The organism is uncultured Gimesia sp., assembly GCF_963972345.1.
GTDB lineage: Bacteria > Planctomycetota > Planctomycetia > Planctomycetales > Planctomycetaceae > Gimesia.
Map to the genome: position 1 here is coordinate 1 of NZ_CAXAVM010000026.1, position 50,396 is coordinate 50,396.

Here is a 50,396-nt window from a genome sequence, read left to right on the forward strand (position 1 = left end):
GAATGATGCGAGGTGCGCTGACCGGAAAAGTCCCCAGTGGATCAGAAATCACCGGCATGGCAGCCAGTTATCTGACCCAGTTAACCGCGGATGCAGACTGTGTGATCTCAGCTGCCGCTGAGGCGGGTAAGGACGAATCACTTTCGCAGCATTGTCTGCAGATGTCATTACTGGGCATGGCGATTGGTACCGAACTGAATCTGGATGAGAGCAACGTTCGCAATATCGGTTTGTGTGGACTGGTGCATGACTGGGGGATGGTTCGCGTACAGAATAAAATCGGCAAAAGCCGTCGTCGCCTGAGTCCGCTGGAACGGATCGAAATGCAGAAACATCCGATTTTCTCGCTGGAAATGCTGGAAGATGTGGCTGGAATTCCCAGTGTCGTTCCGGTGGTCTGCTATCAGGTACATGAACAGCCTAATGGTCTGGGTTTTCCACGGCAGCGATCTCATAATATGATTCATCTGTTTGCCCGCATTCTGAATGTCGCGCATTCCTATGTCTCGCTCACGAGTTCACGAGAAGACCGCCCTGCCCTGATGCCTTATGCAGCGATGGAGTACCTGTTACGGCTTACAAACGATAAGACAATTGATGGGGCACCCATGCGGGCGCTGTTGAATCTGCTCTCCCTGTTTCCGATTGGCAGCTTTGTCATTCTGACCGATGGAAGTGCCGCGCGGGTGATCCGCCGGAATCAGGATCACTATACCAGCCCGATTGTCCAGGTGCTGCAAACAGCGAACGGTAAAAAAGTCGATCCAATGGATCCGGACAGTATCATTGATCTGCATGCGAGTGAACTGGAAATCGACCAGGCTCTGCCCACCCCGGGAAAAGAAGAGATTGATTTGACTTCGGAACTGTTTGATGGCCAGATCTAAGAAACTTTGATCGTTATAATACACAGATTCCGCACAGCTGGAACACATCACATTTAACTCTAGCGTCTCTCAAACTATTCTACTCGGTTCAAATAGTCCGGGAGTCGATACCGTAAAACGGGACTTAGTCGAAAACGTTGAATTTCGCTGTATTTGCAGCAGAACAGAACCGGAAACAGGAAAACTCATGAATCCTGAACTGGAACTGGTGGTTTTGCTTGAAACTTGGAGAGGAATGGCTTATATTTCCATCTCGCTTCCATTAAGCAATGATTGCATATGGGGTTAACGCCTTATATCACATGCGGAAACGAGGGCATGTAGCTCAGTTGGTAGAGCACAGGACTGAAAATCCTGGTGTCGGCGGTTCGATCCCGCCCGTGCCCACTTTTAACCTATAAAACCACTTCGGGCGGGAATGTCAGCAGATATTCCCGCCCGTTTGCGTTTTGGGGCTTTGATTCTCCCCGCCCTGTGCTTCCTGACAATGAATGCGTGAAGTCAGTTTTTTTTCAGGGGAGGTAGTCTTCGATCTCGTCGCCATAATCAGGATCATCGGGGATGACTTCAATAAAGTGGGTACGCCGCGAAAGTAACGCGGAATGGATTTCATGGCGACCAGGCCTGGGAATCAACTGGTAATCGACGATATTTCCCGTGTCGTCGGTACTCACTTCAGCATAGCCGTAGTGGTAACAGTGCCGTTTCCAGCGGTTTAATTCCTGGTTGGATAGTGTCGACTGGATCGCCTGAATGACAATCACAGCGATAAATGCAACTGTGGTGACTTTCATAAGAATTGGCCCCTATTGCGTGCCCGCTTTGGTTAAGCTAACAGGTTCAGAGCATGGGTTCCAGAGGAATTTCCTGAAAGTCTATCTTTTGCAGGGTTCACCCCTGCCGAGGACTGCGGGAAACCAGATTAATACGAGTTCTGAGACAGAATGGAGCAGGAATCAACGACAACAGAATCAGATGATTGACAGCCTCATCTCGTCTGGTAGGATCAAGGTTACTCAATATCCCTTCTGCTTAATGTACACGTGGAGCCCTGTTCTGCTGTGTGAATTCGATTTTCCCAGAAAGGTTTCTCATGATCAGCACCGCCGAAATCAGCATGTATCCGTTTCAGGAAAACTATAAGGAACTGATCAAAGCCTTCATTGCCAAGTTGAGTTATTACCCGGAAGTGCAGGTGACGCCGGGCCCGACTTCAACGGTGGTGATTGGCGAGTACGAGCAACTGATGACCTGCCTGACGGAAATGCTTCGCTGGAGTCATGAGGAACATGGCAAAGCGGTCTTCGTTGTCAAAATCATGCCTGGTTACGAGCCCTCCTGAATCGCGGAGAAACGTTAATGCGGGTCATTTCTGTGTTGGTGCCGGTGATGCTGGTTGGCTGCACATCTGAGGGGCCAGCTCTGAAGCCTTCGGGTGCCAGACTGCCGACAGAAGCAGCCAGGGCACTGCAGGGTGCTCCCGACTGGGAACTGTTCTCACTCGATCCCGGTGTGGAAAAGGATCCGGATGACGCCAGCAGTTTTCATGTGGCGAATCGCAGAAAATACGGAGTGAAGCAGAAATAATTCAGACGAATTCCGCTTACGGTTCCCGCAGCAGCAGCCAGAGAATCAGCGAGAACAGGCCGAGCAGTCCCAGTCCGATGTGCAGCGCCGGAACGCTGATCACACCAGCCAGTGTATTACCGGTAGCGAACGGCCAGAACGGATGCATGTCGTCATGCATCAGGCTGTCGAGAAAGACATGCGAGATTCCCCCGATCAAACCGGCGAGTAGCGACTGATTGAGCAGTCGCGTCTTGGGCGTCTGGTTCAGTCGTGTTTTCCAGCGTGAACCGGCGGGCATCCATCGGACGATGATCATCACGATACACCACATCAGCAGACCGGCGAGGAGCCCGGCTGCGCTGCCACCCAGGTAAGTATGCAGGTAACGGTGGAGCGGCGGTTCATCCCTGCTCAGATAATACAACACTTCCACGTCGATCAGAACGTTCGCGGCAATGAAGGAGGTCAGCCAGAACGAACGGGGCCCGAAGACTTTAGTCAGCAACCCGGGGCTGAAATGAAATGGTGTGAGTGGAATGTTTTATCCTCCGTGAACGAAACCGTGTGGCGTGGATCATAGTCTGACAGGGCAGAGAATGTCTATTTGAACCGGAGTCCACACTGTCGTTACCGATCTCAACAAAATCTTGATTTCCGGTAGCAGTGTCATATGATGTCAGGCAGACATCGGTTCCTTGAATCCTGTTGACAGTATATTGCTGTATGATACGATTGTGGGGTGAAGATTCTAAGTTTCCCGGCGATCCCCATCAATGTGCTGGTAGAAACAATTCAAATGAATGGACAGAGACTGAATTTATGAAAGCGGAAATCAACGAAAGCCGGGAGTGGCGGGAAAATGGCAATTCAGCTTCCCAGCTTCTGATCGGTATCGTTGTGATTCAGGGGACACTGACTATCCTCATTTCGTATTTCTTTCAGGCCAGCGTCGGTGATGGAATTCGCTATTCAGGCATCATAATAGGTTATCCTTTTTTTTGCTGGTTCCTGATTTCCTGGATCAGGTCACTCAGGAACCGTGGTTCGACATTGCTTGATTGCGGTCGATCACGAGTCGAGCCTGCTGCGGTTCTGCTGGCGATACTGTTGTTGCCAGCCGCTGTGCTGAGTTTCTTTACCATGTCCGAAAATGGCCAGGGCATACTCATGGGAGGGCTCTTGCTCTTTACACCCGTGATAATTCTCATCTGTTCCCTGTCAGGGTTGCAGATCGTTGAAAACGGAATCTGGCATCATGCCACTCTGTTAAGATGGGAGGAAATTACAGGTTACCGCTGGACGGGAGAATCGAATTCGCATCTGATTTTGCAGTCCGAAAAAATATTATTCAAAGGGGCGTTACCTCCCCTGCCCGTTCCACCGGAGCAGAAAGCAGCAGTTAACGAATTGCTGCAGAAATATCTGCCGGCTGGTAGCTGAATTCTTTTTTGAAGGATCACTGCAATGAAACGAAGACAAACTTTTAAGCTCCCTCTTCTGCTGTTGATTGGATTGAACCTTTCTTTTTCTTCCACGGCGGCACAGGCAGAGCAGAAAGCAGCCGGTAAAAAAAGTATCGGTGGCTCTGGTGAAATGATTCAACTGAATCTGTCCGCCGAGCAGCGTGAGCTAAGTGGGATTCGCATTCATGGCTCACGCTATGGCACGGCAGCACCGCCACAGGAACGTTTTCTGATCTATCTACTGAATCAGGATCTGACTGAAGTGATCGCGACAGAAATGGCGCCATATGCGCTGTTTGAACGGGGAGCCGAGCAATGGGTGGAGATCAAATTTCCGAAGCCGGTTACCGTACCCGCGGATGCCTGGATCGCTGTTGATTTCCGTGCGGGGCGGTCGAAAGGCGTCTATGTCAGCTATGATGACAGTACCGAACTCAGTCGTTCCCGTATCGGCCTGCCTGGAATCGAACCCAAACCAACCGGCTTTTCCGGTAACTGGATGATTGATCCCGTCCTCGCGCCCTAATATGATGACGGCTTCACAGTTGTCGTTATTTACCGGTCGAAGGATTCACCGCGCTCATGGAAGCTGTCCCGGATGTCGTGCGGCATCTGATTCATTATTCGTGTCACCTGCTGGTTCCCTTTCTGATTGCGCGGCTGTTCTGGAAGGAACACTGGCTGCAGGCAGGGCTGATCATGCTGGCGACGATGTTGATCGACGTCGATCATCTGCTGGCCGATCCGATCTTTGATCCGACTCGCTGCAGCCTGGGCTTTCATCCCCTGCACACCTGGTGGGCGGCGGCCGTCTATGCGGGACTGTTGTGTATTCCCTCCTGGCGCTGGCGGGCGGTCGCGGTGGGCTGTCTGTGGCATCTGGCAACGGACGGGATCGACTGTCTGCTGGGCGGGCATTGTCTGTTTTGTTGAGCCGGTTGTTATCTGGTTACTTATTACGGAGTTCGTACTATGTATGAGCAGATCGCGCGTGAGAGTTCTTCAACAGAAGCGGCTCTCGAGAAACTGCATCGCGCCGGTGCGGGGCCGATAGAGGCGATTAAGGCCCTGCGCGCCGGTCGGGGACTTACGCTGGCGGAATCCAAGCAGCGACTGCATCAGTCCCCTGCCTGGAGCACGGAGGCTCGGAATGCTGAGTTATTGCATGAGGCTTTGTGGGAAGCTCTGGATGAACAGGACCTCCAGGAGACAGAGGGAGATGAGGACTGACTCTGGTTCGATTTCTCAAGAACCTTAATCATGGTGTTGCTTCGTCTGGCGTCGGGCGGTAAACCATAAGGATTGTTTACTCCTGCTGAAAACTGATCCTGCAAAACTGGTCTGCTATCATGATATTTTCCTGCCTGCGTCAATGGACTTTTCTGGCGATCCTGACTCTGGTCGCCTTTTCCGGAACGAGTACTGCTGTAGCACAGCCTGAAACTGTGGAAGCGGATGTCTGCATTTACGGGGCGACTCCCTCAGGGATCCTGGCGGCGGTCGCGGTGCAGCGTGCCGGGCGGTCGGCAGTGATTGTGGAGCCGAGTCGCTGGGTGGGGGGCATTCTGGGGTCGGGACTCAAGCCGATGCAGGACTGTCCCAACTATGCGGCGACCGGGGGGATGACCCGGGGGTTGTTGAAAAGCCTGGGGCAGCCGAACTGGACCGAAGATCGAACTGAGAACCGCCGGGTGCTGGCGGAGATCAGCCCGAAGACGATCCGCGAAGATTTTCAGAAACTGCTCGCGAAGCATAAGATCAGGGTGATCTTCGATCATCGTATTGCCGGTTGTACGCCACAGGCAGGAGACAAAACCGCGATTCAGGCGGCTCTGTTCGATCGGGCTCCCTTTGACGAACTGGGGACGCCGGTCGTGGCGTCCGAAGCCCGCGAGGCGTTGCGCGTCGCGGCGAGGATCTATATTGATGCCAGTTACGAAGGGGATCTACTGGCGAAAGCGGGCGTTTCGTATCGCGTGGGACGGGAATCCACGGAAGAGTTTGGCGAGGAATTCGCCGGTGTGCAGCCCCCTGTGGGCTTGATTCCCGTAGATCCGTTTAAGACTCCCGGCGATCCAGAGAGTGGTTTGCTACGTGGCGTAGAAAAAGATCATTGCAAGCCGCTGGGGGCGGCGGACGATTACACGCAGGCGTACAACTTTCGGTATTACACGACCAGCGATCCCGCACATCGGGCCCCGTTTGGCGTGCCTGAGGATTACCGGGCGGAAGATTTCGAACTGGTGGGCCGGTATGTAGAGTATCTGAAGCAGCAGCATTCCCGGGAGAAGGATTTACGGCAGCGGTTGATCGGGATCTTTCCGGGTTGGAAGAACTCGGGCGAGTGGAACTACCAGCGGAATTCGCTGATTTCGATGTCGCCGGTGGGCATCAGCCGGTTTTATGACGACGGTGATGTGGCGACACACGTGAAGATCTGGCAGGCGCACCGAGACTATTTGAGCGGCCTGCAGCATTTCATGAGTACTGATGACCGCGTTCCTGAGTTTTATCGAAAGGAAGTAGCTGCGCTGGGACTCGACAGACGACCTCATCCCGAAACCGCTGGCTGGCCGCATCAACTTTATGTGCGCGTCTCGCGTCGACTGGCGGGGCGATACACCGTGACGGCACACGATGTCTATAACAAGACAGAGATCGAGGACCCGATCTGCCTGGCGCAGTACGGGATCGACGTGTATCCTGTACGGCGGATCTGGCTGAAGCAGGATAGACAGACTTTAGTGGGACTTGAGGGAAAAATGTTTGTCGGCGGTTCCCGGGGGCCGACGAATCAGCCCTATCCGATTGCCTATCGGGCGATCACACCGAAGCCGGAAGAATGCACAAACCTGCTGGTGCCAGTCTGTTTTTCAGCGACGCATCTGGGGTACGCCTCGGCACGGATGGAGCCGGTATTTATGATCTGCGGCGAATCGGCGGGTATCGCGGCCTGCCAGGCTCTCAAAGAAAAGTGCGCAGTGCAGGCGATCGACCAGAGTGCCTATCGACGGGCTCTGGAGCGGGCCGGGCAGAAACTGGTGTGGGATCCGGTGACAGATCGGCCTGATTCAGGGATGGGAAAATCAGCAGATCGCTATTCGATGGCGGAACTGCTTAAGGATTGTGATTCCAACGGCGACAACACAGTATCCCAGTCAGAATGGAATGAGGCGAAAGCTCCCTATGAATGGCTGTTCGAGATCATTGATATAAGCAAGGATGGCCAGATTGTCGCCAGCGAATACCAGGTCTTTCAGAAGTATAAAGCGAAGCATCCGGACTGGCAGAAACGGATTAAAATCACAGGCCTGAAGTGAACTCACTGGTTGCCTGCGGGTTCTGTTCCGTTTAGTTGCTATCTGACTTCAGCAGGGCGTCGATGTCGTCGAGTTTCACGCGGAAGACTTCGGTCTGCAGCTTGTTGCGCGAGAAGGCAATATAAAGGTAACCATCATACTCGATGACGTGCGGGTATTGCAGACTGGCGATGCCCGCACTGAATTTCTTTTTCAGCGATGCGACTGCTTTGGGGAGTTCTGCTGGTGAGGGAATCTCCAGCTTTGCCAGGCGGGTGAAAGTCTTGTTGTCCGGGCTGACTGCCAGGTAGAGTTCGCGTCGGTTGACTTGGGGATGCGCGTTGAGGACGAGCACACGGTAACCGTGGCTGGTGGCCAGGGAAAACAGTTTGCTGCGGGCATTCGGGAAGTTGGAGATGACCGGGGTGTCCCAGGTGCGGCCTTCATCTTTGGAAGTCGAGAAGAAGAGCCGCTGTGATTTGCCGTTATCGCGGAAGAGTGCGTAGAGGCTGTTGTCGGGCAGGACCCAGAAGATCGGTTCGTCGGGACGGAAGCCTGAGACCTGTTTAACGCCTACGACGGGAAAGGATTGCCAGTCGTCGAGGGCTTTGACTCCGCCAATCAGCACACTGACATTGAACCGCGAATCGCGGCGAGTGAGAATCCAATTGTCGGAGGGGAGCTTCTGCGGGGGGAAGTTGTTGATGGCGTTGTCGTAGAGTTTGCCGTCAAAAACCCACTTGTCCTGTTCTGGTTCCCAGCGGTAGGCGACCAGTTCCAGGTGCTTTTTGTCCGAGGGGCCGAAGGCGCCGTGTCCCTGATATTTCGCAGCTAATGCCAGCAATTGACCATCGCGGAGCCAGAGTCCGCGGGCGATGAAGGCGTGCGGTTTTTCGGGAGTGTCGGTGACTGATTTTACTTTGCTCCAGTGCAGGCCATCGACACTGGTGGCATATTTGATTTCCTGGGTCGGTTCGTCTTCGATGCGGGGGCCGTCACTCCAGATGCACCAGAACTTGCCAGCATGATAGATGAGGTAGTTGTGCAGGTTCAGTCGCAGGTCTCGTAGATCGATCATATCTGATTTTCGAGGATAAGGACCCAGGGCCGCAGGGTTGATGATGGCATGTTCGCCTTTCAGTACCGGGAGACTTTGATAATCGATCGCCGCGGCATCGGTGCCGGAACCGGGGAGGTTCAATACCGGGACCGGAGTGTCCCGTTTCTCCTCTGCGACGGAAGGATGAAGGGCAGCAGTAATCGAGGTCAGAAGGGTAAGTGTATGCAGTAGATGTTTCATGACGGGGGTTCTTTTGTTGTAGTAACTGGCAGGGTAAAGTATCTGACGTCATGGATATCCTAATGGTGACAACACCTGAGGGGAACAGGAAATTTATAAATTCAGTGGTCAGAATTAATCAGTGAAAATGATGGTTTCCGTGGCAGTATTTTATAAAAATGGAATGGGATAGCGAATCACAGGCTGGAAATCCTTTACTGGGTATATGGTTTTTCTTTATAAGGAAAGAGCAGACAGATCGAGCATGATTAAGAACATAAGAGAATGCATCATCGTATTGATATTTATTCTGCTCTTGCCGATTCTTGTGCCTTTTTCGCTCTTAAAGAATCAACTTGAGAAGCGAAAACGCGGACAACTGGCGAGTCGATTTGTCTGTCTGGAATGTGGAAACATGATTGGCGTTGAGGCAATCCGACTGGCGGATGAACGCTGGTCTGAGATCGTAAAAATAATCATGTCAAAGAGTGATCCAGGAATCAGACTGAGACTGGTCCGAACGGTCGATGCGATCTGCCCACACTGTTGTTGCCAGTATCGCTTTCGAGAAACGGAGCAGACGTTTGTCGTGCGAGAAGTGTCTCCTGAGTGGGAGCGGCTGGAACCGAAACAGGATTCTGAATAATGAGTATGTGTTCTTTCCGTTCAGAATGGTTGTGTTCGGTGCCCCCCTGCTCTGCAGAAACTGCTTGAAGTCTAAAGTCTGGAGTGTTATTTTGAAGATGGCACTAGTCTCGATCGATGCATGACAGTCTCGCAGTTGTCTTTACTGTGTGAGGGGGAGGCTCTGCCTGAGCCGTGACGATGGTTCGCATTTCTTCCGCTTCACTCTGCGGTAAATTCATGCCGTCCCTTCACAAGTTTATTGATTCAATCAACAGGAGTCGTGAAATGATCGTTCAGGATAAGGTACAAGTTCAACTCACTTCATTACGGAAAATAGGATTGGTTTGTCTGGGGCTGGTATTGTTCGCAGCTGGTGCGACAGCATTGCAGGCGGATGAGGAGAAGCAGGCTGCGGAGAACGAAACACAACCTGCGGAAAATGAAACGCGGACTTCGAAGAATGATCCGGAACTGAAAGAAGATCTCAAGAAGCTGCAGGGAACATGGGAACTGTATCACGGCAATGAACTGAAAGGAGCTCCCAATACACGGAGTGTGAAAACTATCGAAGGAAACATAGAAACGATGCAGCGTTATAACCTGCAGGGGAAATTGTCTCGTGAGTGGCAGGTTGAATTCATCCTGCAGAAAGATGGTGATTTAAAGATTTTCACATTTTATCCCGTCGGTGGAAAGCCCGGGCAGGGCGCTTCGTTTCTGTATCGCATCCAGGGGGATCGGTTTTTCGATGTGCCGGGGATGTTTACGGGAGAAAAGTATCGCAATTATCTGCAGGAACCGGCGTTCTGGATCTGGCATCGGGTCAAAGAAGAGGATGCAAACAAGGAGAAACAGGTGAAACTGACGCCTCCGCTGCTCAATATCATCACTGTGATGCCCGGAGATCACATCTTTGTCGGCCATCGTCACAATAACAAATATCGTGAGATGAATCTGGATGAATTGCAGGAACACCTGAAGAAATATAAACCGAAACAGGTCACGCTGGCCATAGATCAGAAAGCGGACGCGGAATTCACCAAAAAAGTGATCGAACTGTGTAAAGAAACTGGTGTGGAGAAGATCGATATGAGGGATAAGATTGATGATCCGGTGGCGAAGCCGGAGGAGTAAGCTGCGTAATTTCATTGAGGTGTTTTGAATGATCCGGCGACCGGTTGACTGTCCACTGTGTGAAGCGCCTGTGGCTCTCCATTTGAATGCTGTTACTGAGCCTGTCTGTTGCCCGACATGTGGTTGCCGGATCAAGGGGGCTGAGTTACTGCTGGAGTTCTGGGAACGTGAGCGGACTATGATCGAACATATCTTATCCAGTCCGTTAACCTTCGAGACCCGGTTACGCGAGCTTGAATCTGATTCACTGGTGTTAGTGGAATTTGTGATGCTGTTGGAGGAAGAGATAACTGTTGTGGGATCTGAAGTCGAATTAGAAGCATTAAGCCAGTCGGAAACAGTGAGAGCTCTGTTGCGTCAATTATCACATATTGTCGGGTCGCGGGGAGACTGAGTTGTGTTGCAGTTGATTCGATGTTGCTACCTGACACGCAAATACAAGGGGCAACTGCAAGAATGCGAGAAACGCGTTCTTGCGGAATGTTTTTCTGGTATGGAACGTGGTTGGAATTTGGGGGACGGCATGACTGCACAACTGACAGTATTCCTTTATGGGAAAGTGGTTCGTGTAGAAAACAGACGTCTAAATGTGAGGATTGCATACCATCTCAAGAATAAAGGTGATGTCGAGGCACGCGGGATTGTGGACTGTGTTTTTGAAAACGGGGTTGTTTCTGAGATCAGACAGCAGGCGAAAATATGAAAGACTGCCTCGGAATTTCTGGCGAACTGAAAACATATCGCGATCTGGCAGAATGAATCGCCTCACATTTCCCGGCTGATTCTGTTAAGGTACCCACAGAATGAACCTGGTGGGCGAAACGCAGACTGTCACTGGCTGGAAAGAGGATTAGATGAAAAAAGAAGAAGTCGCTTTTATTGGCTGTCGACTAGTCGGATTGTTTTATGCAATCAAGGCACTGGAAACGGTGGCGTCGTTTGTGATGACGTTTGTCGCCTGGAAGACGGCATCAGCCCAGTTTTCCACATCGGTTTCCGGCATGTTTTATCTGCAGGTGATGCCTCTGACTTTTTATACCATCACAGCCTGCCTGCTCTGGTTTGGCTCAGCGACGATTGTAAAATATCTGTTGCCTGACAGTGAAATAAAGCACGCTTCCAAAAGTGTCACCGCAGAACAGATGCAGTCAGTGGCGTTTTCCGCTGTAGGGCTGCTGATTCTGACCTGGGGAATTGCCGATTTGGGAAACGTTCTGTTGCAACTGTTTCAGCTAAAGAAATCCAGCGATTTTGCACATATTCCCCTCACACTGCAGGCAGAAGGGGTGGCGGTCGCCTGTCGATTGCTGTTTGGTTTCTGCCTGGTCTTCGGTTCCCGCGGACTGAGCGGTTTTTTTACGAGGTTACGGCAGCCTGAACTGAGGTGAGGGAACTGCGTTCCGGAGTAGTTGTTGTGGAGTTATCACGGCACCAGCTTACTGTGTAATTGATTTTATTTATGACAATGGCGGGTTATTCGACTCCGGGAATGCGTGGCTGTGATATGGTACGGCGAATTCAGAATTTGATCTTCATGAACTGATAAAATTCGGAGAGTGAAAAGTCATCCATGCTGTTAAAAAAATCAGAACTGGAAGCAATTCATTCAGGGCAGATATCGGTGGTGTATCGACGCTGGAAACGTCCTACTGTGAAAACAGGTGGTACATTGAAAACGTCGATCGGTCTGCTGTCCATTGATCGCGTCACTCAAATTGATCGCTCTGCTGTCACAGTGTCTCTTGCCAGGCAGGCTGGTTTTTCATCGCGAGCAGAACTGTTGGAACTGCTGGATCAACGTGAGGGCGATATTTACCAGATCAACATTCACTATGCTGGCGCTGATCCCCGCATCGCATTACGTGAATCCAGAAAGGTCAGTAAGACCGATCTGCTGGAGTTGCAGAAGCGTCTGGACCGTCTGGACGGTGCTTCGAAAGAAGGCCCCTGGACGCGTAGAGTGCTGGGGGTGCTTAAAGAACATCCTCACCAGGCGGCCGTAGATCTGGCTGCCCTGACCGGTTTTGAAAAGGACTGGCTCAAAACCAATATTCGAAAACTGAAAAATCTTGGTCTGACAATCAGCCACCAGCCTGGATACGAGCTGTCTCCCCGCGGGAAAGTAGTATACGAAAAACTACAGAAACTGGATCAGCCCTTTGGGGCATAAGTGAGGTTTTCGCCAGGCAGTGAACCAGAAGGGGCAGCCGTTTGTCCTGCTGATAGATTTTTGCGATTGTCTCTATCATGGATCTAACGGAATGCCAGTCTGGGATGCGGATCAGTATTTGAAATTTCAGCGGGAACGGACGCAGCCGGCCATTGATCTGGCTGCGCCCGTCAGGCTGGAAACGCCGAAACGGATTGTGGATGTGGGCTGTGGTCCGGGAAACAGTACGGCGGTGCTGGCGAAACGCTGGCCGGAAGCGGAACTCAGCGGGCTGGACAGTTCGGCTGAGATGCTGGCGACCGCGCGGGAATCTCAGCCTGAGGTGCACTGGTTTCAGGCGGATATTTCCAGATGGGAACCGGAAACGAAATACGACCTGCTGTTTTCGAACGCGGTTCTGCAGTGGGTGCCGAACCATGAATCGATTTTACCCCGGCTGATGAGTTTTCTGGAGCCGGGGGGCGCGCTGGCGGTGCAACTGCCGATGCATTACGACTCTCCCCTGCACTGTCTGGTCAAGGAAGTTTCAGAACTGCCGGAGTGGTCTGAGCAGACAGCAGAGGCGCGGCAGGCGCTGGGCTCTGAATCGCGTTCGTTCTATTACGATCTGCTCGCACCGTTGAGTGCGGAACTGGATATCTGGGAAACAGAATACATCCATGTGATGGAAGGCGTAGAAGCGATTCTGGAATGGTTCCGCGGGACGGGGCTCAGGCCCTACCTGGAAGCGTTACCCGATGATCGTGAGCGCGCCCGCTTCGAAACAGAATTACTGGAACGATACACAGGCGCCTATCCGCTGCAGGCAAATGGCAAAGTGCTGTTTCCGTTTCGGCGGTTGTTTATTGTGGCGTATCAGTCTGAATAACTCAATTTTTTCTTGAAATGTGTTGATGGTGAAGTTCATGGCTTATTTGATTCTTGGATTTCTGGTTCTGCTCTGGGGAGTTGGCAATCAATGTTTCACTCGGATGGGGGTGAAACGGGGAATTGTCAGTCTGACTGCAGTGACGTATTTCAGTTTTCTGATCAGTTATCTGGCAGGCCTGTTTTATAATTTCGTTTTGTATAATACGAATCGATTTTCCACGACGATTCTGATATCGTATCTGCTCGTAGCGACAATGATCAGTTTTTTCATGGTGGCGTTATCGCTAATCACGGCTTACCTGATTCCTCAAGAGAATTCACGAACCGAATATGCCCATGAATGCCAGACTGGAAACGGACGGCTTTGAATTGCTGGACCAACTGGTCTACCAAAGCGGGAATACAATACGTCGAACCACCAGTCGAAGTGCAACGGGAACTGCTGGCGGTGCGCGTGCATCTGGATTCCTGCTCCGGTGTGAATGGGGCGCTGGAGGTGGTGCCTGGCAGCCATCGTGAACGATTGAGTGAAGATGTGGTGGGCGAGTTCAATGAAGGGGTGTTTAAAGTCTGTCCCGCCGGTCAGGGGGAAATATTGCTGATGCGGCCTCTCCTGGTGCACCGTTCCCGCGCGGCGGAACTTCCACAACGCCGCCGGGTGCTGCACGTGGTTTATTCTGCTACGCAATTACCCGATGGGCTGGAGTGGACCTGACCAAATGATATCAGAAGATGGTGAGATCAGAATTATGTCTGTATCAGATCATCCACTTCCAGCGTGACCCGCGTTGATTTAAAACCGGGGGTTTTCGAGAGAGGATCGACGGTGTGTGGAACCAGGATATTGGCTTCGGGGTAATACATCAGCGCATTGCCTGCGCGGACGTCGAATTCGCGGACCAGAATATAAGGCATCTCCCCTGCTTCGCTTTTGATCTTCACCCGCTGATCAGGTTTGAGGCCCAGACGATCAATGTCGGCCCGGTTCATCAGGATCACGTCGCGGCGTTCCTGGCCGCGGTAGATGTCTTCGTCATCATAGACGACGCTGTTGAACTGCCCTTCCGAGCGGACTGTCATCAGTCTTAACTGATTGTCATTCACGGGGATCTCGGGCAGCGGGATGGCGTGGAACTTTGCCTTGCCGCTTTCCGTGGGGAACTGGTATTCCGCAACCGCGCGGCCAGTGACGTGGAATTCCTTGTTGGATTCAATCGTCTGATGCATGTTTTCATAACCGGGAATCAGGTCGGCAATCAGTTCGCGGATGGCGGAATGACTTTCCAGTTTCTTCCAGTCGATCCGGTTATCGCCGGCAAACAGTTTCTGGCCGATCGCAGCGAGAATAGAGACTTCGCTGCGCGGACCTTCATACCGGGATTTTCCGCCATCACTCATGCGCACAAAGCTGAACATCGACTCCTGCGTGGTCGACTGCGGCTCTTCATCACGCGGCAGAACGGGGAGAATCAACGTTTCTTTGCCGGTTCCCCACACGTGTCCCGTATTGAGAGTCGTGGAGAGATACAGGATGGTTTTGATCCGGCTCATCGCTTCGAGCGCGTATTTCGTATCGGGGTTACTGCCGTAAAGATTACCTCCCAGGCAGAACGCAAAGTCGATCTCGCCGCGATGCGAGGCTTCCATGCAGGCCATGGTGTCATAACCGGGAGTCGTGGGAACCTGAATGTTGAGTTGGCTCTCCAGGCGTTCGAGCATGGCCTGTTTCAGTCCGGGTGTCACGCCGACCGAACCGAGTCCCTGCACGTTGCTATGCCCGCGGATGGGCATCAGACCCGCCTGGCGGCGACCGACCATGCCTCGCAGCAAAGACACATTCGCGATGGTTTGTACGCTGTTGGTTCCATGCAGGTGATGGGTAATGCCCATGCACCAGCCGATGACGACGTTTTTCGCGGAGATGTACTGGTCGGCAATCTGTTGAATGGTTTCCCGGTCAACGCCGCTCTGTGCGATAATCTCGTCCCAGCCGGTCTGGTTGACCTGTTCCTGGAAGGCTTCAAAGTTCTCGGTGTGTGCAGCGATGAAGCTGCTGTCATGGGCATTTTGTTCGAGCACGACCTTGGCGATACCGGTGAGTAAAGCCAGATCCCCGCCGACGTGAGGCTGCACGTACATGGAAGCGATGCTGGAACCGAAGAGCATGCTGCGGACGTCACTGGGGACCTTGAAATTAACCAGTCCCAGTTCTTTGACCGGATTGATGACAATTACTTTGCCTCCGCGTCGACGGATTTCCATGAAGGCTTTCATCAGTCGTGGATGATTGGACGAAGGGTTGGCGCCGATCAGAATATAGAGATCGGTATGTTCCAGGTCTTCGAGTTTAATCGTGCCTGCTCCTGTGCCGATGCTGGAGCCTAGACCGACACCACTGGCCTGATGACAATAGAAGGAGCAGTTGTTGACATAATTGGTGCCCATCAGGCGTGACATCATCTGAAACAGGAAGCCGGCTTCATTGGAGGAGCGACCACTGGCGTAGTAGAAGGTCCGCTCGGGACCCGCGGCTTTCAACCGTTCGACCACCAGATCCAGGGCTGCATCCCAGGAGATGGGTTTGTAATGTTTTTCGCCGGGAGAGAGCAGCAGTGGTTCGGTGAGTCGGCCGCTGTATTCAAGTTTGCGCGAGTTGAAGGATCGCAGCTGGTCGATGTTGTGTTTCGCGAAGAAGTCAGCAGCGACCGCAGGCTGCATGTCGGACGCCATTGCCTGAAACGATTTTTTACAGACTTCAGGGAACAGACCTGCTTCGTTGACCATGCCCCCTTTTTGACCGCCCATGCCTACAGCACAGGTTTTGCAGGCATTTTTGGAACGCATGGATTTCCAGAGCTTCCACCAGCCCACCCGGTTTGCCAGTTTCAGACTGTAGTTAATTGCTTTCCAGCCGCCGCCGCTTCGTGGAGCTTTCACTTTTCGCCTTCCTTTGTCGTCATCAGGAGCACACTGCAGAGAACCGGCTCAATTTCAGCGGAAGTCAATTTTTCACACTTTTACCAAAAACTGAAACCTGTTCGAGTTAGATCGAGTATATCCAAATGAAATTATGCAATCAACGAGACGGGCTTCATTTCCGTACAGTGGGTCTTGCGAGGGTTTCCAGCCAGTTGATACAATACAGCTCCTGTCGATTTCCCTTACAGGAGGAAGGACCACTTTATGTTTCGTCGCTGTGTAAACTTTTCCGTTTTATTGATTCTGGTTTGCGGAAGTCCTCTCTGGGGGGATAAGCCAACGGCGGCTCCCTCACCCGCTGATTTGACGTTTCGCCTGCCCACCGCTTCCGGTGAAACCGTAGAACTCAGCAAATCGCCTGATCAGAAGGTGACCGTCGTCTGTTTTCTGGGAGCAGAATGTCCGCTGGCGCGGCTGTATGGTCCCAAACTGAATGAACTGCATTCGACATACCAGTCGCAGGGTGTGCGTTTGATTGGGGTGAACAGTAACCAACAGGATTCGCTGGAAGACGTGCAGGCATACGTCAAAAAATACAAGATCCAGTTTCCAATGGCAAAAGACTACGGCAATGAAGTTGCCGACCGCTACCAGGCAAAACGGACCCCGGAAGTATTTGTGCTGGATGAGAACCTGGCGATTCAATATCGGGGACGCATCGATAATCAGTATCTGCCTGGGATTTCTCGAGCCGAAACGACTTCGAATGATCTGAAGAATGCCGTCGATCAGGTCCTGGCGGGGAAACCGGTTAAACTGGCGGTGACAGAACCGAACGGCTGTTTCATTGGACGCGTCAAAAAAACTGAGGTCACAACCAGCCTGACTTTCTGTAATGAAGTCGCGCGGGTGTTGAATCAGCATTGTGTAGAATGCCACCGCAAAGGTGAAATCGCACCCTTCAGCCTGACCGACTATGACGAAGTCCGGGGCTGGGCAGATACCATGCTGGAAACCATCGACGATGGGCGCATGCCTCCCTGGCACGCGAGTCCGAAGTATGGTCATTATGCCAATGCCCGTTTCATGTCAGAAGAGGATAAAAAAGTGCTCCGCGACTGGGTTGCCGGCGGCATGCCTTATGGCGATGTGAAAAACATGCCGCAACTTCCCGAGTTTCGTGAAGGCTGGCATCTGCCGGAAATTCCCGAAGCCGTCTTTGAAATGCGGAAACGACCGTATGAGGTTCCCGCAGAAGGCGTGGTGGAATATCAGTACTTTGTCGTCGATCCCGGCTTTGAGGAAGACAAATGGGTGACCGGGGCGCAGGTGCTGCCGGGCAATCGCTCCGTCGTGCATCATGCCATCGTCTTTATTCGGCCTCCTGATGGGGCCGACTTTCGAGGCATTGGCTGGTTGACTGCGTATGTGCCCGGACAGCGGATCAAAAAGCTGCCTGAAGGACGGGCCCGCCGGGTCCCCGCCGGTTCAAAACTGGTGTTTCAGATGCATTACACACCGAATGGATCGGCGGCGGAAGACATCTCCAAAGTCGGTCTGTTGTTTGGCGAAGAGAAGGAGATTACGCACGAAGTCTTCACTCTGATCGGCATCGATCAAGAATTTGAAATTCCGCCGCACACCAAAGATTTTCCAGTCACGGCGAAAGTTCATCGTATCCCGTCCGAAGCCGAACTGCTGGCGATCGCGCCGCACATGCATTTGCGAGGCAAATCGTTCCGGCTGTTTATGAAGCAGAAGGACGAGTCGGAGATTCTGCTGGATGTACCGAACTACGATTTCAACTGGCAGCATATCTACGAACTGAGTCAGCCCATGAAACTGGACGATGTGGATTCGCTGGAGTTCACGGTGAAATTCGACAACTCTAAAGAGAATCCGTTCAATCCCGACCCCGGCGAATACGTGACCTGGGGCGATCAGACCTGGGAAGAAATGGCGATTGCCTTTTTTGAAGTGGCTGAACCCCGGAAAAAGAAGCAGGTTGAAAAACCGCGGCCTCAGAAGAAATTGAGTGAAGCAGAATTAAAAAAGCGAGAAGTGGAAAGAAAACGCGACTTTGACAGACAGGCCGCTGAATTTTTCAAACGATTTGATAAAAATGGTGACGGGCATGTGATGCTGGACGAGGTCCCGCTGGCCGTGCAGCGCTATGGTCATATCCGCGACCATGATGATGATGGAGAAATTCAACTCGAGGAACTGGAATTTCCTGTCAGGAAAAACAGATGATTTCTGGTTGAAGAAAAGCGTTCGCTCTGTTCTATTTTCTGCGATATTTGATCCCCACCATTGAAAGAAAGAGAATCGAGAGTGTTTCGCGCGTTTAATCGATGTTCCGTCTGGATGGCCGACCATCCTCTCATGGTCACGCTGTTCATACTGTTGCTGAGTGGAATTGCGATCCTGGGCTATACGATGCCCGAACAGGTTCGCGACTGGTTTACGCCCGCACCGGTTGAACAGGTACAGCCGCAGAAGGCTGAAAAGCCCCAAAAAGTGCGCGAAGCGCCCCCGGATGTCGATCCGATTAGCCTGACCGACGCCGATACCATTCTGGTGATTGACTCGGAAGACTTTTTCACGCCGGAGCGAATTAAAGCGCTTCGTGAAATTGTCGAGCGGATCGAATCGCTGGATTATGTCAACAGTGTCTTCTGGCTCGATGATATTCCGAATCTGAATATCTTTGGTTTGCGGGAACCTTTGATTCCGAATGAACGGGCTTCGCAGATACGGCTGGATGCCGCCAAAGAAAAAGCAATAGCGAACCCGCTGGTCAGCGGACAACTGCTGTCCGTGGATGGCAAGACGCTGTTGCTGATGATTCAGTTCGATTGGTTTCGCGTGACGGATGACGAAGAGTGTACGACCGGAATCAAGAAAGTTGCAGCCGAGGTTGCCGCGAAATACCCGGGAGTGGATTTTTCTTTCCTGACAACCGGAAAGGTGCCGATCTACCTGACTGCCGTGCGGACTCATAATGCAAACAAGGTGAAATACCAGGTCATCGGGTACGGCATGATTCTGTTTATGGCTGTGATCCTGTTCCGCGGGATCTCTGCGGTGATCATTGTCGCGCTGGCACCGATGTTCGGCGTATTTCTGACGATGGGATTTATTCAGTTCCTGGATTTTCAGGACAATCCGTTCAACGATGTCGTGCTGCCCGTTTTACTGAGCCTGGTGGGACTGACGGATGGCGTGCACCTGATGGTCCAGATCCGGAAGCATCGTGCCGCCGGATTGAGTGGTCGAGATGCTGCCAGGCGTGGTGTCCAGGAAGTCGGACTGGCTTGCCTGCTGACTTCGGTGACGACGGCCATCGGCTTTGGATCGCTTTCCCTGGCTCATCATGAAACAGTGCGCGAATTCGGTTACAGTTGTGTGGTCGGGGTGCTGCTGACATTTATCGCGGTCATCACGGTGATTCCCCTGGCCTGCCGCACCTGGCTGGGCCGTTCAATTCACGTCGGTTATGGGAAAGGGATCATCGACCGGCATCTGGGACGGATCAGTGTGATTATTGAGATGGTTCTCAAGCGAACGCGACTGATCAGTTCACTGGGCATCGGTGTGACCGCAATTCTGATTCTGATTTCACTGACACTTCGTCCGGATGAGCGGCGTGCTAATATGCTGCCTGATGGCTCGGAGGCGGCCGTAGCATTGAGTCATATGGACCGGGCGATGGGTGGCTTGGAACATTCACGGGTGCAGGTCACCTGGGACGATGATGTTCCCTCCGATTCTCCGGAAGTGTTGATCGCCATCAGTGAAGTCGATGATCTACTGCTGCAGGAAGATTTGATCGGCCATCCGATTTCGATTCGCAATATCCTGGGGGCACTGCCCGGTGAAGGTAAGCCGGAAGAGCGGATGTCGATGATGGATCTGCTGCCTCCCCCGCTCAAGCGTGCCTTCTATACGCCGGAACGCAACCAGGCCGAGGTGAGTTTTCATGTACAGGACCTGGGGATCGCCCGTTATGGACCTACCTTCACCCGGATCGAAGCAGGATTGAAAACGATTGCCGCGGCGCATCCGCATTTTCAATTTGAACTGACGGGTTCTGCCGTCTGGCGCTGGCGGAACCTCTACCAGATTGTTGTGGATCTTGCTGCGAGCCTGGGGAGTGCCGCGATTATCATTCTGATCGTGCTGGCGTTTGCCTTCCGTTCCCTGCGACTGGGATTGATTTCTATCGTCCCGAATATGTTTCCTCTGGCTGTCACCGGTGCGTTTCTGGTCTTCACAGGGCAGGCGCTGGAGATTGTCAGTGTGTGTGCGTTTACGGTCTGCCTGGGAATTGCCGTCGATGATACCATTCACTTCCTGACCCGCTTCCGCGAAGAGCAGTTGCTGGTCGACAGTGATGAAGAAGCGATCCGTCGTGCTTTTACCGGCGTGGGGACGGCGTTGATCATGACGACGGTGATTCTGGTGGCCGGTTTCTCGACTGTAATCTTCAGCGACATGCGCGATCAGCGGATCTTCGCCATCATGAGCGGATTGACGATTTCATCTGCCCTGTTTGGAGACCTGATCTTTCTACCCGCATTGCTGGCGCGGTATGCCAAACGATCCCAGGTGCCTGCAATGGAAGATTCAGAACTGATTGTTGAAGAACCGGTGGAACAGACGCTTGTACGTGAATGATCGCATGCGTTTGCATTAACTCTTGTGTATGGCGGCGATTTCGACGTTTGCCAGTCAACAGCTTATGAAATGTCTGTTATTCTGGGCTCGGGAAAGCTGTAAGTAAAGTTAAATAATTTGACTTTACAGCCGATACACGTTATAAAGGATTCCCACCACTGTAGTTATATTCGTTGATCCTTACGAAATAACTCCCGCCCTGAAGATGTTCCCTGATATGAAGGAACAGCGATTTGTTCTACCGCGTAAATGCACTGCTGCTGCCCGGCTTGATCTCACTGTTTGCATGGAGTTCCTCTGCCCCTGCTGCTGAAGAACAGTTGACGTTTGAAAAAGACATCCGGCCGATATTTAAAGCCTATTGCTTTCATTGTCACGGCGAAGAAAAAGAGCTTTCCGGCGCACTTGATCTGCGGTTAAAGCGTTTGATTTTAAAAGGCGGAGATTCGGGAGATGCGATTTCACCCGGAAAACATGCCGACAGCCTGCTGTTTCAGTATGTAGAATCGGGCGATATGCCTCCCGATGAGAAACTGCGTCTGAAGCCGGAAGAAGTGGCTGTGATTGCCAGATGGATCGACCAGGGCGCTGTCGCAGGACCAGAGCCAACAGGCGAAGTGAAACCGGGTGAGTTCCTGATGACGGAAGCCGAACGTTCTCACTGGGCGTTTCAACCGATTCAAAAAGCAAAGCTGCCGGACGTGGCGCGGCTTGCCGAAGAACACAAATCAGAAACCCTGAACCCGGTCGATGTGTTTGTGGCCCGTAAACTGCAAGCGAAGGGACTCTGGTTTTCCGAAGAGGCAGATCGTCTGACGCTGATTCGTCGGGTTGCCTTTGATTTAACCGGTCTGCCCCCTGCTCCGGAAGACGTGAAAACGTATCTGTCAGACAAGTCGCCGAATGCCTATGAAAAAATGGTGGATCGTCTGCTGGCGTCACCGCATTACGGCGAACGCTGGGCACGGCACTGGCTGGATGTCGCCGGCTATGCAGATTCCGAAGGCTACGATGATAAAGATGTGATTCGCCCGGATGCCTGGCACTATCGCGATTATGTCATCCGCGCATTGAATGCTGATAAGCCGTGGGATCAGTTTATTCAAGAACAGCTGGCTGGAGACGAGCTGGTCAAAGCCACGCATGCCACGGCCCAGAAGCTGGTAGACCAGGATCCCGCTGTGTGTGACAAACTGACGGCGACGGGTTTTCTGCGGTTGGCTCCGGATGGAACAGGATCCGGTCCAATGGATCCTGCCCTGGCACAGAACCAGGTCATTACGGAAACAGTGAAGATTATGTCTTCCTCATTACTGGGGATGACCGTCGGTTGTGCTGAATGTCATCATCACCGGTTTGATCCGATTCCTCAGGAAGACTTTTATCGGCTGAGAGCTGTTATTGCACCGGTTTACGATGCCGACAAATGGCGGAAACCTGCCAGTCGCCGGGCGGCTTTAATGTCGCAGGCAGAAAAAGCAAAAGTCGCCGAACTGTCGGCGCAGGTCAAAAAACTGGATGAGCAGCATAATCAGATCAAGGCAGAAGTCACGAAGTTGATCTCGGAACGGGTGCTGAAGGAAGTCCCTGACGCAGACCGCGAGCGGGCAAAAACCGCTTATGATACTGCCGTCAAGGAACGAACTGCCGAACAGTCAGAGTTTCTGAAGAAGAAGTACCCGATGCTGGATCTGCTGGTGCCGGGACGTCTGCACCTCTTTCTGGCGCGCTATAAAGATGGCAAGGAACTGGCAAAACGTTATGAAGATGTCAAAGCGGAAGCGGATGAAATCCGTAAGCAGATTCCTCAACCGGAGTATATCCGGGTGGCGACCGAAGACACACAGCATCTGCCGGAAACGTTCGTTTTTTATCGTGGCGATATTTCCTCACCCGAATCAGAAAAGATTACGCCAGGTGGACTGACGGTGGTTGGCTCCAAAGCAGAGAACACATTTGCCATCAATGATCCGGCCCTGCCCACGTCTGGTCGTCGGCTGGCCTATGCCCGGTATCTGACCAGTGGCCAGCATCCGCTCGTGGCCCGTGTGCTCATGAACCGCTTCTGGATGCATCATTTCGGCCAGGCCATCGTTGATTCGACGGGAGATTTTGGCTCACGCGCTGCAACTCCCACGCATCCCGATCTGCTGGACTGGCTGGCAGCCGACTTCATGGAACATGGCTGGGAACTGAAACGGATTCATCGACTGATTATGACCTCGCGGACGTATCGGCAGACTTCCGCTTCGCATTCTGAAAAAGCGATGGCGATCGACGCTGATAACAGGCTGCTCTGGCGGATGAATCTGAGGCGGCTGGAAGCAGAATCGATTCGCGATGCGATCCTGGCCGTGAGTGGTGAACTGAATCGGGACCAGTTTGGGGCACCCGTTCCGGTCTCTCTGGCCGACAGTGGAATCATTACCGTCGGCTCGGGAAAAATCTCTCCGGATCGACGTGAATTGAAGCGTTCCATTTATATCCAGGTGAGACGCACCCAGCCGGTCACGATGCTGAATGCCTTTGATGCGCCCAGCATGGAACCCAACTGTGAGCAGCGGGTCTCATCTACGGTGGCGACTCAATCACTGGCATTGTTGAACAGCGAATTCATGCGGGAACAGTCAGTGGCGTTTGCAAAGCGCGTACTGGCGACAGCAGAGAAGCCCGCTGATGCAGCGAACCTGGTGCAGACTGCCTGGAAACTGGCTTTGAGTAATGAACCGTCGTCAGCAGAGCTGCAGGCGCTGGAGAAACACTACCAGTTGCAGTTACAGGAATACCAGGCGAAAAAAGTAAAAGCCCCCCGGCAGGAAGCTCTGACTTCTTTGTGCCATGTCCTGTTTGGTACCAATCAGTTTCTGTATATCGAATAACTCATTTTTTAGTCAGGTGTCAGACAGGTACCTGTAAGATAATAATCTCTCCGAAGGGAGTATGTTGTGTTTCAGAACAGTCATGATTATTCAAACGGTTCCCGTCGTCATTTTCTGGCGCAAAGTGCTTTCGGTGTGTCTTCCCTGGCACTGGCGACGTTGTTAAAAGACGACCAGTTGCTCGGAGCGCCTGAAAAGCCGCCCCTGGAAGAAATCACGTATGATCTGAAACCCAAAAAGACGACTCACCCGGCGCGAGCGAAATCCATGATTTCGATTTTTTGTGGCGGAGGTCCCAGTCACCTGGATCTGTTTGATCGCAAGCCGACACTGGATGAATATGCGGGCAAACGATTTCCCGGGGATGGCATTAAATATGACAATGCCGGTCAGGCAACTTCCATCATCATGCCGGCGCCTGATACGTTTGAGAAGTGTGGCGAATCGGGAATGGAGATCAATACGGCCCTGCTGCCTCACTTCGGCGAGATTGTTGATGATGTGACGCTGATTCGTTCCATGCAGTTGCCCAACATTCGAAATCATGTGGCCGGGATGCGAGCGATGACAACGGGGCGCGGACGCGAAGGCTGGCCTTCCCTGGGGAGCTGGGTGACCTATGGACTGGGCGCCGAGACACAGAACCTGCCGGCCTTCGTCGCGATCACGATTCCCCGCAATCCCGTGGGTTCGCCTTACTGGGACAGCCGCCAGTTACCTTCAATTTACCAGGGAACAGTCGTCAGTAAATCAGAACCACGGATTGCGAATCTGAACCCGATCTCACAACTACGCGGCAAGCCCCAGAGCAATCAGCTGGATCTATTAAAAGAGTTAAACCAGATTCATCTGGAACGTCACCCCGGTGAAGACGATCTGTCTGCCCGGATTGCCAGTTACGAACTGGCGGCCCGGATGCAGACCGCAGCGACCGAAGCGCTGGACCTGACGAAAGAGACTGAAGCAACTCATCAGATGTATGGTTCCAACGATCCCGTAACCAAAGAGTTTGCGGATGCCTGTATACTGGCCCGGCGTTTTGTTGAGCGGGGCGTGCGGTTTGTGCAGATCTGGAATTATGCCTGGGACATGCACGAAAACATTTTTGCAGCATTGGAATCCCGTTGCAGAAGCTGCGATAAACCATGTGCGGCTCTGGTCACCGACCTGAAGCAGCGTGGTTTACTGGATTCTACGATGGTACAATGGGGAGGCGAAATGGGACGTCTGCCGGTCGTTCAGGATCGAGGCGCGGGTAAAAAACCGGGCCGCGATCATAATACCGAAGGCTTCAGTATCTGGATGGCCGGTGGCGGCATCAAAGAGGGGCACATTCATGGTGCCACGGATGATTTTGGTCACCGGGCAGTCCAGGATGTAGTTACACAGCATGATTTTCATGCCACTTTGCTGCATCAGTTCGGACTGAAGGCGGACGAATTACATTTCGAACACAATGCACAACCCGTGGCCCTGGTCGAGCCGGGACAGGGTAAAGTCGCCGAGGGAATCTTGAAATAATCCAGCCGGGGAGAAATGATGTCGAGGCTACACTGCTTTATTTTGATGTGGGTGTTGTCGATCTTGCTTTCATACTCCCGGGCCGCTGCTGAGAATCTGGTAGTTACCTCTGACTTTCCGGGTGGATCTGCTGAGGTTGTGCAAATTGACCAGAGGCAGCGCATAATTCTGGTTCGTCCCGCCGGCGATCCCCAGTTTGGCTGGCCCTGCTGGTGGTACTTTCGGGTAAAAGGACTCACGCCAGGGGAAGAACTCACGGTGACCGTCGATGCCAGTCAGATGAAACAGGCGAACGGTCAGAAATTATCAGCAACGTGGGCATTACCTGAGCAAGCGGCATTCAGTACCGATCAACGTGTCTGGTCGCAGACGCCACCGGGCAAAAAGCAGGGAGAGACCTGTGAGTGGAAAGTAAAACCGGATACGAAAGTTGTCTGGTTTGCCTGGGGGCCTGCCTTCGTACCCGGTGATGCAGAAGAACTGGTCAAATCTCTGAGTCAGAAACACACCCATGTGACGGCTTTTGAGTTGTGTAAGACCCGCGCTGGTCGCAGTGTGCCTGCCCTGGTTGTTTCGCCCGCTGGTGAGAAAGACGAATCTCGGATGGTGATCTGGGTGCAGGCAAGGCAGCATGCCTGGGAATCCGGCGGTAGCTGGGTGGGACGTGGCTTTATCGAGTGGGCGGTCAGTGAAGATCCGCAGGCGGTAGCTCTGCGGGAAAAGACAGACATTTACTTTGTGCCTGTTATGGACATTGACAATGTGGCAACCGGTAATGGAGGCAAAAATCAGGTTCCGCATGATCATAACCGGGACTGGTCGGAACATCCGCGCTGGAATGCCGTCCAGACCGCGATGAAGTCGATTAAAACATTCGATGAACAGGGTCGCCTGGTGATGTTTGTGGACCTGCATAATCCAGGAGCGAACTCGAAGCAGCCTTTCTTTTATATTGCTCCTCCGGAGCTCAATACGGAACGTCGAAAGGCATTGCAGGATGCGTTTATCGCTGCCTGCCGCGTGGAGATGCGAGAGCCATTGAAACTGGATCGGAGCACCCCTTCGACCGGTCCGAAGTATGACAAACGGTGGAAAGAGATTTCCAGTAACTGGGTACGGAGTGTGACGCGTGAACATGTCGTCGGGATTACGCTGGAAACCTGCTGGAATACGCCACACAGCAACCCACAGGGATATATGACAGTGGGAATGCAACTGGGCCGGGGAATCGCCCGGTATCTGCAGCAGGATCCTCGTCAGTCGTCTGATTCCAAATGACTGACGAGGCTGCTGACTGCAGTCGAAGTCAATTTCACCCCGATGTTCAGCCGGCTTCGTCCAGTTTCTCGAAGACAGCTTTCATCAGCAGAGGCAGGACCACGGTCGCATCGGAATAAACTTCTGCGAAGCGTCCCCCTTCCTGGGGAGAGATGAATTTACCCCAGCTGACCCCTTCCGAGTAGGTGCAGCCTGACAGGCCTCCCCAGTGGACCGGCTCGGGGCAGATGCGGATGCCGTACTTAAAACGGGGTTCTTTCCACTCCGTACCCAGGCGGTAGTTGGCAATTTCGTAGTAGGGAGCAACCTGTTGCGCCCAGTTCCGGGGGACACCGCCGCCGACGGTAAAGATACCCAGGGTTACCGCGTCGCGCATTAAACCAGCGTATTTCTGGAGGTCAATGAACGGATTGAAGCTGGGCAGTGCCGTCAGGATTTCAGCCTGATCGAGCTCTTCCGCCGATTTGCCGGATTGTGCGATGTGTTCTGACATGGCCCAGGTGGCGACATCGAGTCCGATTTCGCTGTCCGTGAAAGCGGGGATGAAAACGGGCACGTTCTGTTCATAGGCACTGCGAAGAATTCCGCGGCCTTCGTCGACTTCGGAGAGTCGTTGTCCAAGGGCGCGGCACAGTCGCGCGGATGACCAGACGCCGTCTTCGGGTTTGGATTCCCTGAGCACGGAGCGAACGAGTCGCTCGACATTATTCAGATTGGATTCCATCTCAAGCGTATCGTAGATACGGTTGTAACCTTTTTTGTAAAGTGTTTCGTCTGAATCGTTGGGATTGTACTGGTAGTGAACCAGTCCGATTGATTCTGTCAGGCCGTGGGCAATGAGCGCCCCGGTGGCAACAACCGCATGCACCAGGCCGCGATCGATCATGTCACAGATGATGCTGCCCTGTTTGGCGACCGTCATGGCGCCAGAAAGTGTCAGGACGACTTTGCAGTTGGTATCTTCCGACATTTCCAGCAGAATGTCGTAGGCGACACCCAGTTTTCTGCCTGAAAAAGCGGTTTCGGACATTGCCTGTAACAACTCGGCAAAGGTATTGACACTGGACAGGTCCAGGCTTTTCAGTGGTTTTAAACCGTCGCCTCGACCGTCGTGGAACTCGCGTTCTCCACTCATGTTCTGCTTTCCCTGATAAATCTCAATTACCGGACGTACTTTCCCCGTCATAACGCATGACAAGTGCGCTCCATGAGTGTAAACATCAAGAGAGCGCACTTGTCGGAATGCGATTTTTTATGACAAGAATTCAACAACAGTTTTAATCTACCACTTCACGTGTGAGAACTGTAGGCAGTTCTGGTGGTTTCCGGGTAGAGTCTGGAAATGTTGAGAATTTATAGAGTGACGACCTGATCAGCTTCGCAAGTGTAGCTGGCCGCTTCCTGTAAGGCAGGTTTCCCGTTGGGGATGGGGAAGCGGGGCATCTCCAGAATGCTGACATCACCGAGGTCGATTTCTTCCCGAATATAACGTAATACGTCATTCGGGTCGGTATCGCCACACGTGAAGACGTCCAGAGCGATTAAGCCGAGGTCTGCATAGCAGTGTGCTGAACAGTGGCTTTCATCAAGAAGGCACATAGCGGTGAAGCCCGGTGCTGAATTATGACCGAAGTGATATCTAACCTGTGAAATCACAGTTGCACCAGCGCGGGTAGCACCACGCGCCATGGCTTCAAGAACCAGTTGGTCGTTTAGACAAATGTCCCGCGAGACATTACGACAATCAATGAGAAGATGTCTTCCTTTATGCAACTCATAAACCCTCCACTAGAGGTGCCTGAAAAAAATGGCATCCGATTTGAATGAAATTGTTCGAGACGATTTCGAATCGTAATGCCTATATCGGTACGCTTTTTTTAAAGTCCGAGATTATTATGTCATTGGCGAATAAAATACAAGAAATAAATTGACTAAATTGCGCGGAATTTACAAAAATCGGAAAACAGTTTTCCCGGCCTGAGCCCGCGGCGACAACTACTGGCAGGCTTTTGGGTTCGGCTGGAGAATCACTGCCCGTCTTTCGACCGCTTTTTGAGGCTGGTGAATCGCCTGTCATGCGCAGGGATTACCCGGCGCACCGCTTCACTCGCCATCCCCGTTTTCGCTGCTGTTTCTGGTGGCGTATTAACGATAAGTGTTTTCTTCGGCCCTTGTTAAGAACTCACCTCACAGCAGATCGTTACCTGCGGAGTGCTGTCCCGTCTGCTAATCAGAGGATTCAGTCCGAATAGATTGAGAGATGCCAGAGTTCAATGTGATGCCCTCTGGAATTCTCCCGGCACTTTTCCATCATGGTTGGTTCCCAGATGCCGGAAGGTGTCAGAGTGTCATAGTTCATGTTCTCGCTGAGAAAACGGGCCGCGCCATCCCCGAGCAGGAAATGGGCTCTCCCTTCATGCTTGCTCAAGAAGTTGGCGATGTGGTTTGTGGTGTCAGGCGGGTGATGCATTGTCAGCATGCCCGTCTGCCCCACGTGCCCCAGTGTCACCGAACCGGCTCCCCAAAACTTAATTAATCAGAGGTGTGTTTTACGTCTTTTTTCAGAGTGTTCTCTCTGATAAAGCTCACGACCTGTCCGGGGTGTGGATGCGTGAAGTGGTGCCCTTTTGATTTTTCCGTTCCCGTTTTCACAGAGATGATTTTGAAATTATCCTTACGGAATTGTTCGGGAACGCGGCTGAACATCAATCGTGTGTTTTCAGCCGGCGGTACGACCTGGTCGTTTTCCGAGATGATGTGCAGTACCGGAATGCGGGCTTCGGCGATGACCTGGATGCGGTCGACCGGATTCCCTTTGTAAGCGAGGGCTTCCGCTTCCGTCATGCCGTAGGCTTTCAGACAAGCCTGCCAGCGCGATTCGGAACCTTCACTGGCTCCTTTGCCGCCCGGCCAGCTTTTGAAGTCGCAGACCGGTGTATCCGCGTAAATACAGCTGACCTTTTCCGGATTGGCGATTGCCCAGTTATAAATGAACAATCCGCCGCGACTTACTCCTTCCAGCGCGACCTTCTTCTGGAATCCGTGTTTTTTCGTCAGTTCGTCATAGAATTGATTACCGTAAGAAATTGCCCGGGGGGAGCCGAACAGGTCGGCGACATCCAGGTAGGCAATATGGAAACCCTGCTTGAGCAACTCGACATCCATTTCATAATGAAAGTCAGGAAACCGGGCTCGCCAGACCCAGGGGGTTCCCGAAGCGACCTTCTCAGGGATCACCACATAACACTTCCTGTCTTCAATCTGAAAATGGTTTCGCTGGTATCCATGCCAGGTATCCTGTCTGCCTGACCACTCAGATTTCCCTGCCGCATTTGTGGAGGCAGATACTTCAAGTTCAGGTAGACATAAAATGAGTCCGATTAAGGAGATGAAAAAAATCCGAATAAAAGAAAACCGGGACTTCATAGCTGATTCTTTCTTCCCCTGGGGAGAGAGTTTGAGCAGGTTTGCGTTAGCTGCTGTAAAACAGGAATTTACGTAAGTCAAGTCGCTGCTTTCGTGCTGGTCAGGCGGCTCGATTCGCAGGCGGGTCTTGATGATTTTAACCATTATGAGACCGGGCGCCCAATGAGAGCCTGTTTTCGGTTGCAATCGCTTCCTGCGTAACGGGATTTCTGACATATAGTTTAAGAACTCAAAATAAAACAGGAAAATGATCTGAAGATCGGAAACCAGCCTGATGGGCAGTTTCTGCTTCTGTGAGGTGATCTCTTCAGGTGCAATTATTTGTCAAAGACGGATTCAGTTATGTCACTCATTCCAGCAACACATACGACAGAAACTCTGACCAGACGGTTTTCGGATCCGGTCATTAATTCTGTGATCGATGTTTTCAAATATTTTGTGGGCACGACAGCCGAACTGGAAAAGATTGTCGAGGTCGACGAAGCACCGCGCTTTGAAAAGAGTTCTGCGATTGAAGTGAATGGCCCTGGAAAAGGGATCGTGGTCGTGAATGTACCGCGTGAGCTGGTCTCACAGGCAGTGTCGATGCTGATTGATGAAGAACTGGCCGACGATGAACATGTTCTGACCGATTTTGCCTGTGAGCTATCAAATATGATCGCCGGCCAGGCAAAAAAAGCCGTCGATCACATGGGATTCCAGCTCGGTCATCCCACCGTGATCGAAACCGAACAGATCGATACGCTCTATCCTCCTGAAGCGGGTTCCCGCTGCGGGATTTTCCAGACCGGAATCGGCCCCCTGGCTGTCTATTTCGGCTTTGTAGGTCAGTTGGGTGACATTATTGACTATGAACACGAGACAGCAGAGCGGAAACGTCTGATCGTCATTGATCAGGATGAAATGAATCGTGCCTTGTTCAAAGGTTTGTTACATGAACGGTATCGTGTGCAGACAGCGGCTTCGATTGAAGAAGCGTTTATGGAAGCAGCCTTGAATCCTCCGGATCTGATTTTACTGGATCTGGATGGGGCTGAGGGGAATCATGCGGAATCCGTAAAGTACATCAAAGAGTCTCCCCTCACTCGAGGTGTGGAAGTCCTGGTGATGACTTCCAACCGTTCCACGACTTCCATTATTCAGGCGTTTAATCATGGAGCCAGTGATTATATTCTGAAATCGGACTTCACAAAGCAGATACTGGTTGGCAAAATTGAGAGGGCGTTTGGAAGAATCCCGGTTGTCAAAGAAGTCGTTTCGACTATAAATTGAACGAAACATCTTCGATAGAGCTTGTAAGAGCCCTGGTTTGATGACCGGGGCTTTTATTATTTCCCGGGAGACAGTCAGTTGAATCTGGAAGGCAAAGTCGCCGTCATTACAGGATCTGCGGTTCGAATCGGCCGCGCCATGGCGCTGTCGTTAGCGGAAGCCGGCGTTGATCTCTGCATTCATTACCACCTTTCACAAGCGGCGGCAGAGCAGACATGCGCGGAGATTCGTGAGCGGGGACGCAATGCGACACGTGTCTCAGCGAATCTCTCTGATCCTGTGACTGCAGCGGCAGTGATCTTCGAAGCAGCGCTTTCCGAGTTCGGTAAAGTGGATATTCTGATCAACAGTGCTTCGGTCTTCGAAAATAAGCGACTGTCTGATTCCACGGAGGCAGACTGGGATTCCCACCTGGATATTAATCTGAAATCTCCCTTTTTTCTTTGCCAGCGATTTGCGGAGCAGCTTCCGCCGGGGCAGTCTGGCGCGATCGTGAATCTCGTGGACTGGCGCGCGAAGCGCGCTGGTGCGGAGCATCTGGCTTACCGGATTTCCAAAGCAGGTCTGGTGACTCTCACGGAATGCCTGGCGCTGGATCTGGCACCTGCAATTCAGGTGAATGCCATCGCTCCCGGTGCTATCCTGCCGCCACCAGGGGAAGACATGTCTTACCTGGACGAGCGGGCGCAGAAGGCACCTCTGAAACGGGCAGGAAGTCCCGCTGAAATCTGCCATGCCCTGCTCTACCTGTTACGGTCTGATTTTGTCACTGGTGAAGTGCTGACCGTTGCCGGGGGAGAACAGCTCACAGGCGGTCGCGGATAAATCCACGGCTGAATTCAAGTCAGGATGAGTGCGCTTTCAGAACGGCCTGCTTCATGGTCTGCATGGTATTCTGCTGTCGTTTTTGAATCGACTGCATCACTTCTTTCAGTTTGGCATCTGCCTGGGCCTTGTGGTTATAAATCTGGATGACGCGTTCGGCAATCTGCTGTTGATTCACCTCGTCGATTTCGAAGGTCCAGTCTGTTAATCCGATGTCGTACCACATCTGACCTTTGATCGTATCGGTGGGTTGCCTGACATACAGTCCGGGTGTACCAAACGCACAGGCAATAATAGGCGAATGGCATTCCATACTCACCACCGCAGCGGCATCGCGATATAAAGAGCCCGCTTCATCAGGCAGCCAGTATTCATCGTGGGCCACGACTTTGGATTTGACATCCGCAGGCAGCGGGTCAATCACCAGCGGATGAATAATTTCAGTCTGGTAGGTCATTTCGGGACAGACGACCGCTTTCTGGCCACTGGTGCGGACCCACTCAATAATGGCGGCTCGCAGTTTGGCATGATCCTGTTCCTGGTACTGCCTGTTGACCGATTCCACTTCTTCGATTTTTTCTTTGGTCCAGCGACTGGATTTATGGATTTTGTGGTAAGGCGTATAACGTAATCGCGGGACCGCGCACAGATAGTTGCCCGGTTCGAGCTGATGTTTCTGCTGAAACGCGGCTGCTTTCGTGTCATCTGTCAGGTCAATGGCGAAGGTCGCATCGGGGGCAAAATCCTGTTGCGGTGACGTCACACCGGCTTCCTTCAGGTTCTTGAGTGAATGTGTCTCGCGTGTGAAGATGAAATCCGCGCCGGAGAGCAGTTCGTGCAGGTCGGGATTGATTTCGGAGACGGTCACCCCGTAGATGCCATAGGGTTTACCGGTCTGCTGTTTCCAGAAAGCCAGTTCGCGGCGCGAGACCACACTGGGACCGGAGCCGTGCAGGAAGAAGTCAGCTTTTTCAAATGCCTGTTGCAACTCTTTTGAATCCAGTTTCCCGTTGCGATTCAGGCGACCTTTGACAATTTTCAGTTTGGGAAAACGTTTTTGCAGCATCGGTTCCACGCCGCGATCGACACTGTTGGGCCAGAGAATGATTTCAAACTCGGGCGCATACACTTCCAGAAGTTTTAAAATGCCTGGCGAATGTCCGATATCGCCGATATTGACGGTTTGCCAGCCAGACCTGAGTAAGATTACCGGTGGGTTCTCCGCAGACTTCGCAGGTGCTGCGAACGAGGAAGCCAGCTGCAACTGGCTGGCGGCAGCAAGCCCCATTGATTGAAGCAGCGTCTGTTTAATCCAGTGGCGTCTTGTTACGGGAGTCGGGTTCATGGCGTTACTCATTCTATTTACTGTTCCTGTGCTCGTGTCTGATGCGATTAATCAATGCGTTCCTGCGAGAAGTCAGGAATTCTTCGCTGTGCAATCGGCGGGATTATGACTATAGTGATTTAACCATTGTAACTGCTCTTCCACATATGTCTGCCCTATTTTAAATGACTCTCTATAAAATGTCTGATCAAATTCATATTTCCGACTTACTGTTACGCACCATCATCGGCATCAACGATGAAGAGAGAGAAAAAAAACAGGATGTGCTCATTAATATCAGCATGCTGGTAGATCTGAAAACAGCAGGTCGATCCGATGATATCAACGATGCTGTCAATTATCGAACGATCACCAAAGAGATCATTGATCTGGTGGAAAATTCACATTTTCAACTGGTGGAAAAAATGGCAGATGAAGTGGCACGGATTTGTCTGCAGGATCATAAAGTCCAGTCAGCCCGGGTACAGATTGAAAAACCGGGCGCGCTGCGTTTTGCCCGGTCGGTGGGAGTCACCGTCGTCAGAACGCGTGAAGATGTTTCAGGAGTCTGAAATGAATCAGGTGTACCTGGCTTTAGGGAGTAATATTCGTGCAGAGTTCAATCTGCCCCAGGCTGTCAGACTGCTGGAGAGCTGTGGCAGGATTCTGCGTAAATCTTCGATCTGGCAAAGTCAGCCGGTGGGAGATGAGTATCAGGCCGATTTTTTAAACGCGGCTGTACTGTGGGAAACAGCCTGTGATGCGCAGCAAATCTGGGATGAAGTGATCCCTGGGATTGAAGCCCGCCTGCTGCGAGTGCGTGATCCACTGAATAAAAATGGGCCGCGCACAATTGATATTGACCTGGTCCTCTATAACCGGGAGCAGTTGCAGATTGCGCATCGGATCGTGCCTGATCCGGAAATCAGCAGTCGGATTTTTCTGGCCGTACCACTGGCTGAGCTGTCTCCGGAGTATCTGGTACCCGGGCTGGGTCGCCCCGTCTCAGAGATCGCAGCAGAACTTCAGGCAGATAATAACGGGGTGTTCTTCCGGCGTGATGATGTGCAGCTTTAATCTTCCAGCAGGATCAAGTCATCGCCGGGCAGGCAGGCCATTTTGAAGAACAGTCCCTGCTCTTCGCATTGCGATTTATATTCTGCAGGCATTTTCTGTTCGGTTTCATCGTCCCATTCAAGAATATAGGTTCGTTCAGAAACCTTCTTGCCGCGTACTTCGACGACCATTCCCGTCCAGCCAGCGCAGCAGATTTCCGGAAACTCCGGGACACAGACGCCTTCTTTCACCTTGATGTTTGAGCCTGCCTTGATCGTTGACGATGCCTTTTTACCCATAATTTATTTCTGCCAAAACATATCTTGTTTTATTGATATCATGTAACCAGCTGGCACGACTGCAGACAGTGTATCGCTAAAGCAACATGAATTTCAATTGAAGTCGCTTCATATCAGTCTCTCCGACACAAGAAATTAACAAATATCACAAATTAAGCACGATTCATGATGTTTTTTTTCTGCAGGGCTCAAAGCGCCGATGCTGCATTATGAGGACCTGTTGATAATTTTCAACACCAGAAGTTTTCCGGAATTTTGTAAGAAAAACACCTGCAGCAGAGAAATCCTGAGCTATTGTTTTATTGGATAATACCAGCCCCTCTTGAAACAGTTCTCCCGGCACACTGTATGTCAGCAGATTTAGACAGATATGACCATGGAGGGACATACATAACCTTTTCAAGAGATGAAGAATGTTAAAGCGGCATCGCCGAGTGGCAGGGAATCAGAAACAGTCAGAAGCACGCTCCGGTGTCACGTTAGTGGAACTGGCATTCGTGACTCCTGTATTTCTCGTGTTCGTGTACGCCATTTTTGAATTTGGCTATGCCTACATGGTTTCCAATATCATTCAGGAAGCGACACAGGAAGGCGCCAAGCTGGGGCGCTGTGAAGAAGTGACGACGGCGCAGGTGGAAACCAAAGTCAAAAACCTGCTGAATAAAGTCTTTGACGCCGACCTGGCTGAGATTATGGTCAAAGATGCCAGTCAGTTTGATACCCCGGGTGTGGATGTGTCTCAAATCAATTTCAAGACCCTGCCCGATCTCGAATTATCCAACGCGAAAAAAGCCCAGTTATTTCTGGTACGTGTTGAAGTGCCATACAAAGATGTTCGATTGCTGAGTTCGTTTTTTGTGGATCCGGTCAAAGCCGCAGAAGCTGCCGCCAAAGAAGACAGCATGGTCTTGTCCGGACATTCCGTCAGACGTCACGAGTAATCAGTCAGAGATCCATTTCCTTATTTCGGTAAGCAACTGCCTGCAGGAGCAAAATTATGCGTGTCATGCAAAATCGGAAAATTCAGTCAACCAGCTCAAAGCAAAACCGTCGCGGTGTTGCAGCGGTTGAATTTGCATTAATTGCGCCGGTGTTTCTGGCGTTGCTGCTGGGAATGGTGGCGGTGAGAAAAGCCGTTCACACCACGACGGTCATGGATGCTGCCCTCGCCCAGGCGGGTCGACTGGCATCAATGGATGCCGGGTTAAAGCTGCCCGCCGGTAAAACCCTGAACGACAAAATCATTCTCGATGTGCGGAATTTCCTGCGTGCCTCAGGAATTGAAAATGATGAAAACAATCTGATCATCACAATTACCCATGCGGAAGATGAAAACGGGGTGCCATTGGATCCCATGCCTAATCCTCCCAGCACGGGAACTGATTTTGATTTAAGTGATCCTGACAACCGCAACCGGTTATTTCGCATCGGGATTGAAATTCCAGAAGGGGCGACCAATTCCACGTTGTCCGACATCATGAACCTGGAAGGATCGATGGCCAAACCAATGAGTGGTGATCCTGTCTGGGATCTGGTTTTGAATAATGGTACGACAAAGATCGTCAACTAGTAACGCACAATTTATTTATGTGTCTGTGGCTCTATTTCAGAGTACAAGAGGGGGAAAACATGAGACAACTGCAACAACTGAAAGATGAGGAAACCAGTTCCCCGCACGACCAGAGTCGTCGCGGTGCGTTCATGGTAATGGCAGCGCCCTTCCTCGTCGCAACCATGGGCTTCATGGCGTTCGGAATCGATATCGCCGTGATCACGATGACCAAGACAAGAATGCGGAATGCCGTCGAAGCGGCAGCGCTGGCGGCGGCTCAGCAGATTACTGATGCCGTTCAGACAACAGCAGACACTATCGGTGGCAGTGACAATGTGGGCGGCGATGTGCAGGATGCGAATTCCATTGCCGTCGAAACCGCCAGGGCTGTTGCTGAAAAAGTGGCACGGTTAAACGGGGTCTATATTGATCCTGAAACTGATGTCGAATTTGGCAAACGCTACCAGGACAGCTCGGGAACATTTCACATGGTCTGGGGCGAAGGCGCCAAGCCATATAATGTGGTCAAAGTCACAGCCCGACGGGACAATAACACCGAAGGACAGCCTGATTCCCGTCTGCAGCTGTTTTTTGCCGGCTTTATGAGTGAAAAAACAGCCGCGGTCACGACGTCAGCCATCGCTTTTATTGAAGCCCGCGACATCGTGCTCGTCCTCGACTATTCAGGGTCAATGAGCTACGACAGTGAATTTGACGCAATGTCTTCTTATCGCCTCGGTAAATCGGCCGTGGAAGCCAACCTGGATGATATCTGGGATACACTGGTCGACTCCGGTGCCACCTACTCCGATACCGGGAAACTGAAATTTCCCGCATCGGGTTACGGAAAGATCGATTCTGCCAGCGGAAAATATATCAGCTCAAACGACGAGGACTATATTTATCGTGCTCTGGACCTGGATGAAGTTGACTCTCAGGGTAAATTGAAATACCCCTTCCCCCAGGAAGGCAAGAATTACTATGGAAATCTGAATGGAGAACCCTCCAGCTATAGCAGTAAGAGCCTGTGGAAAAACTATATCAAATGGGTTCGGTCAGATGGCACTGTCAACAATTACGGGTATCGCAAAAAATATGGGTACCGAACTTTGATGGGCTATCTGATCAGTCAACGGAAATTGAACGACCAGTCTGAAGATCTGTGGCGGGCTCCCATTTATCCGTTCCATGCGATGAAAGAAGGCGTGTCGCTGTTTACCGAGTTCCTCAGCGGGCTGGAGTTCGGCGATCACGTGGGACTGGTCACCTATGACGATACTTCACGTGTCCAGTCTGTTTTAAATGAACAGGGAATTCCTGAGTCTGTCGATCTGGGTGATGAACTGATTACGAATTCCTATTCTGATATCGATGCGATCCAGAGGCACAAGCAGGCGTCTCACTATGCTCCTTTCACCGGTATGGGTTATGGGATTAAAGATGCAAAAGAATTATTGCAGTCCCATGGCCGTGCAGGTGCGCGACCTACGATTCTGGTAATGACCGACGGTAATGCAAACCGTTCGCCTTCAGGCTGGTCACTGCCAGGCAGCTGGGACTGGGATAAAGTGACCGATTTCGACGATGATGGTCAAGCTGACTACTCGACGTATGATCGACACAAACAGTATGCATTCTGGCAGGCTGTGGAAGCAGCCAACCTGGGGTATACCGTACACACCATGACTGTAGGTGAGGGAGCAGATCGCGGCTTGATGCAGGCCATGGCCAAAGCGTGCAATGGAATCTGTATTGATGCTCCCGGTGGTGCCACCATCGAAGACATGAAGTCACAGTTACTGACTGCCTTCGGAAAGATTGCCGCCAATGTGCCTCCAGCGAAATTACTGGCGGATCCGGAGAGCGATTACTAGGAGAACGAATTTCGTTATGATTCGTGCCTGCTTGGGTTGATTTTCTACCTGAGTGAGAGGGGTGGCTGGAAACGGCCACCCCTTCTTTTTTTAACGCGGGCAGCAGTTCTTAAACAATCTTACCTAAAGGGGATGGAGTGGACAGTGCAGCAGAAAATCTTTTAAAATATTCTGAAAAACATGAAATTCTCATCGACGAGGAATCAGGATGTATTCATAATAATAGATATCAATGCAGTCGAATATTAAGTTTCTGACTGAGGAACAGTCAGAGTTAAACTTATCCTTCCACTACTCTCACCCTGGTTGATTTTTGCTCTGAAACAATGAGCCCTCTCAAAATCAATAAGGGGCAATGAGAAGACTCTGATCTTCTCATCACCAGAGTTATTTTAACTTGGGTTTGCCACAAGGGGGTTGAGGTTCATGTCCTGCGACAAGATCCGTACCGTTGCCTGCTTCACTGTTGCGCTGTGCGCCAGTACTGTTTCCGGTCTGTTTACTGCGTCTGCTTCTGCCGCTGATAAACAAGTCAGCTTTTACCAGCATATTCGACCTATACTCCAGGCGCAGTGTGCCGGTTGCCATCATCCACGAAATCCCGAAGGGGAATATGTGGTGACCGATTTCTCGCATTTGCTCAAAGGGGGAGAAAGCCAGACGAAAGCGATCGTGCCCGGTAAGCCGGATGAAAGTTACCTGGTTCAACTGATTACGCCCCAAGGCAATGATGCGGAGATGCCGAAAGCAAAAACGCCATTGTCACCAGACCAGATTCAACTGATACGTTCATGGATTCAACAAGGGGCCCGGAATGACTCTCCCGCGAAAGTGGAATATCGTTTCAATCAGGAGCATCCGCCGACCTACTCTTCTCCCCCGGTGATTACCTCTCTGGCATATTCACCCGATGGAAAAATCCTGGCTGTTGCCGGATTTCATGAAGTGATCTTACACGCTGCTGAAGGTGATCAGATTCTGGGACGTTTGATTGGAAAATCGCAACGTATCGAATCGGTGCAGTTTTCACCCGATGGCAAACTGCTGGCAGCCACAGGTGGAACGCCTGCGGAACGGGGAGAGATTCAGATCTGGGATCTGGCGACCAGAACGCTCAAAAAATCCATCCCTATGACATATGATACGCTGTACGGTGCGAGCTGGTCTCCCGATGGAAAGCTGCTGGCATTTGGCTGCAGTGATAATACGGTCCGTGTGATCGAAGTGGAAACAGGCAACGAAGTCCTGTACCAGAATGCCCATTATGACTGGGTGCTGGATACGGTATTTTCTACGGATGGCAGCCATTTGATTTCCGTCAGCCGCGATCGTACCACGAAACTCACCGAACTGAAAACTCAGCGGTTCATAGACAATATCACTTCGATCACTCCCAAAGCATTAACAGGAGGTCTGGCCGCCATTGATCGGCATCCGACTCAGGATACGGTACTGGTGGGCGGAGCGGATGGAGTGCCCAAGCTCTATCATGTCTTCCGTCAGTCAAAACGGGTCATCGGAGACGATGCAAATCTGGTACGCCAGTTCCCGGCTCTGAAGGGGCGGATTTTTGGTGTTGATATTCACCCCGGTGGCAATCAGCTGGTTGCGGTCAGCAGTTTGAACCATACCGGGGAACTCAAAGTATTTAATTTCGATATCGCTGACAAGTTTTCAGAGGATCTGGTCAAAATTCTTTCTGAGCGGGTGGCGTCACGATCGGCGGAAGATAAAAAGCAGATCGAGGAGATACGGAATAAAGGGGTTCAGGTTGTCAGTGAAGTCAACGTTCCGGAATCCGGATTGTACACAGTCTGTTACCACCCCGATGGCGAAGTAATTGCGACCGCCGGTCAGGATGGTCAGGTGCGTCTGTATGCAGCGAAAACCGGACAGCTGAAAAAAGCATTTGTCCCTGTTCCCCTGCAGCAGGCTGAACCCGAAGTTGCGGCTAAGCCAGGCGACAGTCAGGAAGTTGTTGAGGAGAAAAAGACTGACCAGCTTGTGGTTGTGGATATCAATGAGAAGCAGCTTCCGGAAGAATCATTCAGCAATGTGGATCCTCTGGTAAGACTGGAAGTGCAACCTGCTGAGGCCACGCTTGCCCAGAAGTATGATACGATTCAGTTTCTGGTAACCGGTTATACAAAATCAGGTGGGAAAACAGATCTGACACGTCTGGCTCAGATGTCACTCACAGGGAAAGAGATTATCAATGTTTCACAGCGTGGCCTTGTCAGGGCATTGAAACCGGGGACCGCCGAAGTCCAGTTCAGCCTGCACGGACAACAGGCGACTGCGAAAATCAAGGTCGCAGAATTTCCCGCCAGCTACAGTCCAGATTACTGGCGGGATGTGGCACCGGCGTTCACAAAAATGGGATGTAATTCCGGATTGTGTCACGGTGCGAATAAAGGGAAAGACGGCTTTAAACTGTCTTTGCGGGGAACCGATGACCTGTTTGACCTGCGTGCCTTTACAGACGATCTCAAATCGCGTCGTGTGAATCTGGCGGCACCGGAGCAGAGTCTGATTCTGCTGAAAGCCATTGCCGAAGTTCCTCACAAGGGAGGTCAGCTGGCACTGGCAGGCAATGCCCATTACGAGATCGTTTCTTCCTGGATTAAAGAGGGGACTCCCCTGAAGCAGGATGTCCCACGCGTCGCCAGTATTAAAGTGCTGCCAGAAAATCCGGTTGTGCCCCGCGCAGGATTGCTCCAGCAGTTTCGGGTTCTGGCCACTTATGATAATGGTGAAGTCCGCGATGTGACCTCCGATGCGTTTATCGACTGCAGCAATATCGAGATCGCCAAAATGCATCATGGCGGCATTGCGGAAGTGCTTCGTCGCGGCGAAGCCCCCCTGCTCGCCCGTTACCAGGGGAAGTATGCAGCGACCACTGTCACCGTCATGGGAGATCGTTCCGAGTTTGCCTGGAAACAGCTGCCTGTCTACAACTATATCGACGAACTGGTGGATGCAAAACTCAAAAAGACGAAGACACTTCCGTCTGACTTGTGTACTGATGCAGAGTTTATTCGCCGGATTTATATCGACCTGACAGGACTGCCCCCGACGATTGACGATGTCAAAGCGTTTCTCGCCGACAAACGCGACTCCCGCAGCAAGCGTAACGAATTAATCGACCGTTTACTGGGCAGTGAAGAATATGTCGAACACTGGACGAACAAATGGGCTGACCTGTTGCAGGTCAATCGCAAGTACCTGGGAACAGAAGGTTCTGAGCTGTTCCATGACTGGATCCGCAAACAAGTTGATGAGAATGTGCCTTATGACAAGTTTGTGTACAACATTCTTTCTGCTTCTGGTTCCAATAAGGAAGTGCCGGCTGCTTCGTATTTCAAAATTCATCGTACTCCCGAAGACACAATGGAGAATACGACACACCTGTTTCTGTCGATCCGCTTTAACTGCAATAAATGCCACGATCATCCCTTCGAACGCTGGACCCAGGATCAATATTACGAAACGTCCGCGTTCTTTGCTCAGTACGATTTAAAGAATGCCCCGGAAAGCAAGGGCCGCACAATTGGCGGGACCGCTGTCGAAGGGCGTAAGCCTTTGTTTGAAGTGGTGTATGATAAAAATGAAGGTGAGATGATTCACGAACGTACCGGGGTCAAAACACCGCCGGAATTCCCCTACCCGGCTGAATTCAAAACGGCTGAGAAGAAAGCAGAGGAACTGTCACGTCGTGAAAAACTGGCCCGCTGGATCACGTCGCGTGATAATCAGTACTTCGCCAAAGCCTATGCCAACCGGATCTGGGGTTATCTGACGGGGACCGGCCTGATTGAACCGATTGATGATATCCGGGCAGGTAATCCTCCCTCAAACCCGGAACTGCTGGATCGTTTGACGGCAGATTTCCTCGAACATGATTTTGATATTCGGCACATGATGCGCGTGGTCTGCCAGTCACGCACGTACCAGCTTTCCATTGAAAGCAATGAATGGAATGAAGACGACACGATCAATTATTCGCATGCCAAAGCACGGCGTCTGCCGGCGGAAGTCCTGTATGATGCACTGTGTCGTGTGACAGGTTCGCAGTCAAATATTCCCGGCGTTCCTGCCGGCACCCGTGCTGCGGAACTGCCCGATGTCGGTTTTGAACTGAAGAGCGACTTCCTGGCCAAGTTCGGGCGTGCACAACGCGAAAGTCCCTGCGAGTGTGAGCGATCTTCCAGTGTGGAACTGGGGCCGGTGATGGCGTTGATCAGCGGACCCACCGTGGGAAATGCGATCAGCGATCCCAATAATGCCATCAATCAACTGGTGCAGACCGAAAAAGACGATCGGACGCTGATCAATTCCATTTTCCTGCGCGTGTTAAATCGCCCTGCCTCTCCCGAAGAAACTCAGGCAGGAGTGAAACTGATTCAACAGCAGATTGAAAGCGAACACGAATCCCTGAAAAAGCGACTGGCTGCTTATGAAAAAGAGTTGAAGCCCGAAATCATTCAGCAGGAAAATCAGCGCGTCCAGAATATCCAGGTCGCCCAACAGAAAGTCGCTGAGTTCGAGAAAGCAATCGCCCCGCGGGAAGCGTTCCTCAACAAAGAACAACAGGCGCGGACTGCGAAACTGCAGAAAGCATTGACCGCTTATCAGAATTCGATCCAGGACAAGATTGCGGCCTGGGAGAAACAGGAAGCGAAAGGAACCAACTGGACCCCCATCAAGCCGGTTACGGTTAAAGCAACGAATGCAGCAACCCTGACGACACAGGGAGATCTGTCTCTGCTGGCGACAGGCACAAATGGAAAAGGTGATTATGAAATCGTTACGGAAACGAATCTGAAAAACCTGACCGCTGTCCGGCTGGAAGTGCTGACGGATGATTCCCTGCCGAACAAAGGTCCGGGACGTGCCACCGATGGGAATTTTGTACTCAACGAATTTGAAGTCTATGCCGCTCCGAAATCGAAGCCGGATCAGAAAACAAAACTGACGCTGTTGAATGCTCAGGCTGATTTCAGTCAGAATGGGTATGCGATTGCCACTGCGATTGACGGTAAAGTGCTGCCCCAGGGAAATGGCTGGGCCATCTCACCACAGCCGGGAAAACCGCATGTTGCCAGTTTTGATGTCCAGACAAAATTACCGGCAGATGAACAGGCAATCGTTCTGACATTTGTCATGAAGCAGCACTTTAACAGCAATTCGCATTCGATTGGTCGTTTCCGTCTGTCTGTAACGGACAGCATCGGGCCGACAACCCTCGATCAGCATCCCAAAGATATTCAGAATATTCTGGCCAAGGCACAGGATAAACGAAATGCTGCTGAGAAAAAGAAACTGCAGGAATATTACAGCAAAGCCGACACTCAGCTGCAGTCGATGATAAAAGCAGTCACCGAGAGTAAACAGCCCCGTGCGACTGATCCGGTGCTGGTACAATATCGCCAGCAGCTGCAGGCAATGCAGGAAGTGAAGCCGGTCGATCGGATGCTCACCCGCCTGCGAAGTGATGTGGAGTTGAGTACTGAACAGCTCAAGCAGCATCGCCTGATCGCCGCTCAGGACCTGACCTGGGCTTTGATTAACAGCCCGGCGTTTTTGTTTAATCATTAAGAACGATTTAAGCAGTCGTTTTAAAATATGGAATACAAAACTGAAACTGCTCTCTAACCGAACTGAGGAGATACTGAAATGCTGATCATTCCCGGTCAACCAGGCAAGGAAGTATGTGAGTCTCGAAATCAAATTTCACGGCGTGATCTGTTACGGGTGGGCGGTTCCGGCATGATGGGGATGGGACTGGGTTCCATGCTGCAACTGCAGGAAGCGGCTGCCAACAACAATGAAGGGGGCGGCCCCGGCTGGTCCAAAGCCAAGAGCGTGATTCTGATTTTTCTCCAGGGCGGTCCCAGCCACATCGATTTGTGGGACCCGAAAGAAAACGTGCCCGATAACGTACGCAGTGTCTTTAATCCGATTTCGACCAAACTGCCCGGCGTGCAGTTTACTGAACTGCTTCCCAACCTGGCGCAGAACAACGACAAGTTTACGCTGGTCCGTTCGATGAGCTACACGCCGAAAGGACTCTTCAATCACACCGCGGCCATCTACCAGATGCTGACCGGCTACACGACCGATAAAGTCAGTCCCTCCGGGCAGCTGGAGCCACCCAGTCCCAAGGACTTCCCGAACTTCGGTTCCAACATCATCCGTCTGCAGCCACCCCAGGTATCCATGTTACCGTTTGTGATGCTGCCTCGTCCGCTGCAGGAAAGTAATGTCGTCGGAAAAGCCGGTACCGCCGGATTCCTGGGACGCGCTTATGATCCTTACTATCTGTATCCGCCCGGAGACGATATGGATATGAACAAAATGGACAAGATCAGCGTCGATGACCTCAAGCTGCGTCCCGATGTGTATACCTCGCGCCTGCAGCGCCGCGCCAGTCTGCGAGATACCATCACCAAGGGTATGCCTCAGATCAATAAAGCGGTCGAAGACTATAAACTCGATAAGTATTACGCTCGTGCTCTCGATCTGGTCATTTCCGGGCGGGCCCGGGATGCCTTTGCCCTCGACCAGGAATCGGATGCCATGCGCGATCAGTATGGCCGCAATACATTCGGCCAGAGTCTGCTGCTGGCAAGACGTCTTGTCGAAGCGGGAACCCGCGTGGTGGAAGTCGTCTGGCCGAAAGTCGCGAACTCCAATAACCATTCCTGGGACGTGCATACCGGCTTAACCGATCGCCTGAAAAATCAGTCGGCTCCCATGTTCGATCAGGGTCTGGCCAGTCTGATTTCCGATCTGTACGACCGCGGTACACTGGATGAGACACTGGTCGTGGCGGTGGGCGAATTCGGTCGCAGCCCGCAGCGCGGCGTCAGTACATCCGGAAACTCGAACAGTGACGACGGACGTGATCACTGGCCTTACTGTTACACTTCCTTGCTCGCAGGAGCAGGCATTAAGCGGGGGTATGTGCATGGCGAATCGGACAAAACCGGTTCCAGCCCGCGAAAAGATCCCGTGCATCCACGCGAACTGCTGGCAACGATTTACCATTCGTTCGGCATCAATCCGGAAACGATTGTGTACAACCACCTGAATCAGCCACGCGAACTGGTGAAAGCCCAGGCCGTGACGAAACTGATGGGATAACGAAACCCACACGATCCATCCATATTTCCAGGCTCCCCTGCCCGCTGTGACAGGGGGGCCTGTTTTGTTTGTAGTGAGACATGAGAGAGAGTACGATACGCGGTTAACCGTTCTTCTCGAAAGCAGAACAGTGAAGTGTCATCCGAGATGAAGTACAGGATTCATGCCCGAACCGCTCAAGGACCGCTATGACGCAGTCTACCTCAATCGACTGGTAGAAGAACTGTCCCGTCATTCACCACGTTTCCCCCGCAAGCGTATGCTGCAGTATGTATTCGACGAAGAATGGGAGCAGCGCGAACTCAAACAGCGGATGCGACATATTACGCACGCCCTGCACGAGTTTCTGCCGAAAGATTATGGAGCCGCACTCACGGTCCTGGAACAGGCAGCCCCTTCGTTTGGTGGCTTCGAAGCGATGTTCTTTCCCGATTTTGTCGAAGTCTATGGACAGGCAGACTGGGAGCGATCATTGTCGGCGCTGGAGCATTTTACAAAATTCTCCAGCAGTGAATTCGCCGTCCGCCCGTTTATTGTGCATGATCAGCCACGCATGCTGCGTCAGCTTAAGCTCTGGTCTGCCTCGCCGGACCTGCATGTCCGCAGGCTGGCCTCTGAGGGAAGTCGCCCCCGTTTGCCCTGGGCGATGGCTTTGCCTGCCTTTAAAAAAAATCCGACTCCCGTTCTGCCGATTCTGAAACGATTGAAAGCTGATCCCAGTGAGTATGTCAGACGCAGCGTCGCTAATCATCTGAATGACATTTCCAAAGATCATCCCGAGATTGTCATCTCACTGGCAGAACAGTGGCTCGCAGGCAAACCGGAAACACGCTGGATCGTGAAGCATGGCTGCCGGACGTTATTAAAACAGGGTGATCCGCAGGCGCTGGCTCTGTTCGGCTATTGTAAACCGGAACATCTCAGCATCCGGGGCTTTCAACTCCGACCTGGTGTGATCAGTATGGGAGAACAGGTCGCGTTTGAGTTTGAACTGGTTTCACATAAAACGGAACTGGGGCACATACGCATGGAGTATGCGATAGAGTTTGTCAGGCAGAAAGGAGCACCTGCACGCAAGGTGTTTAAGATTTCGGAAGGCGTGTACCCTGACCGGTCCCGGCAGTATCGTTCCCGGCATTCCTTTAAACCGATCACCACCCGCAACTATTATCCGGGCACTCATCGACTGGCGATTATTGTGAATGGTCAACAGCTGGATCTGGCCGAATTTGAACTGCAGGAGGCCTGACTGGTCTGACTTCGTCGGCTTTGACTGACGCAGGACACTGTGAAATGTTCTTAAAAAAACGAAAAGCATCTAAATAGTCCTTGAAATTCCGAACGCTCCATGGTGTACAATGATGACATGGTCTATTGTCCTTGCAGCAGAGATGCAAAGATCCAGATAGAAGATTCAGAGTAACGACGAGAATTTAAAAAACCGGGAACTCCTGTCACCCCACAAACATCCTGGTAATGTTCTTATAGACCGCGCCAATACAAATGATATTCCACGAGTCAACAGACCCATTCATTAACTGAGGATGGATTATGTTATCTATGGGTGCGCACTTGAAACTATTCAATCTGAAATCAGTCAGGACCCAATGCCTGGTCTGGTGTGGGGCCCTCCTGCTCTACTGCCAGGTCGGAGTGGCTCAGGCACAGGTCATTATTATGAACGGTGTGGCAGTCGCCCGGGAAGCAGTGGCTGCCAACGGCGTGACTCCCCATAAAATGCCGGGCTTCAGCATCTCTGTGGATGAGAAAAAGTTGAATCTGCTGGAAGATTACGAACGCTATATCCGTCATCGGATGTGGGAAAAAGCGCTCACATCACTGAAGGAGCTCTCGGATACCAAATCGACCTCGCGCTTACTGCCGACAAAGGATGGCTTTCTGATCGATGCAGAAGACCGGGTCTTTCAGGCATTGACTGCTTTACCTGCTGAAGGCCGCGAAGCGTTTCGGCTGTTCTTTGACGGTAAAGCTCGCAAACAGTTCGAAGATCTCACCAGTTCGGGACAACTGCTCACACCCCAGGCGATCCAGGAAGCCCGCCTTGTATTTTCCCAGTATTTTTTGACGTCGATTGGGGATGATGTCGCTGATCTGCTGGGAAATGATGCGTTTGAGCAGGGAAAGTTTCCCCAGGCGGCGCGTTACTGGCGCGCCATTCTGGATCATCATCCTGATTCCAATCTTTCCGAAGTCGACCTGAATGTGAAGTATGCGCTCGCCCTGATTCGTAACAGACAGCTCGAGCAGGCTGCTTCGACCATCCAACTCATCTCTCAGCAGTATGCAGATCAGAAAGTGACTTTGGGCGGCGAATCGGTCGATCCCGTCGTTTACCTCAAAGCCCTGTTGCCGGCTGATTCTGAAAAAAACAGCAGTCACACCCTTGCCTCGACGGTGCTTTCCAATCGACTTTCCCAGCCTCTCGAACTGACTGGTAAAACGCTGCAACCCCGCTGGCAGGTCACCTTTCTGGATCAGACGGCAGAACAGGCGATCGCTAATTCCCAGTCAGATTATTATGGTCGCAGCAAATCGTATCAGACATTTGTGCCTCCGATGGCAGTGGATGACCAGCGGGCCTATTTTAATTTTTACGGGATCTGTTTTGGCGTTGATCTGCAGTCCGGCAAACTCGTGTGGCGGAATGCGAAGTTTAAAGACCTGGGCACCAACTTCAATAACTACAGCTTTCATCAGTCATCCAATCTGAACCAGTACCACATTACAGTAGACGGCGACTACGTGCTGACAACGTTGATCCCTCAGAAAGAGATGAACCGCTATCGTGCCTGTTATCGACTGATTGCTTATCAGCGGGATTCCGGGAAACAGCTCTGGCAGAGCAACCAGACGAATGAGAGTTTCATCTCCAGACCACTTATTGACGGCGACCAGGTTTACGTGATTTCTCATCAGCAGAACAATAAACTGTTGACGCTGAACTGCCTGCAGTTGAAAACCGGAAAGAAACAATGGTCGATTCCCCTCGGCAGTGTGGTTGCCGGGAATTCGTCGAATGGAATGCCCATCATGCCGATTCCGATACTGCGAAAGACGGGAGACAGCCTGCTGATTCTGACGAATAACGGCGCCCTGTTTGAAATCAATCTCTCCACCAAAGCCATCAACTGGGCATTCCGCTATCCCTACAAGGTCGATCAGTCCAGTACCAATCATTATTACGCGGCTCTCGATGAAGAAGTCCAGCTGCATTCGGAAGGACAGATGCTGCGGGATGCGAATCTGGTCTACTTTAAAGAAGCGGGAATGGATGAAGTCTTTGCCCTGGATCTTTCTGTCAAGAAGATGCTCTGGAAACGCCCGATCAAAACATCCGCGCAACTGGTGGGCATTGATCAGAAGAATTTATATCTGCTGTCCCGGGAACTGGAAGCCATTGACCGCCAGTCACATGAATTGAACTGGGCTGTCAAATTACCCGTTGCCGCCGGCGGCATGAGTGCCCTGCTCGGCCCGGACCGGTTGTGGGTCTTTACCAGCCGGGGAATCTTTGAGATTTCCCAGACAAATGGCGATGTTCTCGAGATCTATCGAGGGCACGATCTGACTTCCCTGGGAGGCTCCATCGATTTTCAGCGGGGTTTGATGCTGTGTATCTCGAATCAGGCTGTGACGGCCTACCCGGTGGGTGACTCAGATCCACCTCCCGCGGCAGAGACAGATATAGAGACAGAGAATAAACAACCATAACTTCATTGAGAACTCTTCTAACGTCTGGATACGGAATTTACTATGAGTGGTCTGTCCCCATTGATGCAGCGTCTACCCCTGTTTGCTCTGGCCGTGTTCCTCTGTGGGGGAAACATCACTCCCTCCTCGTTTGCCGACGAAGCGCAGGGCATTACCGTGATGGGGCTGGGCAGCATCGAAGCCAAGCCGTCCGTGGTAGAACTCACAGGGGTCGTAATCGGACAGGGGCAACTGGCCGGCGATGCGGTCACCAAGTTCCACGGAAATCGTCGCCGGGCGGAAACCGCTTTCAAAAACCTGAATATTCCGGGGCTGGAAATTGTCGAAGAAGGTATGTCACTTTATTCTTCTTTGAACGCCAGCCAGATGCAGGCCATGATGCGGGGAATGGCGGTCAATAATGCGGAATCTCAGGAACTGTCGGTCTCTGAAACACTCAAACTGCGCGTGACCGGTATTGATAAATTGAGCTCGCAGGAACTGCTGGAAATCATTGTGCGGATCGTCGATTCCGGCAAAGATGCAGGCGTGATTATCGGTAACGATACCTCTCCCAGTGTGCCGGGCACATACAATGCTTCGAAAGCCCGTAATACGATGGCGACCTTCAAGGTTACGGACGTGGAAAAAATGAAAGAAGCCGCTTACGAACAGGCAGTGAAAGATGCACGCACCAAGGCGGAGAAGCTCGCGAAGCTGACAGGCGTCAAACTGGGGAGAGTGCTCTCCGTCGATGGCGTGGGTGACAGTCAGAAAAATACGGCAGCCATTTATAATCAGATTATTTCACAGTACATGGCAGCAACGGGAGTCAACCAAACCGAAGAACAGGCTTCGACATTATTAAAAGCCATTCCGATCGCGGTCGCAGTACGCGTGACCTATTCCATTGAGTAAACAGAGATCGAGAGACGGGCGTCTAATGAAAACCATTGCTCTGTTAATGTCAGGTGTGCTGTGTCTGCTGCTGGTCTTACGATCGCCGGCAGCACAAGGGGAAGAAATTCTGCCCAAACACATGACACCGGCCGCCGTAAAATCAATTGAGCGAGGCCTGGCATATCTGGCCAAACAGCAGACACCTGGCGGCAGCTTTCAGACCACTCAGGATGGGAGTACCTATCCTGTCTCCATGACGTCACTGGCGGGCATCGCCTTTCTGGCGAATGGGAATACGCCCAGTCGTGGACCCTATGCCGACCAGGTTCGCAAAGCGACTGAATATGTTCTCAGCCAGGCGCAGGGAAACGGGTTGATCGCTGCGGGTTCAGAAAACGGACGCCCGATGTACGGGCATGGTTTTTCACTCCTGTTT

At 51.9% G+C, this 50,396-nt stretch carries 44 protein-coding genes, 1 tRNA gene and 1 pseudogene; 36 read left to right on the forward strand and 10 right to left on the reverse strand.

The genetic code is table 11. The features are described 5' to 3' along the window. Together AACZ40_RS06565 and AACZ40_RS06570 are read left to right on the forward strand one after the other, a co-directional pair. The coding region (locus AACZ40_RS06565) for an HD domain-containing phosphohydrolase (RefSeq protein ID WP_339673678.1) at positions 1–887 on the forward strand (887 nt) is incomplete at its 5' end. 314 nt (positions 888–1,201) lie between these two features. Then, a tRNA-Phe gene (locus AACZ40_RS06570) sits at positions 1,202–1,274 on the forward strand. Positions 1,275–1,399: 125 nt separating this feature from the next. On the opposite strand, the gene AACZ40_RS06575 is transcribed toward AACZ40_RS06570, so the two are convergent. Beyond that, a complete protein-coding gene (locus AACZ40_RS06575; RefSeq protein WP_291172599.1) occupies positions 1,400–1,681 on the reverse strand; it encodes a hypothetical protein in 282 nt (93 codons plus the stop codon). A 299-nt stretch (positions 1,682–1,980) separates the two neighbouring features. Between AACZ40_RS06575 and AACZ40_RS06580 the strand changes: the two genes are divergently transcribed. After that, complete coding sequence (locus AACZ40_RS06580) at positions 1,981–2,229, forward strand: histidine kinase (RefSeq protein WP_291172596.1); 249 nt, start codon at positions 1,981–1,983, stop codon at positions 2,227–2,229. Positions 2,230–2,246: 17 nt separating this feature from the next. Continuing rightward, positions 2,247–2,474, forward strand: a complete 228-nt coding sequence (locus AACZ40_RS06585; RefSeq protein ID WP_291172593.1) for a hypothetical protein — start codon at positions 2,247–2,249, stop codon at positions 2,472–2,474. Between the two features lie 16 nt (positions 2,475–2,490). Here AACZ40_RS06585 and AACZ40_RS06590 read toward each other — a convergent pair whose 3' ends face one another. Next, complete coding sequence (locus tag AACZ40_RS06590) at positions 2,491–2,994, reverse strand: DUF4184 family protein (protein ID WP_291172754.1); 504 nt, start codon at positions 2,992–2,994, stop codon at positions 2,491–2,493. A 281-nt stretch (positions 2,995–3,275) separates the two neighbouring features. Here AACZ40_RS06590 and AACZ40_RS06595 point away from each other — a divergent pair, with 281 nt between their 5' ends. The 5 genes from AACZ40_RS06595 (at position 3,276) to AACZ40_RS06615 (ending at position 7,239) form a co-directional block, all read left to right on the forward strand. Continuing rightward, a complete protein-coding gene (locus AACZ40_RS06595; RefSeq protein ID WP_339673680.1) occupies positions 3,276–3,896 on the forward strand; it encodes a DUF5673 domain-containing protein in 621 nt (206 codons plus the stop codon). Positions 3,897–3,920: 24 nt separating this feature from the next. Further along, complete coding sequence (locus AACZ40_RS06600; RefSeq protein WP_291172587.1) at positions 3,921–4,445, forward strand: hypothetical protein; 525 nt, start codon at positions 3,921–3,923, stop codon at positions 4,443–4,445. A gap of 56 nt (positions 4,446–4,501) precedes the next feature. Beyond that, on the forward strand, positions 4,502–4,852 hold the full coding sequence (locus AACZ40_RS06605; protein WP_291172585.1) for a DUF6122 family protein: 351 nt from the start codon (positions 4,502–4,504) through the stop codon (positions 4,850–4,852). Between the two features lie 39 nt (positions 4,853–4,891). Beyond that, complete coding sequence (locus tag AACZ40_RS06610; RefSeq protein ID WP_291172582.1) at positions 4,892–5,149, forward strand: hypothetical protein; 258 nt, start codon at positions 4,892–4,894, stop codon at positions 5,147–5,149. Between the two features lie 119 nt (positions 5,150–5,268). Further along, positions 5,269–7,239, forward strand: a complete 1,971-nt coding sequence (locus tag AACZ40_RS06615) for an FAD-dependent oxidoreductase (RefSeq protein ID WP_291172579.1) — start codon at positions 5,269–5,271, stop codon at positions 7,237–7,239. Between the two features lie 31 nt (positions 7,240–7,270). Here AACZ40_RS06615 and AACZ40_RS06620 read toward each other — a convergent pair whose 3' ends face one another. Next, entirely contained in the window at positions 7,271–8,518 is a 1,248-nt protein-coding gene (locus AACZ40_RS06620) for an exo-alpha-sialidase (RefSeq protein WP_291172576.1), read from the reverse strand. Between the two features lie 244 nt (positions 8,519–8,762). Here AACZ40_RS06620 and AACZ40_RS06625 point away from each other — a divergent pair, with 244 nt between their 5' ends. The 9 genes from AACZ40_RS06625 to AACZ40_RS06665 all read left to right on the forward strand — a co-directional run bounded on the left by AACZ40_RS06625 (position 8,763) and on the right by AACZ40_RS06665 (position 14,013). Beyond that, positions 8,763–9,143 carry a hypothetical protein gene (locus tag AACZ40_RS06625; protein ID WP_291172573.1) on the forward strand — a complete coding sequence of 127 codons (381 nt, stop codon included), beginning with the start codon at positions 8,763–8,765 and terminating at the stop codon, positions 9,141–9,143. Positions 9,144–9,409: 266 nt separating this feature from the next. After that, positions 9,410–10,258: a hypothetical protein gene (locus AACZ40_RS06630; RefSeq protein ID WP_339673684.1), complete on the forward strand. Its 849-nt coding sequence runs from the start codon at positions 9,410–9,412 to the stop codon at positions 10,256–10,258. 28 nt (positions 10,259–10,286) lie between these two features. After that, positions 10,287–10,652 (forward strand): phosphopantetheine-binding protein, encoded by a 366-nt coding sequence (locus tag AACZ40_RS06635; RefSeq protein WP_339673686.1) that lies wholly within the window; start codon positions 10,287–10,289, stop codon positions 10,650–10,652. Between the two features lie 3 nt (positions 10,653–10,655). Then, positions 10,656–10,961, forward strand: a complete 306-nt coding sequence (locus AACZ40_RS06640) for a hypothetical protein (RefSeq protein WP_291172565.1) — start codon at positions 10,656–10,658, stop codon at positions 10,959–10,961. Positions 10,962–11,112: 151 nt separating this feature from the next. Beyond that, positions 11,113–11,646: a hypothetical protein gene (locus tag AACZ40_RS06645; RefSeq protein WP_291172562.1), complete on the forward strand. Its 534-nt coding sequence runs from the start codon at positions 11,113–11,115 to the stop codon at positions 11,644–11,646. Positions 11,647–11,828: 182 nt separating this feature from the next. Further along, positions 11,829–12,428, forward strand: a complete 600-nt coding sequence (locus tag AACZ40_RS06650; RefSeq protein WP_291172559.1) for a hypothetical protein — start codon at positions 11,829–11,831, stop codon at positions 12,426–12,428. Positions 12,429–12,519: 91 nt separating this feature from the next. Continuing rightward, positions 12,520–13,296, forward strand: a complete 777-nt coding sequence (tam, locus tag AACZ40_RS06655) for a trans-aconitate 2-methyltransferase (RefSeq protein WP_291172557.1) — start codon at positions 12,520–12,522, stop codon at positions 13,294–13,296. A gap of 37 nt (positions 13,297–13,333) precedes the next feature. Further along, positions 13,334–13,666, forward strand: a complete 333-nt coding sequence (locus tag AACZ40_RS06660; protein ID WP_291172553.1) for a hypothetical protein — start codon at positions 13,334–13,336, stop codon at positions 13,664–13,666. Continuing rightward, positions 13,639–14,013, forward strand: coding sequence for a phytanoyl-CoA dioxygenase family protein (locus AACZ40_RS06665; protein WP_291172551.1), 375 nt, complete (start codon positions 13,639–13,641; stop codon positions 14,011–14,013). Before AACZ40_RS06660 ends, AACZ40_RS06665 begins: the two co-directional genes overlap by 28 nt. 32 nt (positions 14,014–14,045) lie before the next feature. On the opposite strand, the gene AACZ40_RS06670 is transcribed toward AACZ40_RS06665, so the two are convergent. Further along, positions 14,046–16,235: an FdhF/YdeP family oxidoreductase gene (locus AACZ40_RS06670; protein ID WP_291172548.1), complete on the reverse strand. Its 2,190-nt coding sequence runs from the start codon at positions 16,233–16,235 to the stop codon at positions 14,046–14,048. A 246-nt stretch (positions 16,236–16,481) separates the two neighbouring features. Here AACZ40_RS06670 and AACZ40_RS06675 point away from each other — a divergent pair, with 246 nt between their 5' ends. The 5 genes from AACZ40_RS06675 to AACZ40_RS06695 all read left to right on the forward strand — a co-directional run bounded on the left by AACZ40_RS06675 (position 16,482) and on the right by AACZ40_RS06695 (position 26,575). Beyond that, positions 16,482–18,470, forward strand: coding sequence for a redoxin domain-containing protein (locus tag AACZ40_RS06675; protein ID WP_291172545.1), 1,989 nt, complete (start codon positions 16,482–16,484; stop codon positions 18,468–18,470). An 81-nt stretch (positions 18,471–18,551) separates the two neighbouring features. Beyond that, on the forward strand, positions 18,552–20,897 hold the full coding sequence (locus tag AACZ40_RS06680) for an MMPL family transporter (protein WP_291172543.1): 2,346 nt from the start codon (positions 18,552–18,554) through the stop codon (positions 20,895–20,897). A 233-nt stretch (positions 20,898–21,130) separates the two neighbouring features. Further along, positions 21,131–23,776 (forward strand): PSD1 and planctomycete cytochrome C domain-containing protein, encoded by a 2,646-nt coding sequence (locus AACZ40_RS06685; RefSeq protein WP_291172540.1) that lies wholly within the window; start codon positions 21,131–21,133, stop codon positions 23,774–23,776. A 66-nt stretch (positions 23,777–23,842) separates the two neighbouring features. Next, positions 23,843–25,297, forward strand: a complete 1,455-nt coding sequence (locus AACZ40_RS06690) for a DUF1501 domain-containing protein (protein ID WP_291172537.1) — start codon at positions 23,843–23,845, stop codon at positions 25,295–25,297. A 45-nt stretch (positions 25,298–25,342) separates the two neighbouring features. Next, positions 25,343–26,575, forward strand: coding sequence for a M14-type cytosolic carboxypeptidase (locus AACZ40_RS06695; protein WP_291172752.1), 1,233 nt, complete (start codon positions 25,343–25,345; stop codon positions 26,573–26,575). A 46-nt stretch (positions 26,576–26,621) separates the two neighbouring features. Here AACZ40_RS06695 and AACZ40_RS06700 read toward each other — a convergent pair whose 3' ends face one another. The 4 genes from AACZ40_RS06700 to AACZ40_RS06715 all read right to left on the reverse strand — a co-directional run bounded on the left by AACZ40_RS06700 (position 26,622) and on the right by AACZ40_RS06715 (position 29,812). After that, entirely contained in the window at positions 26,622–27,710 is a 1,089-nt protein-coding gene (locus AACZ40_RS06700) for a deoxyhypusine synthase family protein (RefSeq protein WP_291172535.1), read from the reverse strand. 218 nt (positions 27,711–27,928) lie between these two features. Then, positions 27,929–28,348, reverse strand: a complete 420-nt coding sequence (speD, locus tag AACZ40_RS06705; RefSeq protein WP_291172533.1) for an adenosylmethionine decarboxylase — start codon at positions 28,346–28,348, stop codon at positions 27,929–27,931. A gap of 466 nt (positions 28,349–28,814) precedes the next feature. Then, complete coding sequence (locus AACZ40_RS06710) at positions 28,815–29,084, reverse strand: H-X9-DG-CTERM domain-containing protein (protein WP_291172531.1); 270 nt, start codon at positions 29,082–29,084, stop codon at positions 28,815–28,817. Between the two features lie 23 nt (positions 29,085–29,107). Then, complete coding sequence (locus tag AACZ40_RS06715; protein ID WP_291172528.1) at positions 29,108–29,812, reverse strand: hypothetical protein; 705 nt, start codon at positions 29,810–29,812, stop codon at positions 29,108–29,110. A 531-nt stretch (positions 29,813–30,343) separates the two neighbouring features. Between AACZ40_RS06715 and AACZ40_RS06720 the strand changes: the two genes are divergently transcribed. Next, positions 30,344–31,273, forward strand: a complete 930-nt coding sequence (locus tag AACZ40_RS06720) for a chemotaxis protein CheX (RefSeq protein ID WP_291172526.1) — start codon at positions 30,344–30,346, stop codon at positions 31,271–31,273. Positions 31,274–31,351: 78 nt separating this feature from the next. After that, positions 31,352–32,098, forward strand: coding sequence for an SDR family oxidoreductase (locus AACZ40_RS06725; RefSeq protein ID WP_291172523.1), 747 nt, complete (start codon positions 31,352–31,354; stop codon positions 32,096–32,098). A gap of 19 nt (positions 32,099–32,117) precedes the next feature. Here the strand turns inward: AACZ40_RS06725 and AACZ40_RS06730 are convergent, their stop codons facing one another. Continuing rightward, on the reverse strand, positions 32,118–33,455 hold the full coding sequence (locus AACZ40_RS06730; RefSeq protein ID WP_291172520.1) for a polysaccharide pyruvyl transferase family protein: 1,338 nt from the start codon (positions 33,453–33,455) through the stop codon (positions 32,118–32,120). A 167-nt stretch (positions 33,456–33,622) separates the two neighbouring features. Here AACZ40_RS06730 and folB point away from each other — a divergent pair, with 167 nt between their 5' ends. Both folB and folK read left to right on the forward strand, forming a co-directional pair. Next, a complete protein-coding gene (gene folB / locus AACZ40_RS06735) occupies positions 33,623–33,994 on the forward strand; it encodes a dihydroneopterin aldolase (protein WP_291172517.1) in 372 nt (123 codons plus the stop codon). Position 33,995: 1 nt separating this feature from the next. Then, entirely contained in the window at positions 33,996–34,499 is a 504-nt protein-coding gene (gene folK, locus AACZ40_RS06740; RefSeq protein WP_291172514.1) for a 2-amino-4-hydroxy-6-hydroxymethyldihydropteridine diphosphokinase, read from the forward strand. On the opposite strand, the gene AACZ40_RS06745 is transcribed toward folK, so the two are convergent. Next, a complete protein-coding gene (locus AACZ40_RS06745; protein WP_291172511.1) occupies positions 34,496–34,777 on the reverse strand; it encodes a hypothetical protein in 282 nt (93 codons plus the stop codon). The genes folK and AACZ40_RS06745 overlap by 4 nt on opposite strands. Positions 34,778–35,190: 413 nt before the next feature. Here AACZ40_RS06745 and AACZ40_RS06750 point away from each other — a divergent pair, with 413 nt between their 5' ends. The 9 genes and pseudogenes from AACZ40_RS06750 to AACZ40_RS06790 form a co-directional block, all read left to right on the forward strand. Next, on the forward strand, positions 35,191–35,718 hold the full coding sequence (locus AACZ40_RS06750; protein WP_291172509.1) for a TadE/TadG family type IV pilus assembly protein: 528 nt from the start codon (positions 35,191–35,193) through the stop codon (positions 35,716–35,718). Positions 35,719–35,774: 56 nt separating this feature from the next. Further along, entirely contained in the window at positions 35,775–36,347 is a 573-nt protein-coding gene (locus tag AACZ40_RS06755) for a pilus assembly protein (protein WP_291172507.1), read from the forward strand. Positions 36,348–36,406: 59 nt separating this feature from the next. Next, positions 36,407–38,203, forward strand: coding sequence for a pilus assembly protein TadG-related protein (locus tag AACZ40_RS06760; protein WP_291172505.1), 1,797 nt, complete (start codon positions 36,407–36,409; stop codon positions 38,201–38,203). Between the two features lie 426 nt (positions 38,204–38,629). Further along, positions 38,630–43,801: a DUF1549 domain-containing protein gene (locus AACZ40_RS06765; protein ID WP_291172503.1), complete on the forward strand. Its 5,172-nt coding sequence runs from the start codon at positions 38,630–38,632 to the stop codon at positions 43,799–43,801. Positions 43,802–43,879: 78 nt separating this feature from the next. Beyond that, positions 43,880–45,349: a DUF1501 domain-containing protein gene (locus tag AACZ40_RS06770; RefSeq protein ID WP_291172501.1), complete on the forward strand. Its 1,470-nt coding sequence runs from the start codon at positions 43,880–43,882 to the stop codon at positions 45,347–45,349. 163 nt (positions 45,350–45,512) lie between these two features. Further along, positions 45,513–46,598, forward strand: a complete 1,086-nt coding sequence (locus AACZ40_RS06775) for a DNA alkylation repair protein (protein WP_339673698.1) — start codon at positions 45,513–45,515, stop codon at positions 46,596–46,598. 302 nt (positions 46,599–46,900) lie between these two features. Continuing rightward, entirely contained in the window at positions 46,901–49,081 is a 2,181-nt protein-coding gene (locus tag AACZ40_RS06780; protein WP_291172497.1) for a PQQ-binding-like beta-propeller repeat protein, read from the forward strand. Positions 49,082–49,123: 42 nt separating this feature from the next. Then, the gene (locus AACZ40_RS06785) at positions 49,124–49,978 is read left to right on the forward strand and encodes an SIMPL domain-containing protein (RefSeq protein ID WP_291172494.1); all 855 of its coding nucleotides are present in this window, start codon (positions 49,124–49,126) and stop codon (positions 49,976–49,978) included. A gap of 25 nt (positions 49,979–50,003) precedes the next feature. After that, positions 50,004–50,396 (forward strand): annotated as a pseudogene (locus AACZ40_RS06790) (hypothetical protein); the annotation flags it as partial.

Bases quoted from the DNA above. Each gene is read 5' to 3' on its own strand.
- AACZ40_RS06700 (WP_291172535.1), bottom strand. From the start codon at position 27,710: ATGAGTGGAGAACGCGAGTTCCACGACGGTCGAGGCGACGGTTTAAAA.
- AACZ40_RS06780 (WP_291172497.1), top strand. From the start codon at position 46,901: ATGTTATCTATGGGTGCGCACTTGAAACTATTCAATCTGAAATCAGTC.
- AACZ40_RS06755 (WP_291172507.1), top strand. From the start codon at position 35,775: ATGCGTGTCATGCAAAATCGGAAAATTCAGTCAACCAGCTCAAAGCAA.
- AACZ40_RS06580 (WP_291172596.1), top strand. From the start codon at position 1,981: ATGATCAGCACCGCCGAAATCAGCATGTATCCGTTTCAGGAAAACTAT.
- AACZ40_RS06575 (WP_291172599.1), bottom strand. From the start codon at position 1,681: ATGAAAGTCACCACAGTTGCATTTATCGCTGTGATTGTCATTCAGGCG.
- AACZ40_RS06635 (WP_339673686.1), top strand. From the start codon at position 10,287: ATGATCCGGCGACCGGTTGACTGTCCACTGTGTGAAGCGCCTGTGGCT.
- AACZ40_RS06665 (WP_291172551.1), top strand. From the start codon at position 13,639: ATGCCAGACTGGAAACGGACGGCTTTGAATTGCTGGACCAACTGGTCT.
- AACZ40_RS06595 (WP_339673680.1), top strand. From the start codon at position 3,276: ATGAAAGCGGAAATCAACGAAAGCCGGGAGTGGCGGGAAAATGGCAAT.
- AACZ40_RS06765 (WP_291172503.1), top strand. From the start codon at position 38,630: ATGTCCTGCGACAAGATCCGTACCGTTGCCTGCTTCACTGTTGCGCTG.
- AACZ40_RS06645 (WP_291172562.1), top strand. From the start codon at position 11,113: ATGAAAAAAGAAGAAGTCGCTTTTATTGGCTGTCGACTAGTCGGATTG.
- AACZ40_RS06660 (WP_291172553.1), top strand. From the start codon at position 13,334: ATGGCTTATTTGATTCTTGGATTTCTGGTTCTGCTCTGGGGAGTTGGC.
- AACZ40_RS06770 (WP_291172501.1), top strand. From the start codon at position 43,880: ATGCTGATCATTCCCGGTCAACCAGGCAAGGAAGTATGTGAGTCTCGA.
- AACZ40_RS06630 (WP_339673684.1), top strand. From the start codon at position 9,410: ATGATCGTTCAGGATAAGGTACAAGTTCAACTCACTTCATTACGGAAA.
- AACZ40_RS06610 (WP_291172582.1), top strand. From the start codon at position 4,892: ATGTATGAGCAGATCGCGCGTGAGAGTTCTTCAACAGAAGCGGCTCTC.
- folB (WP_291172517.1), top strand. From the start codon at position 33,623: ATGTCTGATCAAATTCATATTTCCGACTTACTGTTACGCACCATCATC.
- AACZ40_RS06675 (WP_291172545.1), top strand. From the start codon at position 16,482: ATGTTTCGTCGCTGTGTAAACTTTTCCGTTTTATTGATTCTGGTTTGC.
- tam (WP_291172557.1), top strand. From the start codon at position 12,520: ATGCCAGTCTGGGATGCGGATCAGTATTTGAAATTTCAGCGGGAACGG.
- AACZ40_RS06720 (WP_291172526.1), top strand. From the start codon at position 30,344: ATGTCACTCATTCCAGCAACACATACGACAGAAACTCTGACCAGACGG.
- AACZ40_RS06615 (WP_291172579.1), top strand. From the start codon at position 5,269: ATGATATTTTCCTGCCTGCGTCAATGGACTTTTCTGGCGATCCTGACT.
- AACZ40_RS06730 (WP_291172520.1), bottom strand. From the start codon at position 33,455: ATGAGTAACGCCATGAACCCGACTCCCGTAACAAGACGCCACTGGATT.
- AACZ40_RS06650 (WP_291172559.1), top strand. From the start codon at position 11,829: ATGCTGTTAAAAAAATCAGAACTGGAAGCAATTCATTCAGGGCAGATA.
- AACZ40_RS06745 (WP_291172511.1), bottom strand. From the start codon at position 34,777: ATGGGTAAAAAGGCATCGTCAACGATCAAGGCAGGCTCAAACATCAAG.
- AACZ40_RS06620 (WP_291172576.1), bottom strand. From the start codon at position 8,518: ATGAAACATCTACTGCATACACTTACCCTTCTGACCTCGATTACTGCT.
- AACZ40_RS06625 (WP_291172573.1), top strand. From the start codon at position 8,763: ATGATTAAGAACATAAGAGAATGCATCATCGTATTGATATTTATTCTG.
- AACZ40_RS06605 (WP_291172585.1), top strand. From the start codon at position 4,502: ATGGAAGCTGTCCCGGATGTCGTGCGGCATCTGATTCATTATTCGTGT.
- AACZ40_RS06585 (WP_291172593.1), top strand. From the start codon at position 2,247: ATGCGGGTCATTTCTGTGTTGGTGCCGGTGATGCTGGTTGGCTGCACA.
- AACZ40_RS06600 (WP_291172587.1), top strand. From the start codon at position 3,921: ATGAAACGAAGACAAACTTTTAAGCTCCCTCTTCTGCTGTTGATTGGA.
- folK (WP_291172514.1), top strand. From the start codon at position 33,996: ATGAATCAGGTGTACCTGGCTTTAGGGAGTAATATTCGTGCAGAGTTC.
- AACZ40_RS06775 (WP_339673698.1), top strand. From the start codon at position 45,513: ATGCCCGAACCGCTCAAGGACCGCTATGACGCAGTCTACCTCAATCGA.
- AACZ40_RS06785 (WP_291172494.1), top strand. From the start codon at position 49,124: ATGAGTGGTCTGTCCCCATTGATGCAGCGTCTACCCCTGTTTGCTCTG.
- AACZ40_RS06760 (WP_291172505.1), top strand. From the start codon at position 36,407: ATGAGACAACTGCAACAACTGAAAGATGAGGAAACCAGTTCCCCGCAC.
- AACZ40_RS06750 (WP_291172509.1), top strand. From the start codon at position 35,191: ATGTTAAAGCGGCATCGCCGAGTGGCAGGGAATCAGAAACAGTCAGAA.
- AACZ40_RS06695 (WP_291172752.1), top strand. From the start codon at position 25,343: ATGTGGGTGTTGTCGATCTTGCTTTCATACTCCCGGGCCGCTGCTGAG.